General features: G+C 69.4%; 54 protein-coding genes, 3 tRNA genes and 2 pseudogenes (1 of these 59 cut by a window edge). 34 read left to right on the top strand and 25 right to left on the bottom strand.

Annotation, left to right across the window (positions count from 1 at the left end; translation table 11 throughout):
• The 5 genes from AB0H21_RS38385 to mptB form a co-directional block, all read left to right on the top strand.
• Positions 1 to 88: the 3' portion of a response regulator transcription factor gene (locus AB0H21_RS38385; RefSeq protein WP_358526604.1), read on the top strand. 632 nt of this gene lie to the left of the window's left edge; the window shows 88 of its 720 coding nt (coding positions 633–720); the start codon falls outside the window, past its left edge; it ends in the stop codon at positions 86 to 88.
• The gene (locus tag AB0H21_RS38380) at positions 85 to 1,224 is read left to right on the top strand and encodes a HAMP domain-containing sensor histidine kinase (protein ID WP_358526602.1); all 1,140 of its coding nucleotides are present in this window, start codon (positions 85 to 87) and stop codon (positions 1,222 to 1,224) included. Before AB0H21_RS38385 ends, AB0H21_RS38380 begins: the two co-directional genes overlap by 4 nt.
• 659 nt (positions 1,225 to 1,883) lie before the next feature.
• Complete coding sequence (locus tag AB0H21_RS38375) at positions 1,884 to 2,234, top strand: STAS domain-containing protein (protein ID WP_358526601.1); 351 nt, start codon at positions 1,884 to 1,886, stop codon at positions 2,232 to 2,234.
• Positions 2,235 to 2,611: 377 nt separating this feature from the next.
• Positions 2,612 to 3,367, top strand: coding sequence for a glycosyltransferase (locus tag AB0H21_RS38370; RefSeq protein WP_358526599.1), 756 nt, complete (start codon positions 2,612 to 2,614; stop codon positions 3,365 to 3,367).
• 204 nt (positions 3,368 to 3,571) lie between these two features.
• Positions 3,572 to 5,188, top strand: a complete 1,617-nt coding sequence (gene mptB / locus AB0H21_RS38365; RefSeq protein ID WP_358526597.1) for a polyprenol phosphomannose-dependent alpha 1,6 mannosyltransferase MptB — start codon at positions 3,572 to 3,574, stop codon at positions 5,186 to 5,188.
• Here the strand turns inward: mptB and AB0H21_RS38360 are convergent.
• A complete protein-coding gene (locus tag AB0H21_RS38360; protein ID WP_358526596.1) occupies positions 5,079 to 7,223 on the bottom strand; it encodes a hypothetical protein in 2,145 nt (714 codons plus the stop codon). The genes mptB and AB0H21_RS38360 overlap by 110 nt on opposite strands.
• Before the next feature lie 719 nt (positions 7,224 to 7,942).
• Here AB0H21_RS38360 and AB0H21_RS38355 point away from each other — a divergent pair.
• From AB0H21_RS38355 to serS, 4 genes are all read left to right on the top strand, one after another.
• Entirely contained in the window at positions 7,943 to 9,385 is a 1,443-nt protein-coding gene (locus AB0H21_RS38355) for a glycosyltransferase 87 family protein (protein ID WP_358526594.1), read from the top strand.
• 13 nt (positions 9,386 to 9,398) lie between these two features.
• Positions 9,399 to 9,815 (top strand): DUF4446 family protein, encoded by a 417-nt coding sequence (locus tag AB0H21_RS38350; RefSeq protein ID WP_358526592.1) that lies wholly within the window; start codon positions 9,399 to 9,401, stop codon positions 9,813 to 9,815.
• A gap of 338 nt (positions 9,816 to 10,153) precedes the next feature.
• Entirely contained in the window at positions 10,154 to 11,077 is a 924-nt protein-coding gene (gene pheA, locus AB0H21_RS38345; protein ID WP_358526590.1) for a prephenate dehydratase, read from the top strand.
• 78 nt (positions 11,078 to 11,155) lie between these two features.
• Positions 11,156 to 12,418 carry a serine--tRNA ligase gene (serS, locus tag AB0H21_RS38340; protein ID WP_358526589.1) on the top strand — a complete coding sequence of 421 codons (1,263 nt, stop codon included), beginning with the start codon at positions 11,156 to 11,158 and terminating at the stop codon, positions 12,416 to 12,418.
• A gap of 174 nt (positions 12,419 to 12,592) precedes the next feature.
• On the opposite strand, the gene AB0H21_RS38335 is transcribed toward serS, so the two are convergent.
• Positions 12,593 to 12,796: a cold-shock protein gene (locus AB0H21_RS38335; RefSeq protein ID WP_114030749.1), complete on the bottom strand. Its 204-nt coding sequence runs from the start codon at positions 12,794 to 12,796 to the stop codon at positions 12,593 to 12,595.
• Between the two features lie 237 nt (positions 12,797 to 13,033).
• Between AB0H21_RS38335 and AB0H21_RS38330 the strand changes: the two genes are divergently transcribed.
• A complete protein-coding gene (locus AB0H21_RS38330) occupies positions 13,034 to 13,831 on the top strand; it encodes an HAD family hydrolase (RefSeq protein ID WP_358526586.1) in 798 nt (265 codons plus the stop codon).
• Positions 13,832 to 14,028: 197 nt separating this feature from the next.
• Here the strand turns inward: AB0H21_RS38330 and AB0H21_RS38325 are convergent, their stop codons facing one another.
• A complete protein-coding gene (locus tag AB0H21_RS38325; protein ID WP_358526585.1) occupies positions 14,029 to 14,544 on the bottom strand; it encodes a bacterial proteasome activator family protein in 516 nt (171 codons plus the stop codon).
• 15 nt (positions 14,545 to 14,559) lie between these two features.
• Positions 14,560 to 15,516, bottom strand: coding sequence for an NAD(P)H-quinone oxidoreductase (locus AB0H21_RS38320; protein ID WP_358526584.1), 957 nt, complete (start codon positions 15,514 to 15,516; stop codon positions 14,560 to 14,562).
• 114 nt (positions 15,517 to 15,630) lie between these two features.
• Between AB0H21_RS38320 and AB0H21_RS38315 the strand changes: the two genes are divergently transcribed.
• Positions 15,631 to 18,051, top strand: a complete 2,421-nt coding sequence (locus AB0H21_RS38315; protein ID WP_358526582.1) for a MinD/ParA family protein — start codon at positions 15,631 to 15,633, stop codon at positions 18,049 to 18,051.
• 16 nt (positions 18,052 to 18,067) lie between these two features.
• On the opposite strand, the gene AB0H21_RS38310 is transcribed toward AB0H21_RS38315, so the two are convergent.
• From AB0H21_RS38310 to AB0H21_RS38290, 5 genes are all read right to left on the bottom strand, one after another.
• Positions 18,068 to 18,157: transfer RNA gene (locus AB0H21_RS38310), tRNA-Ser, on the bottom strand.
• 66 nt (positions 18,158 to 18,223) lie between these two features.
• Positions 18,224 to 19,030 (bottom strand): TIGR03943 family protein, encoded by an 807-nt coding sequence (locus tag AB0H21_RS38305; protein ID WP_358526580.1) that lies wholly within the window; start codon positions 19,028 to 19,030, stop codon positions 18,224 to 18,226.
• Positions 19,015 to 20,043, bottom strand: a complete 1,029-nt coding sequence (locus AB0H21_RS38300) for a permease (protein ID WP_358526579.1) — start codon at positions 20,041 to 20,043, stop codon at positions 19,015 to 19,017. The genes AB0H21_RS38305 and AB0H21_RS38300 overlap by 16 nt, the downstream gene beginning before the upstream one ends.
• Positions 20,044 to 20,107: 64 nt before the next feature.
• The gene (locus AB0H21_RS38295) at positions 20,108 to 20,977 is read right to left on the bottom strand and encodes an NUDIX domain-containing protein (RefSeq protein WP_358526577.1); all 870 of its coding nucleotides are present in this window, start codon (positions 20,975 to 20,977) and stop codon (positions 20,108 to 20,110) included.
• Between the two features lie 74 nt (positions 20,978 to 21,051).
• Complete coding sequence (locus AB0H21_RS38290) at positions 21,052 to 21,369, bottom strand: MazG-like family protein (protein WP_358526575.1); 318 nt, start codon at positions 21,367 to 21,369, stop codon at positions 21,052 to 21,054.
• 140 nt (positions 21,370 to 21,509) lie between these two features.
• Here AB0H21_RS38290 and AB0H21_RS38285 point away from each other — a divergent pair, with 140 nt between their 5' ends.
• Positions 21,510 to 21,902, top strand: a complete 393-nt coding sequence (locus tag AB0H21_RS38285) for a peptidase inhibitor family I36 protein (RefSeq protein ID WP_358526573.1) — start codon at positions 21,510 to 21,512, stop codon at positions 21,900 to 21,902.
• Positions 21,903 to 22,001: 99 nt separating this feature from the next.
• Here AB0H21_RS38285 and AB0H21_RS38280 read toward each other — a convergent pair whose 3' ends face one another.
• Positions 22,002 to 22,823, bottom strand: a complete 822-nt coding sequence (locus AB0H21_RS38280) for a M15 family metallopeptidase (protein ID WP_358526571.1) — start codon at positions 22,821 to 22,823, stop codon at positions 22,002 to 22,004.
• A 346-nt stretch (positions 22,824 to 23,169) separates the two neighbouring features.
• On the opposite strand from AB0H21_RS38280, the gene AB0H21_RS38275 reads away from it, so the two are divergent.
• On the top strand, positions 23,170 to 24,351 hold the full coding sequence (locus tag AB0H21_RS38275; protein WP_358526569.1) for an ATP-binding protein: 1,182 nt from the start codon (positions 23,170 to 23,172) through the stop codon (positions 24,349 to 24,351).
• A gap of 214 nt (positions 24,352 to 24,565) precedes the next feature.
• Here the strand turns inward: AB0H21_RS38275 and AB0H21_RS38270 are convergent, their stop codons facing one another.
• Both AB0H21_RS38270 and AB0H21_RS38265 read right to left on the bottom strand, forming a co-directional pair.
• Positions 24,566 to 25,396 carry a MauE/DoxX family redox-associated membrane protein gene (locus AB0H21_RS38270; RefSeq protein WP_358526567.1) on the bottom strand — a complete coding sequence of 277 codons (831 nt, stop codon included), beginning with the start codon at positions 25,394 to 25,396 and terminating at the stop codon, positions 24,566 to 24,568.
• A gap of 3 nt (positions 25,397 to 25,399) precedes the next feature.
• Positions 25,400 to 26,338: a hypothetical protein gene (locus AB0H21_RS38265; protein ID WP_358526565.1), complete on the bottom strand. Its 939-nt coding sequence runs from the start codon at positions 26,336 to 26,338 to the stop codon at positions 25,400 to 25,402.
• A 292-nt stretch (positions 26,339 to 26,630) separates the two neighbouring features.
• Here AB0H21_RS38265 and AB0H21_RS38260 point away from each other — a divergent pair, with 292 nt between their 5' ends.
• Both AB0H21_RS38260 and AB0H21_RS38255 read left to right on the top strand, forming a co-directional pair.
• Positions 26,631 to 27,161: a SigE family RNA polymerase sigma factor gene (locus AB0H21_RS38260; protein WP_358526563.1), complete on the top strand. Its 531-nt coding sequence runs from the start codon at positions 26,631 to 26,633 to the stop codon at positions 27,159 to 27,161.
• Between the two features lie 58 nt (positions 27,162 to 27,219).
• Positions 27,220 to 28,815, top strand: a complete 1,596-nt coding sequence (locus AB0H21_RS38255) for a long-chain fatty acid--CoA ligase (RefSeq protein WP_358526562.1) — start codon at positions 27,220 to 27,222, stop codon at positions 28,813 to 28,815.
• Here the strand turns inward: AB0H21_RS38255 and AB0H21_RS38250 are convergent.
• A complete protein-coding gene (locus AB0H21_RS38250) occupies positions 28,796 to 29,290 on the bottom strand; it encodes a MarR family transcriptional regulator (RefSeq protein ID WP_358526561.1) in 495 nt (164 codons plus the stop codon). The two genes, AB0H21_RS38255 and AB0H21_RS38250, sit on opposite strands and share 20 nt — an antisense overlap.
• Positions 29,291 to 29,395: 105 nt before the next feature.
• On the opposite strand from AB0H21_RS38250, the gene AB0H21_RS38245 reads away from it, so the two are divergent.
• Positions 29,396 to 29,959 (top strand): YceI family protein, encoded by a 564-nt coding sequence (locus AB0H21_RS38245; protein WP_358526559.1) that lies wholly within the window; start codon positions 29,396 to 29,398, stop codon positions 29,957 to 29,959.
• A gap of 520 nt (positions 29,960 to 30,479) precedes the next feature.
• Positions 30,480 to 30,569: transfer RNA gene (locus AB0H21_RS38240), tRNA-Ser, on the top strand.
• A 146-nt stretch (positions 30,570 to 30,715) separates the two neighbouring features.
• Here the strand turns inward: AB0H21_RS38240 and AB0H21_RS38235 are convergent.
• Together AB0H21_RS38235 and AB0H21_RS38230 are read right to left on the bottom strand one after the other, a co-directional pair.
• On the bottom strand, positions 30,716 to 31,954 hold the full coding sequence (locus AB0H21_RS38235; protein WP_358526557.1) for a cytochrome P450: 1,239 nt from the start codon (positions 31,952 to 31,954) through the stop codon (positions 30,716 to 30,718).
• Between the two features lie 26 nt (positions 31,955 to 31,980).
• A complete protein-coding gene (locus AB0H21_RS38230) occupies positions 31,981 to 33,591 on the bottom strand; it encodes an FAD-dependent oxidoreductase (RefSeq protein WP_358526555.1) in 1,611 nt (536 codons plus the stop codon).
• A 749-nt stretch (positions 33,592 to 34,340) separates the two neighbouring features.
• Here AB0H21_RS38230 and AB0H21_RS38225 point away from each other — a divergent pair.
• The 4 genes from AB0H21_RS38225 (at position 34,341) to AB0H21_RS38210 (ending at position 37,063) form a co-directional block, all read left to right on the top strand.
• The gene (locus AB0H21_RS38225; RefSeq protein ID WP_358526553.1) at positions 34,341 to 35,510 is read left to right on the top strand and encodes a histidine kinase; all 1,170 of its coding nucleotides are present in this window, start codon (positions 34,341 to 34,343) and stop codon (positions 35,508 to 35,510) included.
• Between the two features lie 342 nt (positions 35,511 to 35,852).
• Complete coding sequence (locus AB0H21_RS38220; protein ID WP_358526552.1) at positions 35,853 to 36,182, top strand: hypothetical protein; 330 nt, start codon at positions 35,853 to 35,855, stop codon at positions 36,180 to 36,182.
• 164 nt (positions 36,183 to 36,346) lie between these two features.
• A complete protein-coding gene (locus AB0H21_RS38215) occupies positions 36,347 to 36,634 on the top strand; it encodes a hypothetical protein (protein ID WP_358526550.1) in 288 nt (95 codons plus the stop codon).
• An 87-nt stretch (positions 36,635 to 36,721) separates the two neighbouring features.
• Entirely contained in the window at positions 36,722 to 37,063 is a 342-nt protein-coding gene (locus tag AB0H21_RS38210) for a hypothetical protein (protein ID WP_358526548.1), read from the top strand.
• A 17-nt stretch (positions 37,064 to 37,080) separates the two neighbouring features.
• Here the strand turns inward: AB0H21_RS38210 and AB0H21_RS38205 are convergent, their stop codons facing one another.
• Positions 37,081 to 37,806 carry an HAD family hydrolase gene (locus tag AB0H21_RS38205; RefSeq protein WP_358526546.1) on the bottom strand — a complete coding sequence of 242 codons (726 nt, stop codon included), beginning with the start codon at positions 37,804 to 37,806 and terminating at the stop codon, positions 37,081 to 37,083.
• 483 nt (positions 37,807 to 38,289) lie between these two features.
• On the opposite strand from AB0H21_RS38205, the gene AB0H21_RS38200 reads away from it, so the two are divergent.
• Both AB0H21_RS38200 and AB0H21_RS38195 read left to right on the top strand, forming a co-directional pair.
• Entirely contained in the window at positions 38,290 to 38,739 is a 450-nt protein-coding gene (locus AB0H21_RS38200) for a TIGR03668 family PPOX class F420-dependent oxidoreductase (protein WP_358526544.1), read from the top strand.
• Between the two features lie 133 nt (positions 38,740 to 38,872).
• Complete coding sequence (locus AB0H21_RS38195) at positions 38,873 to 39,328, top strand: MaoC family dehydratase (protein ID WP_358526542.1); 456 nt, start codon at positions 38,873 to 38,875, stop codon at positions 39,326 to 39,328.
• A 71-nt stretch (positions 39,329 to 39,399) separates the two neighbouring features.
• Here AB0H21_RS38195 and AB0H21_RS38190 read toward each other — a convergent pair whose 3' ends face one another.
• Entirely contained in the window at positions 39,400 to 40,017 is a 618-nt protein-coding gene (locus tag AB0H21_RS38190; protein ID WP_358526540.1) for a response regulator transcription factor, read from the bottom strand.
• A complete protein-coding gene (locus AB0H21_RS38185) occupies positions 40,014 to 41,231 on the bottom strand; it encodes a histidine kinase (protein WP_358526538.1) in 1,218 nt (405 codons plus the stop codon). The genes AB0H21_RS38190 and AB0H21_RS38185 overlap by 4 nt, the downstream gene beginning before the upstream one ends.
• A 123-nt stretch (positions 41,232 to 41,354) precedes the next feature.
• On the opposite strand from AB0H21_RS38185, the gene AB0H21_RS38180 reads away from it, so the two are divergent.
• Positions 41,355 to 41,903 (top strand): hypothetical protein, encoded by a 549-nt coding sequence (locus AB0H21_RS38180; RefSeq protein ID WP_358526536.1) that lies wholly within the window; start codon positions 41,355 to 41,357, stop codon positions 41,901 to 41,903.
• Positions 41,904 to 42,124: 221 nt separating this feature from the next.
• On the opposite strand, the gene AB0H21_RS38175 is transcribed toward AB0H21_RS38180, so the two are convergent.
• Positions 42,125 to 42,694: a hypothetical protein gene (locus AB0H21_RS38175; protein ID WP_358526534.1), complete on the bottom strand. Its 570-nt coding sequence runs from the start codon at positions 42,692 to 42,694 to the stop codon at positions 42,125 to 42,127.
• Positions 42,695 to 42,967: 273 nt separating this feature from the next.
• Here AB0H21_RS38175 and AB0H21_RS38170 point away from each other — a divergent pair, with 273 nt between their 5' ends.
• The gene (locus tag AB0H21_RS38170; RefSeq protein WP_358526532.1) at positions 42,968 to 43,204 is read left to right on the top strand and encodes an RNA-binding S4 domain-containing protein; all 237 of its coding nucleotides are present in this window, start codon (positions 42,968 to 42,970) and stop codon (positions 43,202 to 43,204) included.
• Positions 43,205 to 43,320: 116 nt separating this feature from the next.
• A tRNA-Arg gene (locus AB0H21_RS38165) sits at positions 43,321 to 43,393 on the top strand.
• Positions 43,394 to 43,568: 175 nt separating this feature from the next.
• On the opposite strand, the gene AB0H21_RS38160 is transcribed toward AB0H21_RS38165, so the two are convergent.
• Together AB0H21_RS38160 and AB0H21_RS38155 are read right to left on the bottom strand one after the other, a co-directional pair.
• The gene (locus tag AB0H21_RS38160) at positions 43,569 to 44,354 is read right to left on the bottom strand and encodes a hypothetical protein (protein WP_358526531.1); all 786 of its coding nucleotides are present in this window, start codon (positions 44,352 to 44,354) and stop codon (positions 43,569 to 43,571) included.
• A gap of 200 nt (positions 44,355 to 44,554) precedes the next feature.
• On the bottom strand, positions 44,555 to 45,064 hold the full coding sequence (locus AB0H21_RS38155; protein WP_358526530.1) for a site-specific integrase: 510 nt from the start codon (positions 45,062 to 45,064) through the stop codon (positions 44,555 to 44,557).
• Between the two features lie 54 nt (positions 45,065 to 45,118).
• Here AB0H21_RS38155 and AB0H21_RS38150 point away from each other — a divergent pair, with 54 nt between their 5' ends.
• Positions 45,119 to 45,646 (top strand): hypothetical protein, encoded by a 528-nt coding sequence (locus AB0H21_RS38150; RefSeq protein ID WP_358526528.1) that lies wholly within the window; start codon positions 45,119 to 45,121, stop codon positions 45,644 to 45,646.
• 59 nt (positions 45,647 to 45,705) lie between these two features.
• Positions 45,706 to 46,314: a DUF6461 domain-containing protein gene (locus AB0H21_RS38145; RefSeq protein WP_350923684.1), complete on the top strand. Its 609-nt coding sequence runs from the start codon at positions 45,706 to 45,708 to the stop codon at positions 46,312 to 46,314.
• A 34-nt stretch (positions 46,315 to 46,348) separates the two neighbouring features.
• On the opposite strand, the pseudogene AB0H21_RS38140 reads toward AB0H21_RS38145, so the two are convergent.
• Positions 46,349 to 47,468, bottom strand: a pseudogene (locus AB0H21_RS38140) (IS630 family transposase).
• A gap of 444 nt (positions 47,469 to 47,912) precedes the next feature.
• Here AB0H21_RS38140 and AB0H21_RS38135 point away from each other — a divergent pair.
• Positions 47,913 to 48,802: pseudogene (locus tag AB0H21_RS38135) on the top strand (IS481 family transposase).
• A gap of 742 nt (positions 48,803 to 49,544) precedes the next feature.
• Here the strand turns inward: AB0H21_RS38135 and AB0H21_RS38130 are convergent.
• Together AB0H21_RS38130 and AB0H21_RS38125 are read right to left on the bottom strand one after the other, a co-directional pair.
• Positions 49,545 to 50,747 carry a helix-turn-helix transcriptional regulator gene (locus AB0H21_RS38130; RefSeq protein ID WP_358526526.1) on the bottom strand — a complete coding sequence of 401 codons (1,203 nt, stop codon included), beginning with the start codon at positions 50,745 to 50,747 and terminating at the stop codon, positions 49,545 to 49,547.
• Positions 50,744 to 51,052, bottom strand: a complete 309-nt coding sequence (locus AB0H21_RS38125) for an antibiotic biosynthesis monooxygenase (RefSeq protein WP_358526525.1) — start codon at positions 51,050 to 51,052, stop codon at positions 50,744 to 50,746. The genes AB0H21_RS38130 and AB0H21_RS38125 overlap by 4 nt, the downstream gene beginning before the upstream one ends.
• Positions 51,053 to 51,239: 187 nt before the next feature.
• On the opposite strand from AB0H21_RS38125, the gene AB0H21_RS38120 reads away from it, so the two are divergent.
• The 3 genes from AB0H21_RS38120 to AB0H21_RS38110 are packed head-to-tail and all read left to right on the top strand — an operon-like array spanning position 51,240 to position 52,156.
• Positions 51,240 to 51,638, top strand: a complete 399-nt coding sequence (locus AB0H21_RS38120) for an ATP-binding protein (RefSeq protein WP_358526523.1) — start codon at positions 51,240 to 51,242, stop codon at positions 51,636 to 51,638.
• Entirely contained in the window at positions 51,635 to 51,838 is a 204-nt protein-coding gene (locus AB0H21_RS38115; protein ID WP_358526521.1) for a hypothetical protein, read from the top strand. Before AB0H21_RS38120 ends, AB0H21_RS38115 begins: the two co-directional genes overlap by 4 nt.
• 21 nt (positions 51,839 to 51,859) lie before the next feature.
• Positions 51,860 to 52,156, top strand: coding sequence for a hypothetical protein (locus tag AB0H21_RS38110; RefSeq protein ID WP_358526520.1), 297 nt, complete (start codon positions 51,860 to 51,862; stop codon positions 52,154 to 52,156).
• Between the two features lie 608 nt (positions 52,157 to 52,764).
• Here AB0H21_RS38110 and AB0H21_RS38105 read toward each other — a convergent pair.
• Positions 52,765 to 53,160 (bottom strand): OsmC family protein, encoded by a 396-nt coding sequence (locus AB0H21_RS38105; RefSeq protein ID WP_358526518.1) that lies wholly within the window; start codon positions 53,158 to 53,160, stop codon positions 52,765 to 52,767.
• A 305-nt stretch (positions 53,161 to 53,465) separates the two neighbouring features.
• Here AB0H21_RS38105 and AB0H21_RS38100 point away from each other — a divergent pair, with 305 nt between their 5' ends.
• The gene (locus AB0H21_RS38100; protein WP_358526517.1) at positions 53,466 to 53,834 is read left to right on the top strand and encodes a DUF427 domain-containing protein; all 369 of its coding nucleotides are present in this window, start codon (positions 53,466 to 53,468) and stop codon (positions 53,832 to 53,834) included.
• Positions 53,835 to 54,571: 737 nt separating this feature from the next.
• Positions 54,572 to 54,853 (top strand): CPCC family cysteine-rich protein, encoded by a 282-nt coding sequence (locus tag AB0H21_RS38095; RefSeq protein ID WP_358526515.1) that lies wholly within the window; start codon positions 54,572 to 54,574, stop codon positions 54,851 to 54,853.
• The last annotated feature ends 552 nt before the right edge of the window (positions 54,854 to 55,405 follow it).

Genomic DNA, 55,405 nt, shown 5'->3' with positions numbered 1-55,405 from the left:
CACCACCCCGCGCCGCATCGTCACGGTCTGGGGGGTCGGGTACCGGTACGAGCCCGTGGACGGCCCGCCGGACGGGCACATCCGGTGATCGTCCAGATCGTCGCGGTCACCGGCGGGCTCGGGCTCGTCATCGCCGCGCTCGGCCTGGCCCTGCTGTGGCTCCTGCGTGGGCGCTCGATCGGCTTCACGCTCGCCGTCGTCGCGGTCGTCACCGTCGCCGCCACGCTGGCCGGCGTCGTCTCCATCACCATCGAGATGATCATCGACGGCCACCCCAAGAACGTCGTCCTCACCGTCGTCGCCATCGCCGGGCTGGTCGGGCTCGGCGTCGCCCTGATCGTGGCCCGCAGGCTCGTCAAGGTGAGCCGCGGGCTCGTCGCCGCCGTCGAGGCCGTGTCGCCGTCCCAGGACTTCGTCCCGCCGCCGGGAAGGCTCCCCGCCGAGCTGGACACCATCTCCAAGGCCCTGGAACAGGCCTACCGGCGGCTGCGCGAGGGCCGCGAACGGGAACGGGCCCTGGAGGGCGCGCGGCGCGAGCTCGTCGCCTGGGTCAGCCACGACCTGCGCACCCCGCTCGCCGGTATGCGCGCCATGGTCGAGGCGCTGGAGGACGGCGTCGTCCACGACCCCGCCACCGTCAGCCGCTACCACAATCAGATCCGGCTGGAGGTCGACCGGTTGTCCCACATGGTGGACGATCTGTTCGAGCTGTCGCGCATCCACGCCGGCGCGCTGCGGCTCACCCCGCGGCCCATCGGCCTCGGCGACCTGGTCGCCGACGTGCTCGCGGGCGTGGAGGCCCTGGCCGGGGCCAAGGGAGTGCGCCTCGCCGCGGAGGCCGGGCCCGTCCTGCCGGTGTACGCCGACGCCGCCGAGCTTGGGCGCGCGCTGCGCAACCTCGTCGTCAACGCCATCCGGCACACGCCCGAGGACGGAACCGTGGTGGTGCGCGCGGTCGCCGACGACGACACGATCCGCCTCTCGGTCGCCGACTGCTGCGGCGGGATCCCCGAGGACGACCTACCACGCGTCTTCGAGGTGGCCTTTCGCGGAGAGGCCGCGCGGTCTCCTGGCCCCGACCGCGGCGCGGGACTCGGCCTCGCCATCGCGCGCGGCATCGTCGAAGCCCACGAAGGCGCCATCGCCGTCGTCAACGAAGGCGCGGGCTGCCGCTTCGAGATCAGCCTGCCCGTCTCCGCGCCCGCGCTCGCCGGCCCCGTCTGAGAGCGGCCGGTCGCCCTCGGGTGACGGGGTGGGCCCGGACGGCGGCTCGTAGGCCGGAAGCGCCGCCAACGCGTCCGACATTGCCCGAAATGTCGGGCAGGGCCAGCGCCACATGCAGCTCCTGCACCGCAGGATCGGATGCGCGGCGTCGCTCGTGATGCCGCCCGCGTCCCGCGGCTGGTGCAGGTCGAGCAGGCGCAGGCCTAGCTCGGAGAAGCACAGCAACTCGGTGCGCGCCCCCGTGAGCAGCGCCAGATCGTCCACGGACAGGCGCGTCTTGATCGGGACGTATCCATCCCGGTTGACCAGCGGCCGGAGCGGCAGGGCGGCGTCCCCCCAGGCGCGCGCCCTCTCGGTCCGGGCGAGGATGCCCTCCAAACGTTCACGCATGCACTGGCGTTGGGCATCTTCAGGAATCTCACTGTTCATCGGCGCTGTAGGGCCCGTCCAACTCCTCGCCCGCCCCTCCTTCTCGAAGTGACGACCGGACGCGGAGGTTCCGGGCCTCCCCCCCTTCCGGCCGAGCCGGTGTCGCATAGCGTCAAGCTTTGCGTACCCAGCGTTTCCGTGAGGCGGGAACCGGGAACAAAGGGCGGACGACTCTTCGGTTATCGCGGTAGAACGTGACCCGGCGGCCGAGCGGCGCTAGTGTGCCCGCTGTGGAGCTCAAGGTCTCGACTCGATCACATGCCGGACACGCCATCTTGACGGTTGTCGGCGAAATCGACCTATATACCGCGCCGCGCCTGCAGTCGGAGTTCACCCGCCTGCTGGAAACCGGCCCGGATCTGGTCGTCATAGACATGTCCGGCGTGGAGTTCTGCGACTCCACGGGCATGAACGTCCTGCTGTCCGCGCTCAAGCGCATGCGAGAACGCGGCGGTGCCCTGGAGGTCGCCTCGCCACGCCCGGCCGTCCGCAAGATCCTCCAGGTCACCGGCCTGGACTCGGTCTTCACGGTCCACGACACGGTCCCGGCGAACCTCCTGACAGCCGAACACCCCGGCTGACGCCGCCGCCCGACGAGCACCGGGCGGTCGGCGAAATCCCGGCCGACACCGTCACCCGAGCACCTGGGACGACACGCTCACGTGCTCGATCATCACCAAGGTGGTGCCGCTGGGGTCCGTCTCGGTGCGCTGTGGCGGTACCACCCCCGTCACGTTCTCGGGCCGTGGCTTGCGGGCGCCTGCTTCGCGTTTCGGTGGGCGTCAGTGTGGACGAGGGCGGTCGGTGGCCTGCTTCGGTGTGCGGAGGAGACGCGCTCGTCTGGCGGTCGCGGCGTTCGGGCCTCTGTGCGCGACACCATCGTGGCGAAGTTGCCGATGGACGAGCATCCCGGCTAGCGTCGATCGATCGCCACAGGCAGCGAACCGGACGAGGACCGATGAGCGACCCATCCGTACAGCCCGATACCGCGGTCATCATCCCTGCCAAGGATGAAGCCGACCGCGTCGCCGCGACCGTCAGGGCCGCGCTGGCCATTCCGAGCGTCGATCTGGTCGTGGTCGTCGACGACGGCTCGTTCGACGACACCGGCCGGGTCGCCAAGGCGGCGGGCGCCCACGTCGTACGCCACAGCCGCAACCGCGGAAAGGCGGCGGCCATGGAAAGCGGCGCCGAGGCCGTACGCCTCCTCGACACGCTGACCCTTGGCGGCCAACGGGCCCGCCACCTGCTGTTCCTGGACGCCGACCTGGCCGCGACCGCCGGTGCCGCCGCGGCCCTGATCGAACCCGTCCGGGCGGGTGCGGCCGACATGACCATCGCCATGTTCACCACCCGCGTCAAGCTGGGCGGCCACGGCATCGTCGTCCGGCTGGCGCGCGACGGCATCAAGCGCGCCGTCGGCTGGCAGGCGACCCAGCCCCTCAACGGCCAGCGCTGCCTCACCCGAGCGGCCTTCGAGGCCGCACGCCCCCTCGCCTTCGGTTTCGGCGTCGAGACCGGCCTCACCATCGACCTGATCCGCAAGGGTTTCCGCGTCCAGGAGGTCGAGGTCGAGATGGCGCACCGCGCGACCGGCACCGACTGGCGCGCCCAACTGCACAGAGCCCGCCAGTTCCGCGACGTCGCCCTGGCCCTCGCCTCCCGCGAACAACTGGTCACCAACCTGAGATCCACCCTCCGTACCCCCCGCTGACCCGGCCCCCTCTCCACCACATCCACGGCGCCCGCCCCTGCCGCTGGACGCGACAGCCCCGCCGCCCGTGGGCGACGTTGTTGCGGGCTGTGGAAGGAGGTGGAGATGGCTCGGGGAGGTTGTGGGGTGTGCTGGAATCGAGCGGTGGATCGGGTTGGGACGCGCGGGCGGGGGTGGTCGTCTCGCGTCGCGGTGGCCGGGGGCATGCTCAGCGTCGTGGTGACGGTGGTCATCGGCGCGCTGGGGCCTTCCGTGGTGGTCCCGCCGTTGCCGGGGCCCGCGTGGCAGCCTCCGTACTCCTTGGACGCGCGTCCGGATGGCCATCTCGTGGTCGGCCTGGAGGCGGCGGCCGTCCTGCTCGGCGCGCTGGGCCTCGCCGCCGGGTTGCTCGCGCTTCGGCGCGGCTGGAGACCCGACCCGCGCCGGCTCGTCCTCGCCGGGTGTCTCGCGGCCGTCGCGTTGGCGTTCCTGCCGCCCTCCGGTTCGGCCGACCACCTGAACTACGCCGCGTACGGCCGCATGGTCACCCTCGGCCATGATCCTTACGCCACGGGCGCGGTCGACCTGCCCGGGGATCCGATCGCGGACTCCGTGGAGATCCCCTGGAGGGAGGAGCCGAGCGTCTACGGCCCGGTGGCGACCGCCGTCCAGGCGCTGGCGAGCCTCGTCGGCGGCGACTCCGTACGGCTGACCGTCTTCGTCCTCGCCCTCTTCAACGCCGCCGCCTTCGTCATCACGGCCCTGCTGCTCCACCGGCACACCCGGGGCGACCCGGCGCGCCAGGCACGCGCGGCCCTCCTCTGGACCGCCAATCCACTGCTGATCTACCAGTTGCTCGCGGGCATGCACGTCGACACCCTGGCGGTCGTCTTCGTGGTGGGAGCTCTGGCCATCGGCGGGCGTTCGGCTTCCGATCGAATCGCCGACGGCCGGGCGGGTTCGCGGTGGGTCTCCGGTGCGTTGCTCGGGCTGGGGATCGCGGTCAAGGCCAACGCCGGCCTGGTGGCGCTCGGCCCCGCGTGGGCTCTACGCAGGTCGCCGAAGCGCCTGGCGATCGTGGCGGGTTCCGCGACCGTGGCCGTGCTGGTCGCCTACGCGCTCGCCGGGCGCCACTCGCTGGACCAGGTCCTGCACGCCAGCAAGTCCCTGTCCCTGGCCACCCCCTGGCGGCTGCTCCAACACGGTCTGCAAGCGGTGGTCGGGACGGGTTCGGCCTATCGCGGATGGGTCCAGGCCGGCTCCCTGATCCTGCTCGTCGTCCTCGCCGTGGCCCTCTGCCGCGCTCTCCCGCGAGGTACTTCGGCCTCAACCCCCCCGGACGACGAGCTCTCGTCCTCCGGCAACGGCTCTCGCGACGTTCCGCTGTCCGTGGCCGCCTCCTGCGAAGTGTCGTCCTCGAAGGGGTCCGCCACCCAAGTCGGGCTGCCTGATGTCGCATCTCGGGAAGGCGCGTCGTCCGCGGTCTGGTCGTCCGTGGCCGGGCCTGGGCAGGAGCGGGAGGAGGCGGCGCGGGTCGCCGTGGCGGTGGTGGCCGCCTGGCTGGTCGCCACCCCGTACGCCTTGCCCTGGTACGACGGGCTCGGGTTCGCCCTGCTGGCGATGATCACGGTCACCCCGCTCGACGGCTTCATGGCCGCGCGGCTGGCCGTGCTGTCGCTCGCCTATGTCCCGGCCCGTCAAAAGCTCCTGCCGGACGACCTTCAGTGGCTGGTCACCGTGTGGAGGGGCCAGGTGGTGCCGTGGCTTCTGCTGGCGCTGACGGCCGCCCTGGCGTGGTGGGCTGTGCGAGCAGGACGGCGCGCAGGGACGCCGCGAGCGTGAGCGGGACCGCGACCGTGAGGGCCATGGCGGGGATCGCGATGCCGGAGTCATTGAGCAGGAACCCGGCGAGCGCGGCGGTGAGGGCCCCGAACAGCCCGGCGTGCAGCGCGGGAGCCCGTTCGTAGGCGAGGCTTAGCGCCGAGGCGCCCCACCGCGACGGGCGGGCCAGGACGAAGTAGAGGAACGCCAGGGCGACCAGGGACAGCAGGGAGAGTTGCCAGTTGCCGATCGTGATGCCGAGCATCGCGCCGAGCTTGCGGCCGACCACCGGCAGGGCCTCGCCGTCGAGGACCTGCTGGGCGAACGCGCCGAGGTGGGTGCGCTGCTCGGCGGGCCGCAGCCGGTCGGCGAACGCGATCACGAGGATCAGGGCGACTCCGGCGACGCCGACGACCGCGAGCCTGCCGAAGGTGACCCTGCGGCCCGAGAGCAGCATCATGAACACCGCGAACCCGAGGACGAACGCGGGCACACCGCCGAAGTCGGCGCCCCAGCTCGGCCATCCGTCCGCGAAGATCGCCAGCAGCCCGTACGCCAGGCACACGGCGAGGGCGAGCGTTCGCCGCCCGCGCTCGACCAGTGCCTGTGCGACGCCGGCGAGGGCGAGGATCGTGCCGGTCGCGTACACGGCGAAGGCGATGTTGCTGAAGCCGTAGAACCGGCCGCCGGTGACCGGTTCGTACCCGGTGACGGCGTTCACCTGAAGGCGCGAGCCGGTCAGCACGTCCAAGAGCAGGGCGAGGGAGGTGACGCCCGCGACGACCGTGAGCGGGCCGAGCACGTGGGAGCGCCATGGCCCGGCGAACGCCACGGCCGCGAGCAGCCCCGTCAGGCACATGATCGTGACGATGAGCGCCGCCATCGGATGCCCGAGGTTCCACCACGGGACGAGCTGCGCCAGGAACGTGGACACCGCGACGGCGCCGCCGGCGACCGCCATGACCTGAGTGGCGACGAGCACGCGCGCGCCGCCCCTGCGACGGCGGACCGCGAGCGCGGCGAGACCGTAGAACAGCAACTGGAAGGCCACGAACACCGCGAAGAACGGCCCGCGCACCTCGACGAGGACACGGCTGGCGAGGTCGGCGTCGGCCAGCTCTCTGACGGTCTCGTGGACCGAGGCCGGGGCCGCCCCGCCCGGCAGCCACGGCCGCCCGACCGTTCCGGCGGGCACCCGCACGCCGAGAGTGTCCAGCACCGTGGTCGTCAGGTCGGTGATGGTCACCAGCCCGTCCTGGCGGGTGGAGGACGCGGTCAGGTGACCCGGCGTGTACGGACGCCCGGCCGGCGACGGCCCGGCGGCGAGGGCCACGTGGAGATGAGCGGCCGCCGAGACGTCGGACAGCCCCGCCACAAGGGTGGTCGCCCCGGCCGGAACCAGCCGCGTTATCTCTCCGACCCGCCGATCGACCGCCGCCAGAGCCGCGGCCCGCGCGGCGTCGGAGAGTTCCCCCGGCGATCCAGGCGATGACGGCGATCCCGGTGATCCAGGCGATCCAGGCGATGACGGCGGGGTCGCGGTGGGGGCGGAGAGCCAGGCCTGGGACAGGTCGTCGATGTCGGCGATGACGAGGGTGTACTGGCTCAGATCGCCGAGCTTGGCGATGTTGTCGGCATATTGCTGGACGTTGCCGGATTTGTCGGCGGCGGCGAGGGCGGCTCCCGGGCCCACGGCGGCCACCGTGCCACCCGCGTCCCGTACGGCCTGCCCGAGCATGCCGATCGTGGCCCGGTAGGACGTCGCGGCGTTGTAGGACCTCAGATCGGCCCACCCCGGGACGGTCGCCGGGCCGCCGTCGCCGGACCCGGCGGGAACGGGCGGAAGCTCGCATTCCAGCGCCGCGGACCCGGCCCGCTGGCCCGCCGATACGGTGAGCCACCCGGCGACGGGGCACGTGCTCGCGTGATCCGGCCGGGGGTAGGCCCGGATCGACATCGACGCCGACGCCCCCCGGCCCACCAGTGCCCAGAGATTGGGAGTGCCCTCGGCGCTCAGATCGGCCCACCGCAGCCCGGGCACGCCGATGACCACCACACGCCGGGGATCCGCTCGCTCGGACCCCGCCCGCGCGGAGCCCGACCTGTTCGCGGCACCGGGTGCCGTGGCGCCCGGGACGGTGAGGGCGTCTGAGACGAGGTCCGGGACAGAACCCGAGTCGGCCAGGGTGCCCGAGGCAGACGAGATCCCCGAGGCAGAAGAAGTGCGGGAGGCAAAAGAGGTGCCCGAGGCAGAAGAGATGCCCGGCATATGCGCGTCGGCTGCGCGCGCGGGGACCGCGCCGTCTCTGGCCGCCAGAGCCGTGCCACCGAGGCAGCCGAGGATGGCGAGCGCGCCCAACGCGAGGGCCACAGCAGCCCGGACGGTTCCTCGCATGCCCACCGAAACCTCGCTTCCACCCCTACGGACGACTGCGGACCTGGTGAGACGTCCGCGGACGCCTCGATGCCCCGCTCCTGGAAACCCTAGCCACCCACAGGAGTGCCGCCTGCCGGGACGGGTGTGCCTGTGGATGACCCGCGACGATCCACAGGCCCCGGCTCGTCCACAGGGCCTGGCCGAAGGGAGAGGCGGCGCCGAATCCGAAAAGGACCCCTTGGCGAGGGGAGCATGCGCCCTCCACAGGTTGGGGTGGACGTCGTCCACAGGGTGTGGACGTGCGGGACTCCGCGGGGCCGGCAACCGCGGCGGAGCTCGTAGGGCCGGGCGGCGAGAAGGAGGGGCCTGGAGGAGGTTAGGCGGTAGCCTGCCAGGTCGTGAGCACTGGTGAGATGCCCGTGCCCGGCAGGGCCGACCGCGCCGGGGATGGCACCACGGGCCCCGTGCCCGGCGGGCCGGAAGGCGCCGAGGACGGTACGGCCCCCGTGCCGGGCGGGCGCGGGGCTGTGCGGTCGGGGGCGTGGTGGGCGTGGGCCGTCGCCCTCTTGATCATCGGTGTGGCCGCGGTTCCGCTGGTGGACTACTGGCTGTCCAATCCGGCCGACCAGCGGTTGGTCGATCTGGACGTGTACCGCACGGGCGGGCAGAGCGTGCTGCTGGGGCTTCCCGTCTATGACGTGATCACGCCCGCGCCGCAACTGCTGCCGTTCACCTATCCGCCGATCGCCGCGCTGCTGGCGGTGCCTCTGGCCGTGATGTCCTGGCCGGTGGCCCAGTGGGTGTGGACGGCCGGCGTCCTCGTGTGCCTGGCCGTGTCGGTCCACTTCTGCTTCCGCGACGTCCTCGCGCACCGAAGGCCGCGCGCCTGGGCGCCGCCGGTGCTCTTCGGGCCGGTGTTGTTCGGGGTCGTGGCGGTCGCGTGCCTGTACCTGATGCCGATCAGGGACCAGTTCCGGTTCGGCCAGGTGGACATCCTGCTGGTGATGCTGTGCGTCGTCGACGTCCTGGCCCGGCGCCCGTGGTGGCCGCGCGGCATGCTGATCGGCCTGGCGACGGCGGTCAAGCTCACCCCCGGCGTTTTCCTGATATATCTGCTGATCACCGGTTTCGGCAAGGATGCGCTCCCCGAACAGCGGCGGACGTTCTTCATGGCCGCCTTCACCGCCGCGCTGCTCACGATCGTCCCCTTCCTGGTCATCCCCCACGACGCCGCGAACTTCTGGTTCTCGGCCCTGCTCGACTCCGAGCGCCTGGGGTCCAACACCGCGACCACCAACCAATCGATCCGCGGGATGTTGCTGCGCCTCTACCTGCCGGGCTGGCTCACCGCCGCGCTGTGGCTGGCGGTCGCGGGGTTCGTCGCCTGGTACGGCTTCCGCCACGCCCGCCGGGCCCTGATCCGGGGCGACCGCATGACCGCGGTGGCGCTGACGGGCCTCATGGCCGTGCTGATCTCGCCGGTGGCCTGGATCCACCACCTCGCGTGGCTGGTCATCGCGCTCGCTGCCCTAGCCGCTCCCGTCCTCCAGGACCGCCGAGATCGCCAGGACGGCCACGACCCGGCCGGGGGACGGCCCGCTTGGCTCGCGTTACTGGTACCGGTCGCCGCCTGGCTCTACTACGTCGTGCCGATCCCGTGGTGGGGGGTGTCGCTGCGCGCGGCCGAGATCCCGGTGCTCAGCCCCGTCCTGGGGCGCGTCGTACAGGACGCCTTCGGGCTGGGGGCGCTCGCGCTCGTCTGGCTCCTGGCCCGCCGCGACGCCGAAGCCCGGCAAATCATGACGCCCCAGGGATTCCGGAGCGCCGACGTGATCGATTGATTACTCTCGGCATATGGTGGGCACCGTCATGGCGTTGATCGGCGTGATCGCCGGGATGACCGGCGTGGCCATCGGCCTGCTGGCCCTACGCAGCGCCCGCAGGGCCGTCGAGGACTGTCTGGACATGCTGGCCCGCCAGTACGCGCTCGGCGGCGTGCCGGACGTGAAGGCGATCCGGGATGTGGCCGTGTGCCGGTACGACGCCCTGGCCGAGATGACGGGCCGGCTCTCGTTCTCGGTCGCCATGATCAACGGGCTGGGCGACGGCATCGTGCTGACGTCGATCAACGGACGCACCGAGACCCGCACGTACGTCCGTCCGGTGAGGGGCGGGCGGGGGATCCAGCCGCTGTCACCCGAGGAAGAGCAGGCCGTACGCGCGGCCCGCCTCGGCAACGGCCCCGACATCGCCTTACAGCCCCACCGCTGACCCGGCCCCTGCCACCGACACGGCCCCGCTACCGACACGGCCCCGCCTCCGACCTGCCCTGCCACCGACCTGCCCTGCCACCGACCCCGTACAGCCACTGACCGTGACCGACTTTGACCTCGGCCCCGCTCCTGATCCGGCCCCACCGTCGACCCGCCTACGGGTGCGAAGGCCGAGTGGTGGGCCCCCGATAGGGGTCGTTTTCACGCAGCTCAGAGCCGATGCGAGGACACGCCCGAAGCGCGAGGGGAGTGATTTCGGCCATCTTCCACCATGGTTTCGGCGCAACCGGTGAATATCGCGGGTGAGCTTCCGATCCGGCCCGGTAGCCTGCTGGTATGCCGACGAAACTCGCCTACCTGGGTCCCGAGGGCACCTTCTGCGAGGCCGCCCTGCGGATCCTCGCGCCGGACGCCGAGCGACTGCCGTGCGCGAACGTGACGGCGGCGCTGGACGCCGCGCGGTCCGGCGAGGCCGACGGCGCCGTCGTCCCGCTGGAGAACTCGGTCGAGGGCGCGATCACCGTCACGCTCGACGAGCTCGCCTGGGGCGAGCCGCTGCTGATCACCGCCGAGCTGCTGCTGCCCGTCGAGTTCGCCCTGCTCGTCCGGCCGGGCACCGACCTGGCGCACATCAAGCGCGTGTACACCCACCCGGCGGCGATCACCCAGTGCCGCAACCACCTGGCGCGCGAGCTGCCCGCCGCCGTGGTGGTGGCCGCGCCGTCCACGGCGGCCGCGGCGCAGGAGGTCTCCTCGCCGGGTTCGCCGTACGACGCGGCGATCGCCCCGTCCATCGCGGGCGAGCACTACGGCCTGACGGAGCTGGCGTCGAACATCGGCGACCGCGACGACACCGTGACGCGGTTCGTCCGGGTCTCGCCTCCGGGGTCGCTTCCGGAGCCCACCGGCGCCGACCGCACGTCGCTGGTGGCCTTCCTCCGCGACGACCACCCCGGCGCGCTGCTGGAGATGCTGAGCGAGTTCGCGGTGCGCGGCGTCAACCTGACCCGCATCGAGTCGCGGCCCACCGGCGACGGCATCGGCCGCTATTTCTTCCACTTCGACGCCGAGGGCCACGTCGCCGAGGCGCGCGTGGGCGAGGCGCTCTCCGGCCTGCACCGCATGTCGGACGATGTGCGCTTCCTCGGGAGCTACCCCCGCGCCGACGGCGTGTCGCCCGAGCTCAAGCGGGGCACCAGCGGGTCCGACTTCGCCGAGGCCGCCGACTGGCTCGCGCGAATCCGCGCGGGCCAGGTCTGAACCCGATCAACCTGGCCCGATCACATCGGGCGCCTATTGGCGCGCGAGCGGCGGCCGGACATCGGTAGCCTTTGTTACGTGATTGACCTGCGTACCCTTCGTGAGGGCCCCGACCGGCTACGGGCGTCGCAGCGTGCCCGCGGTGAGGACGACTCGGTCGTCGACACGCTGCTCGACCTGGACGAACGCCGCCGAAGTGCCCTCAGCGGCTTCGAGTCGCTGCGTGCCGAGCAGAAGAGCGTCGGCAAGTCGGTCTCCGTGTCCTCCGGTGACGAGCGCGCGGCGCTCCTGGCGCGGGCCAAGGAACTCGCCGCGGGCGTCAAGGAGGCCGAGGCCGAGGCCGAGAGGCTGGCCAAGGAGCTCGACGGGCTGCTGCTGTCCGTGCCCAACATCGTCGAGGAGGGCGCCCCCGTCGGCGGCGAGGACGATTACGTCGTCCTGGAGGAGGTCGGCGAGAAGCCGTCCTTCGACTTCACCCCGCGCGATCACCTGGAGCTCGGAGAGATGCTCGGGGCGATCGACACCGAGCGCGGCGCCAAGGTCTCGGGCGCGCGGTTCTTCTTCCTGACCGGCGTCGGGGCCCGGCTGCAGCTCGGCCTGCTCAACATGGCGATGCAGCAGGCCATCGAGGTCGGCTTCACGCCGATGATCACCCCGGTGCTGCTCAGGCCGGAGGCGATGGCCGGCACGGGCTTCCTCGGTTCACACGCGAGCGAGGTGTACCGGCTGGAGGCCGACGATCTTTACCTCGTCGGCACCTCCGAGGCCCCCATGGCGGCCTACCACTGGGACGAGATCCTGGACGGCAGGTCTCTGCCGCTGCGGTACGCCGGCTGGTCGTCCTGCTTCAGGCGGGAGGCCGGCTCGTACGGTAAGGACACCCGGGGCATCATCCGCGTCCACCAGTTCGACAAGGTCGAGATGTTCTCCTACTGCCGCCCGGAGGACGCGCGCGAGGAGCACGCGCGCCTGCTGGCGTGGGAGAAGGAGATGCTGGCGAAGGTCGAGCTCCCGTACCGCGTGATCGACACGGCGGCGGGCGATCTCGGGTCCAGCGCGGCCAGGAAGTTCGACTGCGAGGCGTGGCTTCCGACGCAGAACCGCTACCTGGAGCTGACCTCGACCTCGAACTGCACCGAGTTCCAGGCCAGGCGGCTCGCCGTGCGTTACAGGGACACCGACGAGAAGCCCCGGCACGTCGCCACCCTCAACGGCACCCTGGCGACCACGCGGTGGATCGTGGCGATCCTGGAGAACCACCAGCAGGCCGACGGGTCGGTCGTGGTGCCGAAGGCCCTGCGCCCGTTCGTCGGGCTGGACGTCCTCGAACCGCTGAAGTAGGCATTTGAACGGAAGGTGGCCACTTATTACTGTCAAGTGATAAGTGGCTTACTTCTTCCCTGTCTGTCACCGATGTCCGGTTTGTCAGGGCATTAGGTCTATATATGACACGAAGGCGGGATTCGCCTGAGCGAACCCCGCCTTCTGTGTGTCAGTGGTCAGATGGCGCGAAGGTCAGATGGCGCGGACCTGCGACGCCTGCGGGCCCTTCTGCCCCTGCGTGACCTCGAACTCGACCCGCTGGCCGTCCTCGAGGCTGCGGTAGCCGTTACCGACGATCTCGGAGAAGTGCACGAAGACGTCCGGAGCCTCACCGTCGGGGGCGATGAATCCGTAGCCCTTCTCCGCGTTGAACCACTTGACGGTTCCCTGAGCCATTAAAGCTCTCCCTGCAATTCGATCTTGGGGTCCACACCTCGCGAACCCCGGGTTGTGTCGCACAGCTTCCCGGGGCCGCTCAGACAGTCAAGCTGGTTCTGCACATCGGGTTCAGCTAATACAACGCCACCACATCTAACACCATCAGAGCGCCTTTGTTCCCCCCCCAAGGCCAGATTCTTTTACTCCCAGGGCTGACACCGGTCCCACTCAGGCCAAGGCAAACTAGAGCTTGTTATGGTCAGCCCCAGACTCGTCGCCACCGACCTCGACGGAACCGCCCTCCGGTCGGACGGCAGCGTCTCCCCGCGCACCGCGGCAGCCTTCGCGCGCGTCGAACGGGCGGGCGCCATCCTCGCATTCGTCACCGGCAGGCCGCCGAGGTGGATCGGCGCGGTCGCCGAGTCCGTACGGCACCAAGGGCTCGCCATCTGCGCCAACGGCGCCCTGGTGTACGACCTGCACACCGAGCGCGTCGTCGAGTCTCACCTCATCGGCGCTGAAGTCCTGACCGAGGCGGTGAGCCGCCTGCGCCACCGCCTCCCAGAGCTGAGCTTCTCGGTGGAGTACGAGGGCGGGTTCGCCCACGAGACCGGGTTCGGCCTGAGGCGCTGGGACGTCGCCGACAGGGCGGGGCCGCGTGTGGGCGCCTCCACGCTGACCTCCCGGCCATGCGCCAAGCTCCTGGCCTTCCACCAGAGCATGGACCCGGACCTGCTGCACGTGATCGTCAACGACCTCGTGGGAGATCTCGTGACGGCCACCCACTCCAGTGGCAAGGCGCTGATCGAGATGAGCGCCCAGGGGGTGACGAAGGCCTCGGCCCTCGCCGCGCTCGCGCGGCGCCATCTGATCGGCCCCGGCGAGGTCGTGGCGTTCGGGGACATGCCCAACGATCTGCCCATGCTGGCCTGGGCGGGGATGTCGTACGCGGTGGCGAACGCCCACCCGGACGTCCTCGCCGCCGTCACCCACGTGACGGCGGCCAACGACGACGACGGCGTGGCCGTGGTGCTGGAGAAGCTCTTCGCGTGACCGGGACGGCGTCGCGAGGAGGCGACGCGCGCTACTACGCCCGTGCTTTCAGGTCCGTGCTTTCATGCCCGCGCCTTCCGGGCCGTGCTTTCCGGCCCGCCCCGTGCCGCTGAGCGGTCCACAACGGCCCCGGGGCACGGCGGAGGGTCGGATCTCCAGACGGCCGCCGAGGACGCGCTGGAGGGCTTACAGGCGGCCTACAGGTACGGGCCGGAGGTGCGCTGGGGCTGTTCGTTCGCGACGCCCCCGGGGAGCGCGCGCCGCATCTGCTCCAGCTGGGCCCGCGCGGCCATCTGCTGGGCGAACAACGTGGTCTGGATTCCGTGGAACAGGCCTTCGAGCCAGCCGACGAGCTGGGCGTGCGCCACCCGCAGCTCGGCCTCGCTCGGCGGCGCGCCGTCGTCGCCCCCGGAGAACGGCAGCGACAACCGTTCGAGCTCGGCGACCAGCTCCGGCGCCAGCCCGTCCTCGAGTTCCTTGATCGAACTCTGGTGGATCTCCTTGAGGCGCTTGCGGCTGGCCTCGTCGAGAGGCGCCGCCCGGACCTCTTCGAGGAGCTGGCGGATCATGCTGCCAATGCGCATGACCTTCGCCGGCTGCTCCACCAGTTCGGCGACCGAGCGCTCCTCGGGCTCTCCGTCGTTGTCTCCCTCGACCGTGAGGCCGTTCGGGCCCACCACGACGATCTGGGGGGTGCTCTCCTCAGCATTCATGACATTCAACCTAGCTCACCTGGTCAACAGGACTTTCCCGATGTGCTCACCGGATTCGAGGATCTGATGGGCGTGCGCGGCCTCCGCCATGGGTACCGTCGCGTGGACCACCGGACGGACGGCCCCGGCGCTCACCAACGGCCACACATTCTGGTCCACTCCGCGGACGATGGCCCCCTTTTCCGCGACAGGCCGCCCGCGCAACGCCGTGGCGTGGATCGAACCGCGCTTGCCGAGCAGCTCACCGAGGTTCAGCTCGCCCTTCACGCCGCCCTGCAGCCCGATCACCACGAGCCGTCCTCCGGTGTTGAGGACGGACACGTTCTTCTGGAGGTACTTCGCCCCCATGATGTCGAGGACGACGTCGGCGCGGACCTTCTCGGCGAAGTCCTCCTCGCGGTAATTGATCGCCTCGTCCGCGCCCAGCTCCACGCAGCGCGCGGCCTTCTCGGCCGTGCCGGCGGTGACGACCACCCGCGATCCGAGCGCCTTGGCGAGCTGAATGGCGAACGTGCCGATCCCGCCGGCCCCGCCGTGCACGAGAAGCGTCTCGCCGCGCCGCAGCCGCGCCGTCATGAACACGTTCGACCACACCGTGCAGGCGACCTCGGGAAGAGCGGCGGCGTCCCGCGTCGAGACGCCCGCCGGGACGCGCAGGACCTGCTCCCACGGCACGGCGACCTTCTCGGCATACCCTCCCCCCGCCAGCAGGGCGCACACCTCGTCGCCGGGAGAGAACCCCTCGACGCCCTCGCCCACCTCGGCGATCACGCCGGAGCACTCCATGCCGGGGATCTCGGAGGCGCCGGGGGGAGGCGGGTAGATCCCCTGGCGTTGCATCAGGTCTGCGCGGTTCAGGCCCGCGGCGGTCACGTCGATGAGGACCTCGCCCGGTCCCGGGCGGGGATCGGGCACCTCACGCCACTGCAGTACCTCCGGTCCGCCGGGCTCGGTAATGAGGATCGCGTGCATGCGACCAAACTATCCGGGTGGCCAAGTCGGCGGTTGACCGCGTTCGCCGTGATAGCGGGCGGTAATCTTCAAGCTATTTGCTGCCCCTTTAGTCCAGTCCCGAGGGGGAACACGGTGGCAAGACACGATCGCGAGGATCCTCATTCCCTAGAGGAGCAGCTCGCCTGGCTGGACGCCATCAAGGAGACCGAGGACCCGCCCGCGCCGGTGACCATCACCGTGGACGAGACCGTCGTCTCTCCATACCCCAAGGACCCGTGGTCGCTCGTGCCGGCCGAGTCCGCGCCTCCATCGTCCCCCCTGTTCCGCGCGGCGGGCGACCCGGCGCACGGCGGCGCGCAGCCCGACGACCCCGCGGAGCGCGCGCAGAACGCCCAGAGCGCTCAGAGCGAGACGACGGAGATCCGCCCGTCCGCCCTCGAAGGGCTCGACCGGTGGGGGGCGTCCGGCGACTCCTCGCCGTTCGTGGCACGTGACAACGGCGGCGTGGGGGAGCGCGGCGTCACCGGCACACCGTCCGGCGGCGCGTTCGGCACCCTTTCGCCCCCCTCGCCCGGGGGCGGCGGGCTCGGGGCCTTCGGTGAGCGTCCCGCGTCGTCCGGTGGGGCGTTCGGCGAGAGTTCGACGGGCGCGTTCGCCGGCCCCTTCGGGGACCGCCCGGTCTCGTCGGGCGGTTCGCCCACTCAGGCCTTCGGGGACCGCCCGGGTTCGTCCGGCGGGGCCTTCGGCGAACCCACGTCGTCGCTCACCCCGCCGCCGCCCCCGGCTTCACCATCCGCCCCTGCCGAGGCCGAGCCGCCCGCGTCCGGACGGACGAGCCCGGCCCCCGCGCCCGCCGAGCCGTCCGTCAGCGATGACACCGACAGCTTCACCTTCGGCTCCCTGACCGATCTGACCGAGAAGCCGGGCCGCGAGGCCACCTTCGGATGGATCTCCGTCAGCTCGCCTCCCAAAGACGACAAGGCGGCCAGGGACGACAGGCCGGTCAAGGACGACGGGGCCGCGAAGCCCGAAAGGGCCGAGAACGCCGACCCGCTGAAGCGCCCCGAGCCCGAGCCGGACGTCACCGGCGACCAGTCCGTACGCGGCTGGCTGGAGGCCGCGCTGCCGGCCTCCGAGACCGCCGAGACCGACCCGGAGCAGGAGCGCTTCAACGCCTTCGTGAACGGCGGCACGACAGGCGGTGCGGCAGGGGCGGCGACCGGCGGCGCGACCGGCATGGACACCGAGGACGTCGTCGTCCCACGGGTCGAGCAACCCCTGTACGAACAGCGCCCGGAGCAGACCTCCCCCTCCCTCCAGCCGCCCGCCACCTCGGCGCCGTCCGCGGCGGCCTCCACGACGCAGCGGCCCGAGTCCCCGCAGCCCTCCGCCGCGCCCGCCCAGACCCCCGAACCCGCCGCCGGGGCGGCCCGGACGACGACGCCCTCCGCGGAGCCGGGCGCCGACGACGCCGAAGGCAGGGCCGAGGAACGCGAGCCGTACCGCCCACGCCGCAGGCAGGCGCCGCGGCCCGCCGCCGAGGAGTTCGAGCCCGCCTTCTCGCCGCCGGCCCGCTCGTCGCGGGCCAAGGGCGCGGCGGCCACCGCGCCCGGCACACGCCCGACCGCCGACAGCCTCGACCCGGTGACGCTGCTGCGCGGCCGTAGGAACGCTCCCGCGGGCGGCTGGCGCAAGATCGTCTACAAGGCGTCCGCCGGGTTGATCAAGCCGGGCGAGTCCCCCGAGGTGCGGCGGCGGCGCGAGCTCGTCACCCGCGCCCGTACGCCGGTCGCCACCGGCCACCACCGCGTGGCCGTCCTCAGCCTCAAGGGTGGAGTGGGCAAGACCACGACGACGGTGGGCCTCGGCGCGACGCTGGCGTCCGTGCGCGGCGACCGCGTCATCGCCGTGGACGCCAACCCCGACCGGGGCACGCTGTCGGACAAGGTCGAGCTGGAGACGTCGGCGACCGTCCGCGACCTGCTCAACGAGCGGCAGCAGATCAAGCGGTACGTCGACATCCGCGCGTTCACCTCGCAGGCGCCGTCGCGGCTGGAAATCCTGGCCTCCGACCGCGACCCCTCGGTGTCGGAGGCGTTCAGCGCGGTGGACTACCAGGCCGTCGCGCAGGTGCTGGAGAACTTCTACTCGATCTGCATCACCGACTGCGGCACCGGCCTGCTCCACTCGGCGATGTCGGGCGTGCTCGGCCTCGCCGACCAGCTCGTCCTGGTCAGCTCGCCGTCGGTGGACGGCGCGAGGGCCGCCTCGGCGACGCTGGACTGGCTGGAGGCGCACCATTACGCCGACCTGGTGAAGGCCGCGACCGTGGTGCTGTGCAGCGTGCGGCCGCGCTCGAAGTCGACGGTCGACCTGGACAAGCTGGAGTCGCACTTCGCCGCCCGGTGCCGCGCGGTGATCCGCGTGCCGTACGACCCTCACCTGGAGGAGGGCGCCGAGATCGACCTCGACCGCCTGCAGCCGGCCACCCGTCAGGCGTACCTGCTGCTGGCGGCGTCGGTGGGCGACGGGTTCGGCGGGATCCGCCGGTGACGGGACGCGGCGCCGCTGGCGGAGGGTGTGGGATTCGAACCCACGAGGCCGTCGCCGACCTGGCCGCTTTCAAGGCGGCTGCACTCGTCCACTATGCGAACCCTCCTGTGCGACACCAACGATAGCGGTGCCGGACGGACGCTCGCGCGCGAGCGCCGCGGGCGGCTCGGCGTCATTCGTACGGTTCGGCGGGTTGTGCCACCTTGGCGAGGCTGGTGGCCTTCATCTCGGGGGCGACGGTGCCCTTCGGGAGCCGGTCGTACGGGGTGGGCACCCATGTACCGGTCACCTCGACCCATGTGTCCGGGCGCGGCGCGGACAGGCCGAGGACGGCGACCCTCAGCGGGAAGGCGTCGGCCGCGCAGCAGCGCAGTTGCATGCGGGTGAGGTACCACTGGCCCTTCTTCTTGGACGGGACCACGAAGCCGACCAGCCTGACCTTCCGGTCCTTCAGCGACTGGGTCTTGTCTCCCCAGGCCCGGCCGATGAACTCCCCGAGCGGCATCGCCGTCGCCCGGTCCGCGATGAGCGGGACGTAGGCGTTCTGCGGTGTCGGGCGCGGCGGGGGCACGTCGTCCCGCTGCGCCGCGTCGGCGCCGAGCGCGGGCGGGGAGATCAGGAAGATGGCCACCACAGGGAGGCACAGCAGCCAGGCCACCTTCGGGCCGAGCCCATGCCCGTGGCCGAGCCCGTGCCCGTCGTGCCCGGGTTCGAGATCATGCCCGCCCACATGACCAGGCTCGTCCGTCTCGGACGCGGGAGCGGTCGGCGCGTCGCCGGCGTACGGCCTGCGCCACTCCTGGATCAGGCCGAGCACGCCGAGCGCGAACAGGACCAGCCCGGCGATCACCAGCAGCGGGCGGAAGCCCGGCTTGACGTAGTTCAGGTAGATCGTGGACAGGAGGGAGACCCGGAGGATCGCCCCGCCGACCAGCGTCAGCACCAGGCTCTGCGCCATGCGGTTCACAGCAACACCCATCCCACGAGAAGGCTCACTCCGATGGCCAGCGCGAAGGTCAGCGGGACGAACCGCGCGACGAACGCCCGGCCGAACGTCCCGGCCTGAAGCGCGATCAGCTTGAGGTCCACCATGGGACCGACGACGAGGAAGGCCAGCTTGGCCGTGGGGGAGAACGTCGACAGCGACGCCGCCACGAACGCGTCGGCCTCCGAGCAGATCGACAGGATCACCGCCAGCAGCGCCATCACGAGCACCGACAGCACCGGGACGTCGCCCACGGACGCGAGCCAGGAGCGGGGCACGGTGACGTTGAGCGTCGCGGCGGTCAGGCCACCGACGACCAGGAAGCCGCCCGCGTGCAGGAAGTCGTGCCGCATCGCCGACATGAACGCCGCCACGCGCGACCCGTCGGGCGGGGCCGTACGGGAGGGGACGCGCAGCCATCCGGGGCGGCCGAGCCACTGCCAGGCCCACCCGGCCAGCACGGCGACGATGAGGGAGGCGGCGAACCTGGCCAGGACCATCGCGGGCTGGCCGGGGAAGGCCACGGCGGTGGCCACGAGAACGACCGGGTTGATCGCCGGCGACGCGAGCAGGAAGGCGAGGGCCGCGGCCGGGGTGACCCCGCGCGCCATCAGGCCCGAGGCCACCGGCACCGACGCGCACTCGCACCCGGGCAGCACCAGGCCCGCCGCGCCGGCGACGGGCACGGCGGCGTAGGGGTGCCGCGGCAGCGCGCGGGTCCAGAAGGACGGCGGCACGAACACCGTGATCGCCGCGGAGAGTGCGACGCCCAGCACGAGGAAGGGAATGGCCTGCACGCAGATGGCGACGAAGATCGTGGACCAGGTGCGCAGGGCCGGGGCGGTGAGGTGGGGGGCGAGGAGGAGGTTGCCTATGAGGAGGAAACCCACGAGGGCCGCGAACACCCAAGGGAGCACCTGCGCCTCGGGGGCTCGCCGCCCCCATGACGGCGGGGGAACCGGACTGTCGGGCTCGGCGGCCCAGTCAAGTGTGGTTCGGTCGCTCATATGGGTTTTTGGGTGTATTTCCCGACATTTGCGGTTACGGTCGACTTCCTGAACGGTACACCCGTCACGTCGATCGCAGTTGCCCGAGCAGCCAACGAGGCCCGGTGACCTCCGCGCCCAGCTCCTGCACCCTGCGGCGCAGCTCCCGGTCGGCCGTCACCACCAGCACCTGCTCCCACGGCCGGGTCTCGCCCACGACGTCCACGATCGCGTCGTCGCCGCTGCCCCGAGCCGGGACCGCCCTCACCGGCCCGTCCGAACGGACGCCGGCGGCCCGGCCCTCGACCACCATGAGCACCCGGGGGTACCACTTCTCGGGCGCGGGAAACCCCTCCGGCGGGTGGAGGCCCCGGACGACGAGATCCTCGATGTCCTTGAGCAGGCGCAGGGTCGCGCCGGCCCGGTCGCGCCACCAGCCGTGCTCGGCCCGGGCCCCGAGGATGTTCGCCGCGTCCAGGATCACGACGGACGGCGGCAGCGTCTGCCTGATCACCGGCCACGTCTCGGCGAACCCCGGGTGCAGCGTCTCGCCCGCGACCTCGTCCGCGGGGAGCCAGCGCATGTCGGTGCTCTCGGCGTTGGCAGGCGAGGCGGGGAACAGCGCGTCCGCCTCGGCGATCACCGTCTGGAACGACCAGCCGCCGTGGTCGTCGGTGTGGACGCCGATGACGCGCAGGATGTCCGCCTCCAGCGCCGCCTCCTCCAGTGCCTCGCGCAGCGCCCCCGTGACGGCGTCCTCGTGGCTGTCGAGAGCCCCGCCGGGCAGACCCCACGTGCCCCCGTGATGGCTCCACAGGGCGCGCTTCTGCATCAGGATGTGCGGCGTGCCGAGGGCGTCGAAGTGGACGGCGAGCAGCCCGGAGGCTCCGTGCACCCCCCAATGCCGGTGCCCCCGCTCACACAGCGCCCACCCGTCGCCGTCCTTCGCCGCCATGCTCCCCATCCTGCCTCAAGGCCCTCGCCACAAGACCGGACCCGGTTCGCGCATAGGGGTATGCCCCAGGACGATCAGCTGCCGGACGCCCGGGTCGCGACCGCCGTCAGGTGCGTCCTGAAGAGGGCCGCCGCGCCGGGGGTGCGGCTTCTGAGGGCGACCATGGCCGTCAGGATGACGTCGCACAGCTCGCGGTCGACGTCGTCCCACGTGTGGGTGAAGCCCTTGCGGGGGTTCTGCCCGAGGGCGCCGATCACGGCCGCGGCCACCTCGCCCGTCTCCTCCGACAGCTTCAACAGCCGGGACATCAGCTCGACCTCGGGGGCCAGCGTGCTCTGCGCGTCGAGCCAGGCCACGAGCCGTTCGACGGTTTCCCAGGTCTCGGCGTCCATGGCGGCCCAGGCTACAGCGCGCTCTTGGCACGAACGGACCCCGCGGCGGACACGCGGGGAGTTACAGAGAGTTACTCGGAGTGGTTGTCCTGTCACAATGTGTGGCGTTGGCCTGACTTCCGATCGAAAGGTTTCCTCCAGTGAAGGCTCATCTCGCCGCCCTGGCCCTCGCCACCACCGCCCTGCTGCCCGCGGGCGTCGGCGCCGCTCACGCCGACGACGCCCTCTCCGGGCCACCACTGATCACGATCCCCGCAGGTCAGACGCGCTGTCCCGACGGCTACGTCTGCCTGTTCCGCGACAACGAGTTCCAGGGCGGCGGCTACGGCATCGCCTCCGGCCACTCGGTCGGGTTCCTCGGCGACATCGGCTTCAACGACCAGATGTCCTCGTGGGCCAACGACTCGGGAAGGCGCTACTGCTGGTACGTGGACGCCAATTACGCCGGTGATCGTCACGTGATGGAGAACCGCTACCGGGTCAACGTCCTGCCGCAGGAGAACGACCAAGCCTCCTCGCTGCGCCCCTGCTGAGACCCGTCCGGCTCATGACCGTCCGGCCGCCTCGCCCGTAACGGCGGCCGGACGCCGGAGCCCGCGGCGATGATCGCCAGGCCCGTGCCGGCGCAGCTCTCAGCCGCCGCCCTTGGAGAAGTGCTGGTAGTCCTTGGCGCCGTTGAAGTAGCCGCCCCACTCCCAGCCGTACTTCTCGAACAGCCGCACCACGCGGTCGTCGCCGTTGATCACGCCGGGCTTGCGCAGCGGACGTTCGGCGAAGCGCCTGGCGTTGTCGTGGGCGACCGAGCCGTCCGGCTCCACCCACGGGTTCTCGCGCGGGTTGATGTCGATGGCCTTGCCGTACGAGTGCTTGGACCAGCTGCTGGAGCCCGCGACCCTGCGGCAGTTGAAGGCCGAGGTGTTGTCGGCCTCGATCGAGTCGAAGTCGCTGCCGCCGTACTCGTCGATCGGCTCCATGCGGGTGATCGGGAAACGCCAGGCGTACAGCTGCCTGAAGATGGAGACCACGTCGTCGGTGACCGCCTCGTTGACGACCAGATCCCCGGTGTGGGCCTTCTTGTCGAAGCCCCAGTAGGTCATCGTGATCTTCCGCAGGTCCTGTGGCGAGACGGGGCATCCCTCGCGCCAGGACTGCTTGAGCGTGCCGGGCGTGACCGTGGAGACCTTCGACGTGAACGCGGGCGGCTCGGACGGCGACGGGGCCGCGCTGGGCTCCGGCGACGCGGAGGCGGGCGGGGATGTAGTGGTGACAGTGGCGACGGTGGGCGTCGAGGGCGGGACCGAGTCGGCCGCGGGCTCGGCCGCCACGCCGGACCCGGTGCCGGCTCCTGCGCCGGACGCTGTACCGGCTCCCGCGCCGCCGCATGCCGTGACCACGGCGGACGCGCACGCAAGCAGGAGAACGCCCAGGTGGCGTGGCTTTGGTTTCTCGGGCATACGCCACAGTAAGGCCTTCGTGACCCCGCTCGTGACGAAATCGTGATGTCGCCGGTCACGTGCCGCCCGGCGCGCGAGGGCCGGATCCGTGCCGCAGCTTTACCCGGGATCGCTCGCGCACGTGTTCGACTACACGCTACAGTTCTGGTCACCGGATCGAACGGGCGTTCGGGCAGTGGAGTTCCAGGTGAGGGGTGATGTGCCCATGGTGATGCTCTCGACGCCTCAGACGCCCGCTCGGTCGGCGTCACGCCCGGCGCGCGTGCCCTGCCGTCCGGCGACACGCCGTAGCGCTTTCTACGGAAATCTAGGACGGCCGCTATATCCGGTCATACAGTCCGAGAGCGTGGACCCCGTGCGCAATCCCTACGCCCCCGGTGCGGGGCAGCGCCCCCCAGAGCTCGCCGGGCGCGATCGTGAGCTGCAACAGTTCGAGGTCGTGCTCGAGCGCGTGGCCCGTGGGCGGCCCGAGCGCAGCATGGTCCTCACCGGGCTGCGCGGCGTCGGCAAGACCGTGCTGCTCAACACGTTCAAGTCCATGGCGATGCAGCGCCTGTGGGGCACCGGCAAGATAGAGGCCCGTCCCGAGCAGTCGATCCGCCGTCCCGTCGCCGCCGCGATGCACATGGCGATCCGCGAGCTGGCCCCCCGCCATCGCGCGCCCGAGCGCATCGAAGAGTTCCTCGGCGTGCTGAAGGCCTTCGCCATGCGCGATCCCTCGGCGGCGAAGGGCACGTCCCACTGGTCCCCGGCGATCGACGTCCCGGCGGGCCGGGGCCGCGCCGACTCCGGCGACCTGGAGATCGACCTCACCGAGCTGTTCGTGGACGCCGCCTCGGTGGCGACGGACCTCGGCGTGGGCGTGGCCCTGTTCATCGACGAAATGCAGGACGTCCAGCCGCCCGACATCTCGGCCCTGTGCGCCGCCTGCCACGAGCTGTCCCAGAGCGGTGGCCCGCTGATCGTCGTGGGCGCCGGTCTCCCGCACCTGCCGAGCGTGCTGAGCGCCAGCAAGAGCTACTCCGAGCGCCTGTTCCGGTACGCGCGCATCGACCGGCTCGACCGCGCCGCGGCCGATCTCGCCCTCATCGCCCCCGCCGAGCGCGAGCAGGTCGAGTTCACCCCCGAGGCCCTCGACGCGCTGTACGAGGCCGCCGACGGCTACCCCTACTTCGTCCAGGCCTACGGCAAGGTCGCCTGGGACGTCGCGCCGAAGTCGCCCATCACGGCCGACGACATCCGGGTCGCCTCTCCCGAGGCCGAGGAAGAGCTGGCGGTCGGCTTCTTCGGCAGCCGGTACGAACGCGCCACCCCGGCCGAGCGTGAGTACATGCACGCGATGGCGTCCGTCGGCGACGAGCCCGTGCCGACGTCCGAGGTCGCCGAGTTGCTCGGGCGCAAGCCGTCCAGCCTTTCTCCCGCCCGCGACAGCCTCATCAAGAAAGGACTGATCTTCAGTGCCGAGCGCGGCCTGATCGCCTTCACGGTGCCGCACTTCGGCAGGTTCCTCCGGGCCCAGCCCTTGTAGTCGAAACCAGACGGGCGCGCGGCGGCGGCCCGTACCCCATTGGCCTCTCTACGGCTTTCTAGAGGGGAAGCTAGAGAGCCGTAGAGAGTTGAATGCACGATGCCGGGCGGCCGCCCCCGCCGTCCGGCATCGTGCTCTCTCTCGGTACGGCTCTCGGTTATGGCTCTCGGTATGGCGACCCCGGACGCGTATGTCTGCCGTCGTCTAAGGCTTTCTAGTATCCAGCCGATACACCGATAGATTCTCGAAGAGGCCCGGACCCCTCGCCCTCGACCACGGCCACCCGCACGGGAGGCCGCCGCCCGCTGAGGTACACGGCGAACACGACGTCCGCCTCGGCCCCCGAGGCCACGCGCGCCGGGTACACGAAGAACCGCCAGCACAGCTCACGCCAGCTGTCGGACGGCTCGGACGCCGTGAGCAGGTCCAGGTGGGACCGCCACTCGTTGCTCGCCCTGAGCCGGGAGAGCGCCTTGGGCGCCGCGACGGGCCGCTGCTCGCACGGCGCCCGGTGCCGCACGCGGGCGAAGGTCTCCTCCATCTCGGGGGACAGGACGGCCAGCAGCGCGAGCCCCGCCCCGAGTGCGATCAGCGTGTGCCACGATGGCGACAGAAGGTCCGTTCCGGTCACGGGCACGACCGCGACCAGCAACGCCGCCCCGGCGAGCACCGCGGCCCGGCCGATGGACCGCAGGCCCACGGGGGTGGTGCTCGTGTCGCCGAAGCATCCGCACCCGACGTCCGGCCGCCGCCGGCGCAGCTCCCACAGGACGTAGGTCGCCACCGAGAAGAACGCGACCGTCCCCCACCGGGGAAGCGGGCCTGCGGTGAAGACCAGGCCCGCGGCCAGCACGAACTCCATCCCAGCACAGAAGATCATCATCGGCTTGCGCCACCGCTCGGGCACCAGGACTCCGGGACCGAGCCGCGCGAGCGCTCCCGGCTCGGCGTGCGAACCGGCGGTCGCGGCCTTGGCGGCGCCTCCGAGGAACAGGAGGAGCACGACGATCGCGAGAGCGGCGGTGGCGAGGCTTTCAGGCGCCATGGGTCACCCCAATCCGACACGGGCGTTGAAGCATCCGTTGGTGAGATCTCCCCCGAGCTCGACAAAGGACGCCGGCGAAAGCTCGGCGATCCGTCCCCGTGGTGACGTGCCACATTCCACGCATCGATCACAGAATCGGCCCGCCATGCACCCGCAGGCCACGATCGGCAATACGGCGGCGCGGCTTTCGCACACATTGCCGACGTAAAGCATCGACCCAAGCGACAAGTACGGCAAACCAGTGCACGACACCCCGGCGTCGTCACACTGCGAATCGGCACGTTCCAACATCGGGTAGGCGGCCCCGGCCTCACCCTCGTCGAACGCGTCCGACCACGCGGCCGCACCCGAGATCCTCGACTGCACGCCGTTGTACGCGGGCGGCGGAGGCGGTACGGCGGTCGCGCGGTACGGCGGCTGCGAGGTCGCCGGCAGGCAGGCGGTCGTCACGCCCTCGACGCGGGTGCCGATGGCGTCGAAGAGGTATCCCGGTTCGAGCTGCGGGTGGCGTACGGCGATGCGGCCGGACGCGCCGTACGGGATGACGACCTCGCGCGTGCCCCGGTGTGGCCCGCAGTCCAGCTCGACCGTGCGGTCCCGGCCGTCCCTGCCCATGGAGAGGATCACGCCCGTGACGCGCGTGACGTCGCCCCACAGCCGGTCGGCCACGCGGCCGGACTGCCGGGCGCGGATGACCACCCGGCCCCCCGCGGGCAGGTCGGCCGGCGCGACCACGCTGCCGCGCCACGCCGTGGCCCACGGCGCGATGACCAAGCGCTCCTCCACCCCCTCGGGGTTCTCCACGATGATCAGATGCGGGCTGACGTCGAGGATCTCGCCCACCACCGCCGTGAGGGCGGGGATCTCCTCCTCCGGCTGTGGCGGCACCAGGCTGCGGCCGAGTGCCTTGGACGCCAGCGCATGGCGGCGCTCCACTCCCATGGGCCCTCCCCAGCAAACCGCGGCGAGTCACCTAGATGCCCGCTAGCGTCACACGTTTTGCCGAGGGCAGCGTTTCCGGCGGGACGAATATTTCCCCCGCCAAGGGCGCGGGTAGCAAATTACCCACTCTCGGAGGAACTAGTCGCCGTCTCGCCTGCCGTCCGACTCTAACGATCTTTACATTCGGTGGGGCGAAACCTGGATGAACGTTCAGCCGCATTATGGGCCGCGGCTGCGATTCTGACCACGAGATCCGAACGAATCATGCCTTCGTCCCGGCACCGGTGGTCGCATGAGCGGTAAAGATGAGGAGTTCCGCGAGTACGTGGTCGCGCGCGGCCCGGCGCTGCTGCGCGTCGCCTATCAGCTGACCGGCCAGCCCGCCGACGCCGAGGACCTGCTCCAGGCGGCCCTCGCCAAGACCTACCTCGCCTGGGAGCGCATCAACGATCGCGCCTCGCTGGACGGGTACGTGCGCCGGGCGATGGTCAACATCAACATCTCCTGGTGGCGGCGCAGGAAGCTGGAGGAGTTCCCGTCCGAGGAACTGCCGGAGACCCCGGTGCGGGACGGCCCCACGCCCGGGCAGATCCACGAGCTGCTGGAAGAGGCGATCGACCGGCTTCCCGCGCGGCAGCGCACGGCGATCCTGCTGCGCTACTACGAGGACATGACCGAGACGGAGATCGCCAGGACGCTCGGGATCAGCATCGGCACCGTCAAGAGCACGGTCTCCCGCGCGATGGCCAAGCTCCGGGGAGACCTGGTCGTCGTCGAGCCGTGCGGACCCGAGACACGACCCCGGTTAGGGTCCGCGAGGTGATCGAACGGTTGTGGAGGGCCGGGCACGGGGTCAGACTCGGTAAGCGGAGGTGGCACTGATGCGCAGCACGATGCCCGAGTTCCCGCTCACCATCACCTCGATCATGCGATACGGCACCGGCCAGTTCGCCGATCACGAGGTGGCCACGTACACCGGCGACGGCTACCGGCGCCTGCCGTACGGGGAGCTGGCGCAGGAGGCCGCCCGCCTGGCCGGCGCCCTGCGCGCGCTCGGCGTGGACGGCGACCAGCGCGTCGCGACGTTCTGCTGGAACAACACCGAGCACCTCACCGCGTACCTCGCCGTGCCCGCCATGGGCGCAGTGCTGCACACGCTGAACATCCGCCTGCACCCCGACCAGATCGCCTACATCGCCAACCACGCCGAGGACGACGTCCTGCTCGTCGACGGCTCGCTGATCCCCCTGCTCGCGCCGATCCTGCCCGCGATGAAGACCGTGCGGCACGTGGTCGTGATCGGCGCCGGGGACACCGAACCGCTGCTCGCGGCCGGGAAGCGGGTGCACGGCTACCGCGCGCTCCTCGACGCCGCCTCCGACGCCTTCGACTGGCCCGAGGTGGACGAGCGCGCCGCCGCGTCCATGTGCTACACCAGCGGCACCACCGGCAACCCCAAGGGCGTCGTCTACAGCCACCGCTCGTCCTACCTGCACGCCATGGCCATCTGCACGGCCAACGGCATGGCCGTGACGTCCGACGACCGGGTGCTGCCGATCGTCCCGATGTTCCACGCCAACGCCTGGGGGATGCCGTACGGCGCGCTGATGGCCGGGGCCTCGCTGGTCATGCCCGACCGCTTCATGCAGGCGGCCCACCTGGCGAAGATCATCGAGGAGGAGAAGCCCACCATCTCCGGCGGAATCCCCACGATCTTCGCCGACCTGCTGCGGTACGCCCGCCGGCACCACCCCGACCTCTCGTCGCTGCGCCTCGTGCCGTGCGGAGGCTCGGCCGTGCCCGAGTCGCTGATGAAGGGCCTGCAGACGGAGTTCGGCGTCCGGCTCGTCCAGGCGTGGGGAATGACCGAGACCTCGCCGACCGCGGCCGTCGCCCACGGAGACGACTGGAGCCTGCGCGTCACGCAGGGCAGGCTGCTCGCCGGAGTCGAGGGCAGGATCGTCGGCGACGGCGACACCGTCCTGGCCTCGGACGGCGTCGCGGTGGGGGAGTTGGAGGTGCGCGGGCCGTGGGTCACCGCGTCCTACCACCTCGACGAGAACCCCTCGCGGTTCCACGACGGCTGGCTGCGCACGGGCGACGTCGGCAGGCTGGACGAGCGCGGGTACGTGACCCTCACCGACCGCCTCAAGGACGTCATCAAGTCCGGCGGGGAGTGGATCTCGTCGGTCGAGCTGGAGAACGCCCTGATGGGACACCCGGCGGTGGTCGAGGCCGCGGTGATCGGCGTGCCGGACGAACGCTGGGGAGAGCGTCCGCTGGCGTGCGTGGTGCTCGGCGGGGAGGTTGGGGTCGCGGAGCTGGGCGAGTTCCTGTCGGGCAAGGTGGCGCGCTGGCAGGTGCCCGAACGCTGGGCGTTCGTCGAGGCGGTGCCGAAGACCAGCGTCGGCAAGTTCGCGAAACGGACGCTGCGCGAGATGCACGCCCGCGGCGAGCTCACGATCGTGCAGGAGTGACCTGGGTCGGCACGTCCGCGCCCGCGGTGGCGCAGGGCCGTACCACGTCGCGGATGACGCGGAGGGTGTCGAGCAGCGTCTCGAGCTGCGCGGGCGTCAGCAGGCCCGTGAACCAGGTCTCGATGTCCTCCAAGTGCTTGGGCAGGACCGTCTGCAACCGGGCCAGGCCGTCCTCCGTCAGCGTCGCGTAGGACGCACGCCGGTCGCTCGCGCAGGCCACGCGCCGGACCAGCCCCTCGCGCTCCAGCCTGTCCACGACTCGGGTCACCCCGCTGGTGGACAGTGACGTCTGGGCCGCCAGGTCGCTCATGCGCAACTGCCGCTCGGGGGAGCGCGCGAGGCGGATCAGCGTCTCGAAGTCGACCTCGGACAGCCCGCTCTCCGCGAAGGCGGGCGTCATCTTGCTCGCGAGGCCGGACTGGACCTCCATGAGAAGGCCCATCGCGGTGAGCCGGGCGTCGTCAGTTGGGATCACATTCACAGTCTAACCGACGATAGTTGACGGGCGGAATATTCCTCGTGTAGACATCTGTTGCGGCAGACATTCCGCCTAGCAACTACTCCCACGGAGATGTACACCATGAGCACTCGCGCCTGGGAAGGCCTCACGATCCCCGAGCCCGGCACCTTCGACCTGGATGTCGCCCACACTCGCATCGGCTTCAGTGCGAAGCACATGATGGTCACCAAGGTCCGCGGCCGGTTCGGCGACTTCAAGGGAAGCGTCACGATCGGCGAGAACCCCCTCGACTCGTCGGCCGAGCTCACCATCCAGACCGCCAGCATCGACACCGGCAGCACCGACCGCGACAACCACCTGCGCAGCGAGGACTTCCTCGCCGTCGACAAGTTCCCCGAGCTGACCTTCCGCACCACCCGCGTCGTCAGCCACTCGGACGAGGACTTCGTCGTCGTCGGCGACCTCACGATCCGCGAGGTCACCAAGGAGGTCACCCTCAAGGTCGAGTACGGCGGCGCCGCCACCAACCCCTGGGGTGCGGAGATCTTCGGCTTCTCCCTCGAGACCGAGATCGACCGCGAGGAGTTCGGCCTGACCTGGAACGTCGCCCTCGAGACCGGCGGCGTCCTGGTCAGCAAGAAGATCAAGATCGAGGTGGAAGGCGAGGCCGCCCGCCGCGCCTGACCCTTCGAACGGGCCCACGCGCCGCGTCCGCCCTGTCCAACACAGGTCCGCCCGCGGCGCCCGGCCCGTCGAACAGAGGCGCACCCGACGAACAGAGGGGCACCCGCTGACCTCTCCAACGCCGGTCCACCTGTGAGACCAGTCCCCTTGGGGCAAGGGCCTGAGCCTCTCAGCTCCCGGCCATCCGGACACCGTGGGACCGGATGGCCGGTGACACCACATCCCCGGAAAGCGCGGCGGTCAGTTCGGCGGAGGCCGCCAGAGCGCTGAAGCGGGCCGCCGGGCTTCCTGCCCCGGCGGCCCGCCCTTCTCCACAGCCTGTGGACACAGGGTGTGGAAAGCCTGGCAAGCCCCCAAGTCCGGACGCGGCCACCCGGCACAGCCCCGCCCAGACCCGATCGCCCACGATGGCGAATCGATATGATTGCCCCCGACGGCGAATCCACTTTGCCGCCCGGCATCAAGGCCGGTACTCTGTGCTGAGCCAGTCGGCGGCAACACCAAGCCGACCGGCCGATGAGGAGGCTTCGCCTAGTCAGGTCTATGGCGCCGCACTGCTAATGCGGTTTGGGTCTACAGCCCATCCGGGGTTCAAATCCCCGAGCCTCCGCACTTCAAAGGCCCTTCCGCGCGAATCGCGGGAGGGCCTTTCTTCTGCCCGAAGTCGAGAAATCAAGGCGTTGCCGGACCAATGCCAGACCATCCGGCAGACGATCACGCCGTTTCCGCCGACCTGCGGCGATCGAGGTCAGCGGTTCATCGCGCAGGTCGGTCGACACCGTCGATGTCGATGAAAAGATGCCGGGGTCCGCGTAGTCCGGGGCTTGGCCGGTAGGGGGGCGGGTCGGCGACAAGGCGGGGATTGTCCAGGCGTCTCGCCAGTTCGGTCAGCGCGATCTGGGTTTCCAGGCGGGCCAGTGGAGCGCCGAAGCAGTAGTGGATGCCGCCACCGAAGCCGAGGTGCTCGTTGTACCGGCGGTCCGGGTCGAAGCGGTCAGGGTCGGGCACGTGCGCCGGGTCGCGGCTTCCCGCCGCGAGCGCCAGGACGATTGGCGCGCCCTTGGGGATGGTGGTCCCGGCGATGTCGATGTCGTCCAGGGCGATCCGCGACAGAGACAAAAAGTGCACCGGGGGCTCGTATCGCAGCAGTTCCTCAACCATGGAGACCGCCAGGTCCGGCTCATGACGTAGCCGGTCGAGATGCTCGGGATGGCGCAGCAGGGTGAGCATTCCGTTAGTGATCAGGTTGACGGTCGTCTCGTGGCCGGCGATCAGCAGCAGCGTGCTGGTGACCGCCACCTGGATCGGGGACATCGACCCGTCGGGGCCTTGGTCGGTGATGAGGCCGGAGATCAGGTCGTCTCCGGGAGCCCTGCGGCGCTCGGCAGCGATCCCGCCGAGGTACCGGTGCAGCTCGAGCAGCGCGCTCTGCCGCCGCTGCAGGCGCTGTGCCCGGCCCTCCTGTCTGGAGTCCGACGCCTCGACGACCGTGTCGGCCCACGCGTGGAACCGTGCCTCGTCCTCGCGCGGTACTCCCAGGATCCGGCAGATCACCGTCACCGGGAACGGGTAGGCGATGTCATCGACGATGTCGATCCGCCGTCGGCCTGCGACGCCGTCGATCAGGCCGGTGATGATCTCGACCATCTCCGGCCGCAGGTCGTCTATCCGATGCGGCGAATGCGGTGGGCCGAAGTGGCGCATCGCGATGCGGCGGATCCGGTCATGCTCGGGCGGATCGGTGTTGATGAAGGCCCGTGGCTGCTGCGCGGCCTCCTCAGAAAAGCCGGGCTCGCCCGGCTGAGGGAAGGTGGGGCGTGCCGAACTGACGCGCGGATCGTGCAGCAGCGCGACGATCTCGTTGTAGGTACTGACGACGTAGGTGCCGTCCTCCTCCCGCCGTACCGGCGTCTTGCGCAGTTCGGCGTACAGCGGGTAGGGGTCGGCGCGATTGGATTTGTCGAGGCTCTGCTGGAAGACGCTGTGTGGTGTCATGGCGGCGCCTCCTTGTCACAGTCGGTTTAGATGTCGTGGTGGACCAGCCGGGCGCGGCGTTCGGCCGGATCATGTCCGGTCACCACGACGGTCACCTCGGTGGCGTTGATGTGTTCGGGCACCTCGGCCGGCACCGGCCGCATCTCCTCGTTGCGGTCGACACCGCGAAAATCGGGTGGGAAGGGCGCGGCCCGCTCGATCAGTCCCTCGTAGAATCCCAGCCACATGGCCTGGTCGAAGGTGACCGCGGCCGTGACCCGGCCCCGGTAGCCGTAGACGGCGACGAACCGGCGCTCGGCCAGCGAGCCTTGGACGATGACCACCTCATCGGCGAAGGTCGGCACTCCGACCGACTTGATGTTGATCCCGAACTGGTTGGACCAGAACACCGGCAGCGCCAGGTGCGCCCAGCGGTGCGCCTGGTCGCTGATCATGTTGTGCGCGGCGATCTCGGCCTGGGCGACCGCGTTCCCCCAGTGCTCAAGTGTCATGAACTGGTAGTTGTAGACCGGATGCGGGAAGCGCGCGACGTCGCCGGCCACGAAAACGTCGTCGGTCACCAGGCCGTTGATGTCGACGGCCCGGCAGCCCGCGTCGCAGGCCACCCCCCAGACGCCCGCGGCCAGCCCGGAGTCCCGCAGCCACTCGACGTTGCGGACCGCCCCGAGCGCGACCACCGCGACATCGGCCTCCACCGTGGACCCGTCGGACAGCCGCGCCGCCCGTACCCGGCCATCGGCGCCGCCCTCCAAGGCCTCCACTGTGACGCCGCACCGCAGGTCCACGCCGTGGTCGCGCTGCACGTCGGCCGCGACCGCCCCGATCACCGCGCCCAGGGCGCTCACCAGCGGCGCCGGACCCCGCTCGGCGACGGTCACCGGAAGATCCAGGTCCCGGCAGACCGAGGCGACCTCCGACCCGGTGAACCCCGCGCCGATCACCAGCACGCGACGCGGACCGGCCGCGAGAAGCTCGCGCAGGCGGGCCGCCTCCTCCATGGTGCGGAGCGGCAGCACCCCCTCCAGCGCCGCCTCCGCCGGGTTCGGCCACGGCCGGGCCCGTGCGCCCGTCGCGATCAGCACCCGGTCGAACGGCACATCCCGGCCATCGCCGAGCGTCACCTTCTTGGCGGCCAAATCAAGCCCCGCCGCGCGCGTGCCGGCCAGCCATTCGGCATCGACCTCACGCAGGCGAGGGAGCAGGGTGTGATCTTCGGGTACCCGGCCCGCCAGCACCTGCTTGGACAACGGCGGGCGGTCGTACGGCTCGTACGACTCTTCCCCGATCAGGGTCAGCGAGCCTGTGAAGCCGTCCCGCCGGAGCACACCTGCCGCCCGCGCTCCGGCCAGCGAGGCGCCCACGATCACGATGCGGCCCGTCTTCCGGAACCCATCGCCGTCGCCGACCGGTGCGGGAGCGGCCGGTCCGGTCCGCATCCCCGGGTGCTGGGTGGCCATCCGGTCGACGTGGATGGCCTGGACCGGACACGCCGCAGCCGCCCGCAGTACGTTTTCACGCTGCGCCTCGTCCGCGTCCGGGTCGTACAGCAACGCCTCGCCGCCGTGCATCGCAAAGACGCCTGGCGCGAGGAACGCGCACTGCCCGTACCCCTGACACCGTGTGAGATCGACGATCACCCGCACAGCGCATTCCCCCGTCGAGCGCAGGCCACCCGCTGTCCCAAGCCGTGATGGCGTCCCACCCAAGCGGCCTCCCAGCGGTTGACCTACCCCACTCTCTGGCCCCCACCTACCGCAATGATCTTCAATTAATCGTCGGCCGAATATTGAGACCAAAACCGAGCCCAAGAAATGCTCTGGAGACTTCAAAATTCATAATGTCGGCAGAGCGCGGGGGCGAGGGCGTCGGGCCGGCCATGCCGGCCTGGATCGACACGCTCATCGCCCGCACGCCCGGCCTCGCCCGGGGCATGCGCGTCCGCCTGGTCTGGCAGGACCAGGAGACCAAAGAGCGCACCGACATCGCCGAGATCGACCCGGTGGAGAGGCGGGCCGGACAGCTCATCGCCGCGCGCATCGCGGACGACCGCGGTCGGCGAGGGTTCGTGGGAGGGCCCCTTCGTCCGCGCGTAAGCGAAACGGGACATGACGACGTTGCCAGGGGCCTTGCCGGGTCCTCCGGGAGGTCGGCTGGTCACGCTGTGCCGGGCGCTGTGCGGTGTCTGTGGATCACCGCGGCCCGCGGCCTTCCGCTGTCGGCATCGAATGCCAGGCCGCCTGCCCCAGGCCTCCCTGCGGGGCCGCGCTGTCGTGGTTTGGTCGTGGGTCCTACTGTGGTCAGAGGTTGGTGGGGGACGGTCGGGGGCATGGGCGTGGCATGGGTTAGGGCGTCGGTTCGTGGGCGGCGTTTTGGATACCGAATACGGATGGCGCATACTGAATACGTGCGGGACGAGCACGGGGAGTCTGTCAAGCGGTATCGATCATTGCTGGTCGATCTGCTGCTCGCCGCCGCCGTCCTGGCCTTCACGATCCCGACGACGGCCATCGGGCACTCCTACGCACTGTGGGGGGACCCTCCGGACTGGCTCTCGCACCTGGTAGGCGCGATCACGGCCGCGACCATGCTGGTCCGGCGCCGCACCCCCTGGCCGGCGATCATCGCCTCGGCCGTCTGCGCCTGCGTGACCGCGCAGACCGTGCCCTTGATCCTGGCGGCCTTCTCGATGACGTCCGAACATCGAATGCGCTCGTGGAAGATCGTCGCCCTGGTGCTCACGGCGGTGTACGCGGTCGCCGACTACGTGGACCCGTACACCGACGAGACCCTCTACCTCAGCGTCGTACGGGCGTTGACGCTGGTCTACCTGCCCGCGCTGGTGGGGACGTGGGTATGCAAGTACCGGGGGCTGGTCGGTGAGCTGCGGGCAGGGGTGCGTGAGCGTGAGGAGTTCGCCGCGTCGGAGGAGCGGCGCAGGCTGGCCCGGGAGTTGCACGACACGGTGACGCACGCGGTGACCGGCATGGTGCTCAACGCCGGGATCATCCGCGACGTCGAGGATCCCGCGGAGATTCCCGAGCTGGCGGCGGGCATCGAGGACAAGGGGGTCCAGGCGCTGGCCGAGCTGCGCCAGTTGCTCACCGTGCTGCGCCGGGACGAGGTGCCGGCCGCCAGAGGCGCCGACGCGATCGCCCGTTTGGTGAGGGACGCCGAGGCCGCCGGACTACGAGTCGATCTTCATCTCGACCTTCCTGAAGACGGGCTTTCGCCGCGGGTGAAGCACGCCTGCTATCGGCTGGTCCAGGAAGGGCTCAGCAACGTCCGCAAGCACGCGCCGGGCGCGCTGGTCCAGGTCAGCTGCGTCCTGGACGGCGGCCAGGTGTGCGTCCGCGTGGACAACACCGCCGGTGAGGGTTATCACACGCACACGATGGCGAGAAGGGCGGCCTCGGCCGGAGGAGGCTACGGGCTGGACGGCCTGCGGGAGCGCGTCACGCTGGTCGGCGGCCGGCTGACCGCGGGCCCGACCCCCGACGGCGGTTTCGCCATCGCGGCCCGGCTCCCCCTGAGCGCCGACGATAGATCTGTCGAGTGAACAGATCTGTCGAGTGAACGCCGCCGCTCGCGGAGGAACCAACCCCCAGGTATCGCCCAAAGACCCGGCCGCCCCAGCCCAGTAGCCCACCAGCCCACAGACCTGGCCGCCCCCGGCCCCAGCGGCCCCCGAGCGCAGCCGCCCCCGGACAAGGCCACCCCGGACCCGGTTCGCGCCGGAACCCCGGTCAGCTGATCTCCGTACGCCGGACGCGCGGCACCCCCTGACCGTCGGCCGTCCCGTCCAGGCGATGAGCCGCGCCGGAAAGTGTCGCTCACGTAAAGTAGTGTTCATATGACTTAAAGCGACGATCGCGAATTCGATCTACCCCCAGGAGCTTTCGTGTCCACGCTCACCCGCCGCCGCGCCGCTCTGCTCGCGGCCACCATCACCGTCGCCCTGGGCGGCCTCGCCCCCAGGGCGTACGCCGAGGTCGTGCCGTCGTCATCCCAGTACGCCTGTCGCAACGGCCCCTGGGAGGTCGGCACCGACATCGCGGGAACCCAGTGCCGGGAGAACGCCCTGGGCAACCCAGGCCAGGTCTTCTTCAGCCGGGACTGGAGCGTCTACACCTGCGGCAAGGTGGACCGCGTCGGGACGGACGCGCCCTTCTCGATATCGGGCACGAACTGCAAGAAGGTGACGTCGTCCAGGGACGAGCCGCAGGACTGACCTTCCGGCCCGCGCCGAAGGGCCTTCCCCGTTGACCGTTCCGCGTTCCGCCTTCCGACGGGGAGGGTCTTTCCGTTTCCGGTCGCCTCCCGCACGGAACACTGGTCTGCCGTGTCGGTGTGGTCGTCGTGCACCATGAACTGATTGGTGAGGAGGGATGACCGGTGGGCGTTCACAGGTTTCGCAAGCGTCCTGTCGAGGTCGAGGCCGTTCAGTGGCGCGGCGACAATGTGGCTGAGCTGGTCTCCTTCGCCGGCTTTCGCTTCCGCACGGTGGTCGCCGGGGCCCATGGCGGCGACACGGACGTCACCGCCGAGGTGCTGGACGTCCTGCACTCGACGTGGGTGGGCATCAAGACCGGCCAATGGGTGATCAGAGGCGTGAAGGGGGAGTTCTATCCGATCGACGGCGAGGTTCTCCAGGAGACGTACGAACCTGTGGTGTCGCTCTGACGGTCCACCGGCACGTACCCGTGTACCCAGGGCATTTGAGTACGTGCGCTCATGGCGGTGCGGGTGACACGAGGAAGACTTCGAAGCATGCGGATCACCCGAGCTGTCACGGGCTACGTCTCCCGATACCGGCGGTGGCGCCTGGCGCTGGCGATCGCCGTCCCGTACGCGCTGCTCGTCGTCGGCGTGACCGTCTACGTCGAGATCGGGATTCGCCAGCCGGGAAGTCAGGGCCTTGAGGCCGTTCTGCTTTTTCTTGTGACGGCGCCCATATCCCTCGTGTTGCTGCAACTTCCCTTGGAGGTGCTCGGTGCGGACGTCGCCCTTCTCCTGTTCTTCGCCGCCGGCCTGTTCCAGGCGTGGATCCTGTGGATGATCGCCCATGGTCCGAGGAAGGGCGGCGAGCCCGCGGTCGTCCACGACTCTTGAGAACGCCGCGGGAGACGTCATGTTCTGTTGAGGCTGGTGAGCAGCGCGGGGACGTCGTGCAGCGTCTGGATGACGGAAACCGAGGACGGCGCCGGTCCGCCGTGGCGGTTCAGCCAGATGCCGTGCATTCCGGCTTGCTCGGCGGCCAGCGCGTCCGTCCGTAGGCGGTCGCCGACGTAGGCGATGTGGCCGGGACGGAGGCCGAGCAGGTCGGCGGCCCGCTCGAAGATCTCGGGGCTGGGTTTGGCCGCTCCCACCTCGCTGGAGATGATCACGGCGGGCAGGTCGTCGGCGAGGCCGATTTCGCGCAGCTTGTGGCGCTGCTGCTGGGAGTCCCCGTTGGTCAGCACGCCGAGCCGCACACGCGGATGCCGCTCGATCAGGACGTCGAGCACCGGGCGTACGTCGGGGAAGAGCCGCCACGCGGCCTCGTAGTGACGCAGATATGTGGCGAACCAGGCATCGGCCCGCGTGTCGTCCCACGCGCCGAGGCGTAGTTCGGCGGCGAGCGAGACGATGCGCAGGCGCCGCTGCCCGAGGAAGGTGATCTCCCCGGCGGCGTAGCGGTCCATGGCGTGCCGCTCCAGCTCCTTCCACCGGCGGGCGGCGTGATCCCGGTCCAGGTCGGACGGGACGTCGGGGGTGGTCGCCAGTGTTTCGGCCAGGGCGAGCGACGCGGCCGTGTCGTGGTCGATCAGTGTGCCGTCGAGGTCGAACAGCAGTGCCCGGACTGTCGGTTCCATCCTGATGGCCTCATCTCATGTGGCTGTGTAGCCGGCGCCATGACGCCGTCCGCTCTTCACGATCGTTCCCGCCGCCGCGCCCCTATGTCAGGTGGGGAGCGAGTGTCGCGGACCTTGACGGATGCCGGGATGGGAGACACCCTTTCCAGCAGCCCGGCGGAGCGCGGGATTTCGTCCGGGTTCGAGTGGGTTTAAGGTTGATCGTCCAGGGGCTTCGAAGAGAGGAATGTCCGACGGCCCCGTGTGATTTCGTCTCTCGGTCCAGGCGCTCACCCTGGAGAACAGGCAGCACCCCATGGAGCACCCCCCTTCCGAATCGCCGCCGCTACCCCGGCGGGACGAGGCCATGCGCTGCGCCGAAGCCGACACCGGCCGTCGTTGCGTCCTGCCCCTGGACCACCCCGGTGACCATGTCTTTCCCCGTCAGCCCGACACCTGAGCCACCTCCCGTCCCCGCCGGTCGTGACGTGCTTGGATACGCGGGTGGCCAGACGAGGCGAACCCACGGCGGGCGGCGGTGCCGACGGGCGTGCGCGCGAGAAGATGCGCGGCGCGCGCGTGGCGAGGCTGGCGACCGTCGGCGATGACCGGACTCCGCATCTGGTCCCCATCACGTTCGCGTTCGACGGCGAGCGCATCGTGACCGCCGTCGACCACAAGCCGAAGAAGACCAGCGAGCTCCGGCGTATCCGGAATATCCGGGCGAACCCACAGGTGTCCGTTCTCGTGGACCACTACGAGGACGACTGGACGCGCCTGTGGTGGGTGCGCGCCGACGGCCTGGCGGCGGTCCTGGAACGCGACGAGGAACGTCTCCCGGTGCTGGAGCCGCTGATCGCGAAGTATCCGCAGTACGCCGAGCGCGTCCCCGAGGGGCCGGTGATCAGGATCGACGTCGTGCGGTACGCCGCCTGGTCGTACGCCGGGGACTGACCGGTGCGCGGGGGCCGAGCGGTCGTACACCGGCGCTGGCCGATCGTAGGCGGGGGCTGACCGGTCGTACGCAGGGGCTGATCCGCTGTCGCAGGGGTGCGCGGATCGCGGCCGTACCGAATAATCTTCTCCTATGCGGATCTTCGCAGACCTGAGCGAGCTGAAAGCGGCCAAAGGCGAGCACTTGGGATACACCGAGTGGCGCGAGGTCACCCAGGAGCAGGTGAACCTGTTCGCCGACGCCACCGACGACCACCAGTGGATCCACGTCGACCTCGAACGCGCCGCGAGCGGGCCGTTCGGCGGGCCCATCGCCCACGGGCACCTGAGCCTGGCGCTGATCCCCTCGTTCACGAGGCAGATCTTCCGGGTCGACGGACCCAAGATGGTGATCAACTACGGGCTCAACAAGGTACGGTTCCCGGCGCCGGTCCCCGTGGGCGCGAAGGTCCGCGCGGGCGCGGAGGTCCTCGACGTGAAGGGGACACCGTCCGGCACGCTCGCCACCTTCAAGATCACCATTGAGGTGGAGGGCGCGAAAAGGCCCGCCTGCGTGGCCGAGACCCTCTCCCTCATCGTCGTCGACTGATCCAGTTCGAGGCTTCCGGGGCGCCTCGAACCGCCATGCCGGAGGCGCGGCCATAGGCACAGCGGTCCGGTCTACATACCGGCGTACAAGATCGCCGCCTGGACCCGGCTGCGGAGCCCGAGCTTGCCCAGCATGCGGCTGACGTGCGTCTTCGCGGTCGCCTCGCTCATGTCGAGGGCACGCGCGATCTCCGCGTTCGACATGCCCCGCGTCACGCAGGCCAGCACCTCGCGCTCGCGCGGCGTCAGGACGCCGAGGTCGTGCGCCTCGGGTTCACCGGTCCGGGCGAAGGCCCTGATCAGGCGCCGGGTCACCGACGGGGAGATCAGCCCGTCACCGCGCGCGACCACCCGCACGGCGTTAATGAGCTGGTCGGCGTCGGTGTTCTTGAGCAGGAACCCGGCGGCGCCCGCGCGCAGGGCGCCGAACACGTACTCGTCCAGGTCGAACGTGGTCAGGATGAGCACGTCCGTGATACCGGCCAGCTCGCGCGTGGCCGAGATGCCGTCGAGCCGGGGCATGCGGATGTCCATGAGGACGACGTCCGGACGCAGCTCCACGGCCGCCCGGACCGCCGCCTCCCCGTCCGACGCCTCGCCGACCACCTCGATGTCGGGCTGACCTTCGAGGATCAGCACCACGCCCGCCCGCACCGAGGCGTGATCGTCCGCGACCAGGACCTTGATCATCTGCCCTCCTCGGCCGAGATCAGCTTGGCCTCGAACGGCTGTGACTCCGCGGCCAGGGTCGCCACGACGCGCCAGATCCGCGCGGTGCTGGGGGAGTGGCCCGGCTCCCGCTCGCGCGGGCCGGCGGTGAACGTGCCGCCGACGAGGGCCGCCCGCTCGGCCATGCCCACCAGCCCGGCACCGGAACCGGGCAGACCGGCCGAATCCGCCCCGCACGGGTTCTCGACCGTCAGCACCACCTCGTCGGATGTGTACCGGACGGTCACGTCCGCCCGTCCGGCGCCGTGTTTGAGGGCGTTCGTCAGGGATTCTTGGAGGATGCGGTAGCCCGCCAGCTCGATGGACGGCGGGAGGTCACGGGGCGTACCGGACACCGCCAGATCGATGTCCATCCCCGCGCGGCGCGACCGCGCGACCAGGTCGGGCGCGTCCTTCAGGCGATGGCGGGTCGCCTCGGGCTCCTCGTCCTCGGCTTCCGCCCGCAGCAGGCCGATCATCGTGCGCATTTCGGCCATTCCGCGCACGCTGTTCTCCCTGATCGACTCCAGCACCTTCCGGACGGACGCCGCGTCGAGGTCCTGCCGCGAGATGACCGCCGCCGACTGGATCGCGACGGCGCTGAAGTGGTTGGCGATGATGTCGTGCAGCTCGCGGGCCATGCGGGCGCGCTCGGTGGTCACGGCCGCCTGGCGGTCCAACTCGGCCAGCCGAGCGACCTGTTCCGCGCGTGCGCGCTCGGCGATCACCTGGTCGCGGTGCTGCCGGATGATCAGCGCCGTGACGACCGGCGTCGTCAGCACCAGCCCGGCCTGGACGCCGCCGATCGCCAGGGCGGCCCAGTTTCTGGCGACGAATCCGGCTATGGCGCCCACGACGACGGCGAGGACGGACGTGATCCCCAGGAGCCACGTGGCCAGGCGACGCGGGCCGTACAGGGAGGCGGCGTACAAATTGTCCGTAAATATCAGGATAGTGCCCAAGGATGGGCCCAGGGCGAGATCACCCACGATCGCCGCCACGCCGAGCGCCAGCGTCACCACCGGCCGGCGCCGCCGCAGGACCACCCCGAGGCACACCACCGCAAGCGGGATGACGAGCAACGCCGCGGGCCGGCCCCGGTGGATGTACGCGTCGCTGGCCAGCAGGGCGAGGCCGCCGGCGAACACGACGCCCGCCATCAAGGCGTCCTGCCGGACCGGATTCATGCTCTTCATCGCACCATGTCCGAACTCCCCGCGACACCGTCCCCGTCATGACCTGCTCGTACATACAACGGTGTAGTCCGGTTCATCATCGCCGACGACGACGGCCGCCTCCGCCACGTCCAGGCTGGAAGGGTGATCGTAGCCGTCATCATCGGATGTGAGATCGGGTTCTGGGTGCTGCTCGGCCTCGGCCTGCTGGCACGCTACAAGCTGCGCCGCCGGCGCCTCGGCGGCGTCCTCCTGCTGTGCGTCCCGCTCGTCGACCTGGTCCTGCTCGCGGCCACGGTGATCGACCTGCGCGGCGGCGGCACGGCGGCGTGGACGCACGGGCTCGCCGCGGCGTACCTCGCGTACTCGATCGTGTTCGGCCACCGCACGATCCGCTGGGCCGACCAGGTCGCCGCCCACCGGCTGTCCGGCGGCCCGCCGCCCTGGAAGCCACCTGCGGGCGGAATGGCCAGGGCCCGGTACGAATGGGGCGTTTGGCTGCGCATCGTCCTTGCGTACGGCATCGCCTGCGGCCTGCTGGGCCTCGCGATCTGGATCATCGGCGACGCCACGCGCACGGCCGCGCTCACGGACTTCATGCTCAGCCTGGCCCGCGTCCCGGCGATCGCGGTTCTATGGCCCTTGTCCTACACGCTGTTCCCGAAGAAGACCACAGACCAGCGCGCGTCGTGAAATATCGCCTGCGAACCACGGCCCGACCAGGCCCCAGGCCGGGTGGCCGAATGGTCTGGTGGCCGGATGCCCGGAGGGCCACTTCCGCGCAGACCGAGCACCCGGACCGCCCCGCCACTCGCGGACAGACCGAGCACCCGAACGGATCCGTGGCCTTACGGTCTACGGGCCAACAGGGAAAGTGTGACTCTACGCTCGGGGGAGTGGAATTGGCGCTGAGCCTACGCTCGGAAGGGAAGCTCGGCGTATACTCGCCAACCCCCCTGATACAGCCCGGCCGACACCGACCCGCCCAGCTTGCCCGCCCGGCGCCGCATCGTCTCCAACCCCTCCTGCCGACCCCGTGAGCCCGGAATCCGCCCCTTCAGGGGATTGTCCACGGTGACGACCAGCCGATCCGGACGATACGTGAGCATGACGGTGGCGTGCGCCTCCCCATGCGCGAATACATTGGTCAGCGCCTCCTGGATGATCCGCATACCCGCTAGATCAACCGGATCAGGAAGTTCCATGGGGGTTCCGGCAACATGCAGCCGTATCGTCAGGCCCTCATGCCGGGAAGCATGCACCAGATCGGACAGAGTCGGACGCGGGTAGTCATACTGCGTCCTCAGCAGTAGCCGTCTGAGCTGGGTGACGTGCTGCGCGTGCTCGTCCGCGGCGACCGCCCTGTGCCGCCGCCTGGCCAGCAGCGCCCCCACGATCACCACGACGCCGAGCAACGCCAACCCGACGCCCACGACGATCTGCGTCGAAAGCCCGGCAACGCCGTACAGGGATGGCTGGTTCATGCCTCGATCCGGAACTACTCGCCACGTGCGGAAACGTTGCCGAGGTTCATTGCCGCCCCCGCCCCCGCCACGCCCGGAATCGAGAAACTTTGAACACCCTATGTCCCCATCAGTACCACCCACCCGAATAGTCCCACCTGCGAAGTCCCCAGAAGGGTGCCCGAGAAGAAGCCGCTGGAGGAGGTGGCCTGCTGGACGGTAGCCGCTGGAGGGAGGCTGTTGGAAAGCGGCGACGGGTCCGACTCTTCCTAACCATCTGCCTATGCTGGCCTCGTGGACGAAACCTTCCTGGAGGAGACCTTCCAGCTCCGCGACGAGTACATCCCTCTCTGCGACCTGCTGAAGTACTGCTCCATCACCGAAAGCGGCGGCGAAGCCAAGCACCTGATCGCCGAGGGCGACGTCCTGGTGGACGGCGAGGTCGAACTCCGCAAGACCCGCAAGATCAGAGCCGGCCAGGTGGTCAGCGGCATGGACTTCGAAATCCGCGTAGTGCCCGCCACCCCCTGACCCCGGCCGCCGCCCCTGCCCCGCCCCTGCCCGCCCGCCACGCAACCCACCCCGCTCTGTAATCCGGTACAGCGCACTGCCCAAGACCCGCTATGCTTGTCGAGGCAAGCAAGCAGGCGGCCGTAGCTCAATGGATAGAGCATCTGACTACGGATCAGAAGGTTAGGGGTTCGAGTCCTCTCGGCCGCGCCGCAGCTCAAGGGCCACTTCCGATCATCGGAGGTGGCCCTTTGCTATGCGTACAGCAGCGAAGTACAGCAACGTGGCCGCACGCAGACGATCGTCTGCGGTCATCGCGTGTCGAAGTTCTGAGCTTCATGGAGCTGGTGACGCCCACCCAGGGCTCCCGAGGCCGGCAGGTCGTTCAGGCGCCGCCGAGGTCGTTCCGGAGGCGGCGAACCCATTCGGCAGGGAAGACCTGCTCCAGTCGCTCTCTGCTGATCTCCAACAGCCCTTCCTTCGCCAGTGGGAGGAGCGCGCCGTTTTGCACCGCTGCGTGGTTTTCAGGGGCTGGGCAGATGAGGACGGCAAGGATCTGGCAGGTTCGTTGCAGTTCCTCGATCCCACTGATGTGGATCATGCTCTTGATTGGCTCCCACGCTGTCCGTACGGCAAGAGTCACGAGTGCTCTGAGAAGGGGGCTGCGACCCTCGACCTTGCGAGACTTGATGATGGCCGCCGTCACGTGGTCCGGTACCTGGTCCATCGCTTCAGAGAACTTCTCGATGCCCTCTGCCAGGGCGACGAGGAGGTCGCACCAGAAATGATTAGTGAGACTTCTTCTGATTTCCCGAGGCTTGCTGCCGCCGAACCGCTTATCCAGTTCTGCGATGACGGGGCCAGTGAGGAGGTCGCCCGCTTCCTGGATGTGTTCAATGGTGCTTGGGTTCTCGGACAGCCAGTCGATGAGATCGACGGTGGCGCTATCAGCGGCGGCCGCCTGTCTGGGCTTGGACGGCCCTCGTCGGCCCTTGGCTGGCTGGGTGGCTGCCCATGCGGAGTCGCTGCGCTTTCTCGCCTCCTGGCGACCTGTAGGGGATGGATCGCGGGCCAAGGTGATGCCGTAGGGCCAGCCGTGCTGTGCCCCGCCGCAGTCGGAGCATCGGCAGTGATGCCGCTTGGCGCGCTCGCAACTCACAGGGTGTGCCATTCGCCCTCCATTGCGTTCGGCGTGAAGGTGAACTTGGCAGCTCGCCGGAGCCCTACTCTTTTAAATCACGGTTAACGAGCAGCGAAATTGCCGTGATGGGTTAGTTTGACATATCTGTTTGGCTATGGGTAAATGCCCTTGCATGTGAATAAGGCCCTTCAGGGTGATCCCAAAGGGCCTTTAAGGCGGCGGGCGATGAGCTATGCTCCGCCTGGACCGTCGAGGCTCTGATTGAGTCGGTCAAGCGCCTTGCGGGTCTTGGGCGAGGGAATCTGGGTGTAGACATCCATGGTCATCGAGATCTGCGAGTGACGCAGGATGCGCATCGCTACTCGGGGGTGGACGTCTAGGGCGGCCAGGAGTGAGGCGCAGGTGTGCCGGGTGTCGTGGACGCGGATACGCGGGACGCTGGCCTTTCGGCAGTGCGCCTCGAAGGCCCGGTTGAAGTTGCGCGGCTCGATCGGAGTGCCGTTGCGGGTCGTGAAGACGAGGTCGGACTCCTGCCATCGGTCCCCCGCCCGCTTACGCGCGTCATCCTGGACTCGCTGCCGATGGCGCAGCGCCGAGATGCACAGACCCAGCAGCGGCAGCGACGCGGTCGAGTCCTCCGTCTTCGTTGTTCCCCGGTGAAGCAGTTGGCCGCGGACCCGGTTGAGCTGATGAGAGATCCATAGTTCCTCGCCCGCCAGGTCGACACAGTCCCAGACCACTGGATCGGCTACTCCGGCGGGTGCCGAATTCTGGGTGCGGACCGCGTCTACACCATGTACGCGGACGACCCGTTCCGCAGTGAGGTGGCGAGGCACATCAGGGACGCCTTCCAAAACCCGCAGGCGACCGATCCGAAGCTGGACCGGAACGGCAATCCGATCACCAAGAGCTTCCCCGGCAACTATGACGTGATACCCAGACCGCCCCTGACCAGGCGGGCGAGAAACGGGCGCGCACCCGACGGCCCTCTCCTCAACTCGAAGAACCGCACGCAGATGACCTGGTACTGCCCGAACCTCCCCGGGGCCGGCCCGGGCAAGCAGTGCGACGAGTATCCGTTCGCCTCAACCAACCAGGCGATCGGTGTCGAAGGCCAGCTCATCAACAACGTCTGGACGCCCACCTTCAACGCCTCACTTCGTCAGGTGAGCACCGACCACAACCAAGCCGCAGGACGCGACCTGGCGGCCTTCTACGCCCGCTACCGCGTCTTCACCTCTGGCCAGCTCGAAGGCGGCGCGGGCAACTGGCCGTCCAATGCCTTCTGGGTCAGAATCCGCAACGGCGCACCACCGTCATAACGTCATAGCCGGGAGAGGGCCTCGCCCTCTCCCGGCTCCTCCACCATCGGAAGGTGAGCATGCAGTCGCCGACGCACCTGCACGATCTCCTGGTCTCGACCATCTTCACCGAGGGACTCGATGACGAGATGGACCTCTGGACGCTGGGATTCAGCGCCCTCTGGGTCAAAGGAATGGATCGCGACGCCGTCGCCGAGGCCTTCTCCCTGGACCTCGTCACCAGCACGCCGAGCCACCTGAACGAATTGCTCGACAACAGTGAGGAAGGCGGGCCCACCTGGGTGGGCGAGGCCGGAGGGTGGACCTGCATCATTCCGGGGCCGACCGACGACGATTTCCTGCTGCCGTTGACAGCGGGCGGGCGGGAGGCGCTCTGCTTCAGTATGGATATGGGCGGCCATGACCATTTCAAGTATCTGAAGGACGGGGAGGTGGTTGTCGCCTTCCAGCCCACCTGGCCCGACCCCGTGCACGGGAGCGATCCGCACGCGCTCGACCACCTCATGGAAGGGCTGCGCTTCCAGACCAGCGGAGACGACGTCATCGAGGATCGCGTGGACGAGGGCGAGAGCATCAGCTCCGTCCTGACGCTGATCGGCCGGATCACGGGGACGGACATCGCCGCTGACTGGCTTGAGGCGACGCACTCGCTCATCTACCCTCGCTAGTGCGTTGACCACGATGGTTCGCCGGGTGCGGTGGTCAGGCTGCTCGGGATCGTGGTCGGCCCCAGCGTTGCTGGCGTTCGCTGCGGATGCGGGCTCGTTCTTTGCGTTGAGCTTCCAGCAGTGCGGGGTCGCGCCGGTGGTGGTCGCGCCAGCGCAGGTATGCCTGTAGCTCGCGGGCCAGGACGGGGTGGTTGGCCGGGTCGCTGTTACCCAGGACGAAGCGGCGGAGCGGGCCGAAGTGTGGCTCGATCGGGTTGGCCCAGGAGGCTGCGGTCGGGGTGAAGCACAGTTCGACCTTGTGTCTGCTGACCCAGGAGCGAATGCGCTGCGTCTGGTTGCCTGACCAGTTGTCGGCGATGACGTAGATCGGGGCGCCGTCAGGACGGGTAGCGCGGATGCTCTTCAGGGCGGTCAAGGTGTGGTCGCCGCCTTTGCGCAGCCGGGTGACGCCCCACAGGCGATCTTCGCCGATGCTGTAGCAGCCGTGGAAGTAGCGGATGCCGTGGGTGCGGTGGTAGGTGGCCGGGAGCCGGTCGGGGTGCTTGTGCCTGGCCCAGCAGTGGCCGTGGCAGGGCCGGGTGGACAGCGGCCCGAACTGGTCAAAGGCGAAAGCACCGCTGGGGGAAGCGGCGCACGACCTCCTCGATCCGATCCAGTTTCGTATCCGCGTCGGGGTCGGTGCTCTCCTTCCAGGTGCGGGTGCGCTGGAAGGAGATGTGGTGGGCGCGGAGCAGTTGCCGTACTCGTTCCCGGCCGATCACGATGGGCCGGTCGGGGTGGGTGTTGAGGTAGTCGGCCAGCTTGCGCAGGCTCCAGTGGGTGAAGGGCCGGCCCAGCTTCTTGGGTCGCGTCTTGGCGGTCTGGATGATGAAGGTCTCGTCTTCGGCGGTGATCCGGCGTGGCCGGCCGCCGGCCCAGTGCGGGTCCAGGCAGGCCAGTCCGTCGGTGTTTAAGGTGTGGACCACGCCGCGGACGGTGTCCTCGTCGGCCTGGACCAGGCGGGCGATCGCCTGGATCGTGTTGCCCGACGCCGACGCCATGATGATCATCGCGCGGCGGGCCCTGATGGAGCCGTGTTTGCCGCGTCGCACGATGCGCTGCAGGGTGCGGCCCTCCTCGGGGGCCGGACGGCGGGCCTTGACTCTCGTGGCCATCTCCAACTCCTGGTTATTGGCAAGGGAGACCTTGTCGCTATCCAGGAGCGAGATCGTCACACCTCAACCGAAATCGTTCGTGGCCGACGCACTAGCGACGGCCCCGAACGACGGTGGACACGGATGGACTCCAAGCCTGCCGATAGTGGCCGTGACCATCGGCGGAGGATACCAGCGGACCAACCTGGACGATCATGGAAGATCTCGTAATGAAGTGATGGCGACGTGAGCAATCGTGAGTCATTCGCGAACCGATCTCGTGCAGCGTATCGGCAATCGGAGGCGTCGGAACAGATGAGAGTGCGTGGGCGGCCCTAACAGCCTCCCACTCCTAACTGTTCTGACCACGGAGGTTAGGAACAGGGGTTGATCGGTTTGGCATAAGGAAGGGCTTCCGGGTTCGTATGGATAGCGACATCTACCCCGTGAACCAGAAAGCCCTTCATGCTCCACCGTAACGCCCCACTGTCCGAGCTCGGACGGCTGCGCCTGGCCCGCTGTGTCGTCGAGGATGGCTGGCCGCTGCGCCGTGCCGCCGAGCGCTTCCAGGTCGCCCCCACCACCGCCAAACGCTGGGCCGACCGCTACCGCGCGCACGGCCCGGCCGGCATGCACGACCGGCCCAGCCGCCCGCACCACAGCCCCCGACGCACCCCCACCCGCACCGAACGACGCATCATCAAAGTCCGTTTCCTACGCCGGTGGGGACCGCGCCACCGGCCGAGCGATCCGCCGCTACGAACACCCCGCCCCCGGCGACCTGATCCACGTCGACATCAAGAAGCTCGGCAACATCCCCGACGGCGGCGGACACCGCGCGCACGGCCGGGCCATCGGCGGACGCCACAGCGCCGCTCACCGCGACCCCACCCGCCCGCGCCAACCTCGGCTACGGCTACCTGCACAACGCCGTCGACGACCACTCCCGCCTGGCCTACACCGAGATCATGCCCGACGAGAGCAAAGACAGCGCTGTGGCCTTCTGGCAACGCGCCCACGCCTACTTCACCCGCTGCGGCATCACCGTGACCCGGGTCCTGACCGACAAGGGCTCCTGCTACCGCTCCCACCTATGGCGCGACACGCTGGCAGGCCAAGGCATCACCCACAAACGCACCCGCCTCTACCGGCCCCAGACCAACGGCAAAGTCGAACGCTACAACCGCACCCTGCTCGAAGAATGGGCCTATGCGCGCCCCTACCGCACAGAGACCGAGCGACGACAAACACTGCCGCAGTGGCTGCACACCTACAATCACCACCGCGGTCACACCGCACTCGGAGGCCAACCACTCGCCAACCGCGTTCCTAACCTCTCAGGTCATTACACCTAACACAGGATGTCGAATCGCCTGCTGCCCCGCTTCCGGTCCTCGGGCCTGGTGGCCCTGCGGTCCGGGTCGGGTTGCCATCGGGTTCGAGGATTGATGAGGTCTGCTGTACAGCACGCGGGTACAGCAACATCGCCACACAGCGCCGATTTTCCCCACCTTCCATCACCCACCCGACCAGCGCACAAGCCTTCTGAACTCAGCTCTGCCATTGACTACGGATCAGAAGGTTAGGGGTTCGAGTCCTCTCGGCCGCGCCACACCCAAGGGCCACTCCCGATCGCCGGGAGTGGCCCTTGGCATGTCTCCGGGACGTGAGGTGCCGGTCGCGCCCTCGCAAAGCTCCTTCGCTCCGCTCAGGGCTGCTCTCCCCAGGGGGCTTCCGCCCTCTTCGACCCCCGGACGGCGAGCTCCGCTCGTGCCCGGCTCCACAGTCAAGGCCGCTCAAGCGCTGTAAGGCCCCTGGTCGATGTGCTGACGTACTCCAACTTTCCCGCCGAAGGGCTCATACGCAGGGCACGCACTGGCTCAAAAAGCCGTATGTCGACTTGATACGAGGCCCCGGCTTTCGTGAGATGGCCTCATCACACGCCCTGTCTGATGTGCGCCGTTGCTGGTCCCCGCACGGTCTGAGGGACCAGCAACGATGACGCACCAGCGGCAGTGGCTTCGAAGACGGAGCCATCCGTCAGAGAGCGTTGTTGCCCACCTGGGGGCAAAGATGAGCGAACGTGAGACCTGTTTCTTACGCTCCCACCCGATCAGCGAGTTCCCGCAGGTCAGACGACGGCGGATCCTGCATGGTGAGCAGGTCCGACACGAGCTGATGAGCGATCCGGTGGTTCCGGATCTGCTCGGGCGCGATGGACTCGGCCTCCAACAGCGCCGCCACCGCCTCGTCCACCTGACGACGCTGAGCGTGCGCGCGGGCCAGATCGACATGCAGCCGGGCGCGGCGCTCGCGGGACAGCGGCGAGGTGTCCACCGCCGCCCCGACACGCAGCGCGTGACCGGCGTCCCCCAGCTCCACGGCCACCGTCACCTCGTATAGGGCGACGTTGGCGGGCCCGAACTCGGTGTTGTAGTCGTTGCGCCCCTCGCCCAGCCGCTCGGCGATCTCCCGCGCGCGGGCCAGGTGGCCGTAGGCGGTGTCGGCCTCGTTCAGCCGGGAGGCCGCCACGGCGCGTTGCAGGGTAAGCCCGCCCCACAACGACATCGCCTCCGGCTTGCCCTCCTCGGCCAGGAACCACAACGCCTCAGCCGCCGTACGCGCGGTCTCTTCCACCTGGTCGAAGTGCCGTGCCTTGAGGAACACGAACCCCAGCCGGTAGGCCCCGGCCGCCATCAGTAGCGGATCACCCGCCCGCTCGGCCGCCACGATCGCCCGGTCCGCGGCGATCCACGCGGCCTCGGGCTCGGCCAGCTTGGCCAACGCGGCCGAACATGCCTGATAGGTCACCGCCAGCAACGTGAACAACTCGGCCCGCTGCTCCTCCTCGGCCGAACGAACGGCATTCTCCAGCGCCGGGACCAGCCCTTGCAGCAGATCGGTCAGCTCCAGGTACCGGCTGGCGTGCGTCAACTCCCACGCGTGATCGACGCGGGACTTGATCTGCTCGGTGGGCGGGACGGGCGCCGCATGCAGCATCGCCCGCAACGAGTGAGCCCCCGACAGCACCAGCCGAAGGCCGGCCGTCCCGGGGATCTCCTCGGCGGCCGCGGCGACCACCGGCGCTTCGGCGGCCAGCTCCGACAGCGGCACGTCCAGCGCTTCGGCCAGCTTCTCCAGCACCGACATGCGGTCGACCTTGCGGACCCCGCGCTCCACCTGCGAGACCCAGGCCACCGATCTGTCGATCAACCGGGCAAGCTCGGGCTGGGACAGGCCGCGCCGCTTGCGCTCCTGGGCGATGCGCCGCCCGAGAGCGCGTTGATACTCAATGCTCACGCGTCTGTTCCCTTACCGCTCTGCAGCTGCAACCAGTCGACCTCGACCGAGGACAGCAACTCGCCCCGAACGCCCAGGAAGTGCTTGGTGTGGGGCTGCTGTTCGTGGGCGTCGAAGGCCGCCCGGTCACGGTACAGCTCGTAGAAGATCCGCTGGAGCGGCTGTCCGTCGACCCGGTGCGAGGCGTACACCAGCGTCCCCGGCTCCCTGTCGCGGATCTTCTCGATCGTCTCGGCGACGAGCTGATCGAACGCCTCCGCGCTCGCCTCGTCCTTACAGGTGAACCGGACAACTAGACCGAACACGCGCACCCTCCCTTGATCGCAGGCCCGCTCTGGGGCCGCGGTGACCGGTACTTGTCTACGGGACCAGCACTTATTGTGCGACGCAAGTACCCGAAGTCGCTTGTACTCAGAATTCTATACCCGTATTTTAAGTACCGACAGAAGGACCTCCCGGCCTCTGACCTGCATGATCGTGAGGTGAGCCGACATGATCCCGCGACAACGCCCCAGCGAAGACCAAGCCACGCGGAGCCACACATTCCCCGGAAGCACCGACCAGGTACGCGAAGCCCGCCGCTTCGCCCGCACCCACCTACCCGACCACCCCGACGCCGAACTGATCGCCAGTGAGCTGGCCACCAATGCGATCGCCTACACCCGCACCGGCGCCCCCGGCGGCACCTTCACCGCCACCATCCTGGTTCGCGACGATGGCACCGCCTACCTGGAAATCACCGACCAGGGCGGCCCCACTACCTTCGGCCCCCGCACCTCCACCTGTGAGGGCGGACGGGGCCTCCCCCTCATCGCCGCCCTCATCACCGCCTGGGGCATCAAAGGCGACCACACCGGCCGAACCGCGGAACTCCCCCCGCCGAGTCGATGACCGACGTACAGAACGCCCTAGACGAGTTGCGGACCCGCTTTCCTCGGTGGGCGTTCCTCTACGACCCCTTCGCCCACCAGTGGATCGCCCTGCATGGCCGCAAGACCCTGTACGCCGCGGACACCCCTCAACAACTCGCCGCCCGCGTCACCCACACCCAAAACCACCCACGACCCCCAAGACCCCAACCTCGCCGATGACCCGAGAGCCCACCGCCGCCGATGAGCCACCACCACACAGCCCCGACAGCACACGACACCGACGCCATAACGCCAGCCTGCCCTGTCGACTGCCTCAGGCACGTCCTGTCGACCATCACCCACAACACCCTCACCCACGCCTACGGCGCCCCCTTCACCCCACCCCGAACCGTCGAAGACGTGATCAACCTCTGGCAGAGCCACAGCCTTACCGACATCTGGGGTCTGGGCCCCCGCCGCATCGGCGAACTCGAAGTCGCCTTGATCTACATCGGCACACCCCACCCAGGCGACACCCTCACCAACGAGCTCCCCTGATGCATCACAGAACCACGACGCCCGGCTCAGTTCGAACGCGCAGCCACCTGGAACAGCCGAGGTCGTCGAGCTGTCGACCTTCTAGCTAGCTGATGTTTCACGAATTGGTGCTGCTGATGCTTTACATGATCACGACGAGGCTGGCCAACCCGAGCTCTGCGCGGACTGGCCATCATGTCGCCCTGAGAGACTTCCGCTCATGCCGATGTCCGGGCGTGGCTCCAACCCCGGCCCCAGTAGTCGGCGCGGGCTTAGAGCGGCGCCCTCCTACGCCGGGAAGGGCTGGAGCCTGTCGTCGTAGAGAGCCCGATCAGGCCGCTCGCCATCACGCCGCCCCGTGTTCCCTGAGATGCTGGTCAATCGCCATGTGCGCGTCCTTGTTCTCTCTTTGGTTCTGTGCGCAATGGGCGCAGCATCTGGCTACCAGGCGTTGGCTGCCGTCGTCGCCGTGCCGTGGCTAGTCCTCGTGGTGCTGAGTGCCCGCCGCGTGCGGCAGTTGACGCGACAGAGACCGTGCGACTCTCCTACGTCCGCTCATGCCGCCGACCGCGTGTTCATGCCGCCGTAGCGGTGAGGAAGTCCTCGTTGGTTGTGTTCCTGCATAGTCGCTAGCTGATCCTCTGCACGGTGGCACCTCGTCGGATGGCGCGGGGGATCTCGGCGACGGAGTCCACGATGTCGATCAGGTGGGCGATGCTCTCGGCTGAAGCAGTGGAGCTGACGTCGACGGTGTAGGTGATCCCGGTTGACCGCCAGCTCTCGATATCGAAGCCGCCAGCTGCGGAAACGCGCACTCCCAGGAGTTCGATTCCCAGTGGGGCGGCCTCCCGGTAAAGGTCGTTGAGGACGCATCCCGCCGCCGCGAGGTGAAGGAGATGTCCTCCGGTGAAGTCCGCCCTGACGCTCACGCCCTCGGGCGTCCACCGATGAGGGAAATGCACCGCGTGCTCGTCCGTCACCTTCAGCGATCCTGCGCTCACGATCACGTTGAAACGATCATCCATGATTCAGCTCCCGGCACCTCAGGCGTACGGACGTGACGACAAGAGTCGTCCTACACGTCGCAGCCGCCAACCGGCAACACAGCACTCCCTCACACGGGAACACCCGCTCATGCCGCTGGGCCGTCTGGTGGAGGACGCGTCCGTTCGGCTCGGAGTCCGCTCATGTAATACGCGTGACATCTTCGCCACATAGCGTGCCGGCGAAGCGCGCCTCTCGTGCTGCCGCACAGCGGCGCGGACAGTGCCGGGACGCGCGTTGCCGGTGAGCGTTGGCCGTCACCGGAGATGTTTGATGGGATTGACATGTGAAGACACGAGGACATGACATCGAGGTCACGCCTGCGTCGGACCATGTCGTGGTACGGGTCAAGGACTCGGTCGTCGCGACCTCCTCCCGGCCGTTCGTACTCACCGAGACAGGCTGCCCACCGCGGTACTACCTGCCGCCAGACGATGTGAAGATGGATCTGCTCCGGTCATCGACGACGACGTCGCACTGCCCGTTCAAGGGTGATGCCGTCTACTGGTCGGTGGACACTGGTGACGGTCTGGCCGAAGACGTGGTCTGGTCCTACCCGGAGCCGTTCGCACGGGTTGAGCAGATCGCGGGACGGCTCGCCTTCTGGGCCGAGAAGCCAGGCGTCACTCTTGAGGTGAATGGGCAGGGTGCGTAAGCGCCGCCGACTGCGACCACCGCCACATGAACGGCCACACGAAACGGCAGACTGCCCCGGTCGGCACCACCGGGCGTTCAGCAACGCCGAGGCCCGTGCCCGATCTGACCGCAGTCGGCCTCGCGACGTTGTTAGACATCCGCTCATGCTGCGAGTCGCACCGCTGGCGCGACTCCGGATTGATCATGTCAACCATCAATCGAAGCCACAGCGCCAGGTATCAACCGAGGTAGCACCGAGGTCGTCGAGGTGTGCGACCGACAGAGCGACCGACGGAGCCCGTGTGAACCTTCAGTTGATGCTTGACTGATCGTGTTCGGCTGATGCTTTCCACTGGGCCTAGTTCCTGTCGTTGATATTGCCGCTTGCGCGTAGCCGGGTCACTTCTTTGATGGAGCGCCCCGGGTTGGTTGGAGGCCCTGATACCTGGAAGGGTGAGGGGGCTATGGCACCCCCGAGGAAGTACTCCGCCGAACTGCGTGAACGCGCGGTCCGGATGGTGTTCGAGCTACGTGAGGCGTCCCGGGTCTTTCGGACAGGTCCGACGCGGGGCGAGATCACCTTCCTCCTCGACGACCAGCAACAGCCTCCTACACGATCACACCCCACCAGCCAGCCCGTATCTATCGCCCGAGCAGGACGGCGAGTCACCAACCAGGGGCCTGCCCTTCCCTCGTAATGAGGTGGTCAGTTGTGAATGCCTTTAGGCCGGCGAGTACCGACGTTACGGTGTCCGGGTGGAGTTCGTGAGCGTTCATCGCCCCAAGAGAGACAAGCCGTATCCGTGCCCTTGCTGCGGCTTCCTCACTCTCAACGTGCGAGGCGGGTACGAGATCTGCCCAGTTTGTTTCTGGGAAGACGATGGACAGGACGACCATGACGCCGACGAAGTCCGCGGAGGCCCGAACTACGAGCTGAGCCTTACGCAGGGGCGGCGGAACTTAGCCGAGTTCGGTGCGGGCCGCCGGCAGGACCTTCCCCATGTCCGTCCCCCTCGCCCGGAGTATCCCGACGGGTGATCTTGCTAACGGCGTTGCTGACGACAGCCCTGGACGACCATGGACGGCTGTGGAATCACAGAGGCCGAACGCCCCCTACAAACAGGGGCTCGTGTCATCGATGGACGCCTGTAGACATCTCCGATCTTGCTACGGATCAGAAGGTTAGGGGTTCGAGTCCTCTCGGCCGCGCCAGACGGAAGCCCTGGTCATCTCAACGATGACCAGGGCCTTTGCTTATCTTCGATCATGTCTCGGTGTCCGGCTGTGTCCGGCTCTGATCAAACGTATCCAGCTGATCCTTCCCAATGCCTTCCCGCGGGGAAGACCGCAGGACCTCAGCGATTCGGCGCATGGCGATCTCGTCATGACCAACGAGGCACTTCTCGTAGGTCCTGTGGATTCACAGTTGGTCGCCTGATCAGGAGCACGTCCTGACGGCGCATCCGTCGGAAGGATGATCCTTTTTCCGCTGGCAGGTGTAGGACGACGCTCGACTTGGGCATGTAGACGACCCTGACGGTGTCCATGTGGACGACATGGAAGACCCCGCCGGGTGGGTGCCGGGCGGGG

The sequence above is a fragment of the Sphaerisporangium sp. NPDC051011 genome (assembly GCF_040653595.1).
Lineage (GTDB): Bacteria > Actinomycetota > Actinomycetes > Streptosporangiales > Streptosporangiaceae > Sphaerisporangium.
Note: the sequence above shows the minus strand (reverse complement) of the source record. Positions and strands in the feature narration are given on the sequence as shown.

What these genes read in the sequence shown, in the direction of transcription:
- AB0H21_RS38145 (WP_350923684.1), top strand. Translation starts at nt 45,706, where the DNA reads ATGCAGTCGCCGACGCACCTGCACGATCTCCTGGTCTCGACCATCTTC.
- AB0H21_RS38290 (WP_358526575.1), bottom strand. Translation starts at nt 21,369, where the DNA reads ATGGACGCCGAGACCTGGGAAACCGTCGAACGGCTCGTGGCCTGGCTC.
- AB0H21_RS38350 (WP_358526592.1), top strand. Translation starts at nt 9,399, where the DNA reads ATGGTGGGCACCGTCATGGCGTTGATCGGCGTGATCGCCGGGATGACC.
- AB0H21_RS38210 (WP_358526548.1), top strand. Translation starts at nt 36,722, where the DNA reads ATGCGGATCACCCGAGCTGTCACGGGCTACGTCTCCCGATACCGGCGG.
- AB0H21_RS38160 (WP_358526531.1), bottom strand. Translation starts at nt 44,354, where the DNA reads ATGGCACACCCTGTGAGTTGCGAGCGCGCCAAGCGGCATCACTGCCGA.
- mptB (WP_358526597.1), top strand. Translation starts at nt 3,572, where the DNA reads ATGCTCAGCGTCGTGGTGACGGTGGTCATCGGCGCGCTGGGGCCTTCC.
- AB0H21_RS38245 (WP_358526559.1), top strand. Translation starts at nt 29,396, where the DNA reads ATGAGCACTCGCGCCTGGGAAGGCCTCACGATCCCCGAGCCCGGCACC.
- AB0H21_RS38370 (WP_358526599.1), top strand. Translation starts at nt 2,612, where the DNA reads ATGAGCGACCCATCCGTACAGCCCGATACCGCGGTCATCATCCCTGCC.
- AB0H21_RS38270 (WP_358526567.1), bottom strand. Translation starts at nt 25,396, where the DNA reads ATGGCGCCTGAAAGCCTCGCCACCGCCGCTCTCGCGATCGTCGTGCTC.
- AB0H21_RS38320 (WP_358526584.1), bottom strand. Translation starts at nt 15,516, where the DNA reads ATGCACGCGATCCTCATTACCGAGCCCGGCGGACCGGAGGTACTGCAG.
- AB0H21_RS38305 (WP_358526580.1), bottom strand. Translation starts at nt 19,030, where the DNA reads ATGGGTGTTGCTGTGAACCGCATGGCGCAGAGCCTGGTGCTGACGCTG.
- AB0H21_RS38190 (WP_358526540.1), bottom strand. Translation starts at nt 40,017, where the DNA reads ATGATCAAGGTCCTGGTCGCGGACGATCACGCCTCGGTGCGGGCGGGC.
- AB0H21_RS38205 (WP_358526546.1), bottom strand. Translation starts at nt 37,806, where the DNA reads ATGGAACCGACAGTCCGGGCACTGCTGTTCGACCTCGACGGCACACTG.
- AB0H21_RS38330 (WP_358526586.1), top strand. Translation starts at nt 13,034, where the DNA reads ATGGTCAGCCCCAGACTCGTCGCCACCGACCTCGACGGAACCGCCCTC.
- AB0H21_RS38185 (WP_358526538.1), bottom strand. Translation starts at nt 41,231, where the DNA reads ATGAAGAGCATGAATCCGGTCCGGCAGGACGCCTTGATGGCGGGCGTC.
- AB0H21_RS38150 (WP_358526528.1), top strand. Translation starts at nt 45,119, where the DNA reads ATGTACGCGGACGACCCGTTCCGCAGTGAGGTGGCGAGGCACATCAGG.
- AB0H21_RS38115 (WP_358526521.1), top strand. Translation starts at nt 51,635, where the DNA reads ATGACCGACGTACAGAACGCCCTAGACGAGTTGCGGACCCGCTTTCCT.
- AB0H21_RS38325 (WP_358526585.1), bottom strand. Translation starts at nt 14,544, where the DNA reads ATGAATGCTGAGGAGAGCACCCCCCAGATCGTCGTGGTGGGCCCGAAC.
- AB0H21_RS38105 (WP_358526518.1), bottom strand. Translation starts at nt 53,160, where the DNA reads ATGGATGATCGTTTCAACGTGATCGTGAGCGCAGGATCGCTGAAGGTG.
- AB0H21_RS38300 (WP_358526579.1), bottom strand. Translation starts at nt 20,043, where the DNA reads ATGAGCGACCGAACCACACTTGACTGGGCCGCCGAGCCCGACAGTCCG.
- AB0H21_RS38260 (WP_358526563.1), top strand. Translation starts at nt 26,631, where the DNA reads ATGAGCGGTAAAGATGAGGAGTTCCGCGAGTACGTGGTCGCGCGCGGC.
- AB0H21_RS38195 (WP_358526542.1), top strand. Translation starts at nt 38,873, where the DNA reads ATGCGGATCTTCGCAGACCTGAGCGAGCTGAAAGCGGCCAAAGGCGAG.
- AB0H21_RS38235 (WP_358526557.1), bottom strand. Translation starts at nt 31,954, where the DNA reads ATGACACCACACAGCGTCTTCCAGCAGAGCCTCGACAAATCCAATCGC.
- AB0H21_RS38280 (WP_358526571.1), bottom strand. Translation starts at nt 22,823, where the DNA reads ATGCCCGAGAAACCAAAGCCACGCCACCTGGGCGTTCTCCTGCTTGCG.
- pheA (WP_358526590.1), top strand. Translation starts at nt 10,154, where the DNA reads ATGCCGACGAAACTCGCCTACCTGGGTCCCGAGGGCACCTTCTGCGAG.
- AB0H21_RS38255 (WP_358526562.1), top strand. Translation starts at nt 27,220, where the DNA reads ATGCGCAGCACGATGCCCGAGTTCCCGCTCACCATCACCTCGATCATG.
- AB0H21_RS38265 (WP_358526565.1), bottom strand. Translation starts at nt 26,338, where the DNA reads ATGGGAGTGGAGCGCCGCCATGCGCTGGCGTCCAAGGCACTCGGCCGC.
- AB0H21_RS38335 (WP_114030749.1), bottom strand. Translation starts at nt 12,796, where the DNA reads ATGGCTCAGGGAACCGTCAAGTGGTTCAACGCGGAGAAGGGCTACGGA.
- AB0H21_RS38120 (WP_358526523.1), top strand. Translation starts at nt 51,240, where the DNA reads ATGATCCCGCGACAACGCCCCAGCGAAGACCAAGCCACGCGGAGCCAC.
- AB0H21_RS38295 (WP_358526577.1), bottom strand. Translation starts at nt 20,977, where the DNA reads ATGGCGGCGAAGGACGGCGACGGGTGGGCGCTGTGTGAGCGGGGGCAC.
- AB0H21_RS38225 (WP_358526553.1), top strand. Translation starts at nt 34,341, where the DNA reads ATGGCGCATACTGAATACGTGCGGGACGAGCACGGGGAGTCTGTCAAG.
- AB0H21_RS38110 (WP_358526520.1), top strand. Translation starts at nt 51,860, where the DNA reads ATGAGCCACCACCACACAGCCCCGACAGCACACGACACCGACGCCATA.
- AB0H21_RS38175 (WP_358526534.1), bottom strand. Translation starts at nt 42,694, where the DNA reads ATGAACCAGCCATCCCTGTACGGCGTTGCCGGGCTTTCGACGCAGATC.